The 57,671-nt window shown below is 34.6% G+C and carries 51 protein-coding genes and 1 tRNA gene (2 of these 52 running past the window's edge); 17 read left to right on the top strand and 35 right to left on the bottom strand.

From position 1 onward, the window contains the following. The 3 genes in view from SJY30_RS05785 to SJY30_RS05775 are tightly spaced (each overlapping or abutting the next) and all read right to left on the bottom strand, a layout consistent with a single transcriptional unit that may run on beyond the window. On the bottom strand, positions 1–576 hold the 5' end (the start) of the coding sequence (locus tag SJY30_RS05785; protein ID WP_396634643.1) for a cryptochrome/photolyase family protein. 735 nt of this gene lie to the left of the window's left edge; only the first 576 of its 1,311 coding nucleotides appear in the window; it begins with the start codon at positions 574–576; its stop codon lies off the left edge, out of view. After that, complete coding sequence (locus SJY30_RS05780; RefSeq protein ID WP_396634642.1) at positions 577–1,266, bottom strand: SDR family NAD(P)-dependent oxidoreductase; 690 nt, start codon at positions 1,264–1,266, stop codon at positions 577–579. Next, positions 1,267–1,764: a cell division inhibitor gene (locus tag SJY30_RS05775; protein WP_396634641.1), complete on the bottom strand. Its 498-nt coding sequence runs from the start codon at positions 1,762–1,764 to the stop codon at positions 1,267–1,269. A gap of 169 nt (positions 1,765–1,933) precedes the next feature. Here SJY30_RS05775 and SJY30_RS05770 point away from each other — a divergent pair, with 169 nt between their 5' ends. Continuing rightward, positions 1,934–3,187 (top strand): hypothetical protein, encoded by a 1,254-nt coding sequence (locus SJY30_RS05770; protein ID WP_396634640.1) that lies wholly within the window; start codon positions 1,934–1,936, stop codon positions 3,185–3,187. Positions 3,188–3,264: 77 nt separating this feature from the next. Next, positions 3,265–4,110, top strand: a complete 846-nt coding sequence (locus SJY30_RS05765; RefSeq protein ID WP_396634639.1) for a DUF2911 domain-containing protein — start codon at positions 3,265–3,267, stop codon at positions 4,108–4,110. Between the two features lie 71 nt (positions 4,111–4,181). On the opposite strand, the gene galK is transcribed toward SJY30_RS05765, so the two are convergent. The 8 genes from galK to SJY30_RS05725 form a co-directional block, all read right to left on the bottom strand. Beyond that, positions 4,182–5,339, bottom strand: coding sequence for a galactokinase (gene galK / locus SJY30_RS05760; protein ID WP_396634638.1), 1,158 nt, complete (start codon positions 5,337–5,339; stop codon positions 4,182–4,184). Between the two features lie 19 nt (positions 5,340–5,358). Then, positions 5,359–7,095, bottom strand: a complete 1,737-nt coding sequence (locus SJY30_RS05755) for a sodium:solute symporter (RefSeq protein WP_396634637.1) — start codon at positions 7,093–7,095, stop codon at positions 5,359–5,361. Positions 7,096–7,206: 111 nt separating this feature from the next. After that, positions 7,207–9,738, bottom strand: coding sequence for a PIG-L family deacetylase (locus SJY30_RS05750; protein WP_396634636.1), 2,532 nt, complete (start codon positions 9,736–9,738; stop codon positions 7,207–7,209). Between the two features lie 82 nt (positions 9,739–9,820). Further along, the gene (locus SJY30_RS05745) at positions 9,821–10,399 is read right to left on the bottom strand and encodes a mechanosensitive ion channel domain-containing protein (RefSeq protein WP_396634635.1); all 579 of its coding nucleotides are present in this window, start codon (positions 10,397–10,399) and stop codon (positions 9,821–9,823) included. A 3-nt stretch (positions 10,400–10,402) separates the two neighbouring features. Then, positions 10,403–11,350, bottom strand: coding sequence for a septum formation inhibitor Maf (locus SJY30_RS05740; RefSeq protein ID WP_396634634.1), 948 nt, complete (start codon positions 11,348–11,350; stop codon positions 10,403–10,405). 22 nt (positions 11,351–11,372) lie between these two features. Then, positions 11,373–11,960 carry a Maf family nucleotide pyrophosphatase gene (locus SJY30_RS05735; protein ID WP_396634633.1) on the bottom strand — a complete coding sequence of 196 codons (588 nt, stop codon included), beginning with the start codon at positions 11,958–11,960 and terminating at the stop codon, positions 11,373–11,375. A gap of 3 nt (positions 11,961–11,963) precedes the next feature. Continuing rightward, on the bottom strand, positions 11,964–12,491 hold the full coding sequence (locus tag SJY30_RS05730; RefSeq protein WP_396634632.1) for a KdsC family phosphatase: 528 nt from the start codon (positions 12,489–12,491) through the stop codon (positions 11,964–11,966). Continuing rightward, positions 12,475–13,239, bottom strand: coding sequence for a Rossmann-like and DUF2520 domain-containing protein (locus SJY30_RS05725; RefSeq protein ID WP_396634631.1), 765 nt, complete (start codon positions 13,237–13,239; stop codon positions 12,475–12,477). Before SJY30_RS05725 ends, SJY30_RS05730 begins: the two co-directional genes overlap by 17 nt. 138 nt (positions 13,240–13,377) lie before the next feature. On the opposite strand from SJY30_RS05725, the gene ccsA reads away from it, so the two are divergent. Beyond that, a complete protein-coding gene (gene ccsA / locus SJY30_RS05720) occupies positions 13,378–16,557 on the top strand; it encodes a cytochrome c biogenesis protein CcsA (RefSeq protein WP_396634630.1) in 3,180 nt (1,059 codons plus the stop codon). 71 nt (positions 16,558–16,628) lie between these two features. Here the strand turns inward: ccsA and SJY30_RS05715 are convergent, their stop codons facing one another. Next, entirely contained in the window at positions 16,629–17,900 is a 1,272-nt protein-coding gene (locus tag SJY30_RS05715; RefSeq protein ID WP_396634629.1) for a M14 family metallopeptidase, read from the bottom strand. A 280-nt stretch (positions 17,901–18,180) separates the two neighbouring features. On the opposite strand from SJY30_RS05715, the gene SJY30_RS05710 reads away from it, so the two are divergent. Then, positions 18,181–19,332: a trans-sulfuration enzyme family protein gene (locus tag SJY30_RS05710; protein WP_396634628.1), complete on the top strand. Its 1,152-nt coding sequence runs from the start codon at positions 18,181–18,183 to the stop codon at positions 19,330–19,332. 26 nt (positions 19,333–19,358) lie between these two features. Beyond that, a complete protein-coding gene (gene bshB1 / locus SJY30_RS05705; RefSeq protein ID WP_396634627.1) occupies positions 19,359–20,075 on the top strand; it encodes a bacillithiol biosynthesis deacetylase BshB1 in 717 nt (238 codons plus the stop codon). On the opposite strand, the gene SJY30_RS05700 is transcribed toward bshB1, so the two are convergent. Further along, positions 20,072–22,162 (bottom strand): ATP-binding protein, encoded by a 2,091-nt coding sequence (locus tag SJY30_RS05700; protein ID WP_396634626.1) that lies wholly within the window; start codon positions 22,160–22,162, stop codon positions 20,072–20,074. The two genes, bshB1 and SJY30_RS05700, sit on opposite strands and share 4 nt — an antisense overlap. Before the next feature lie 229 nt (positions 22,163–22,391). Continuing rightward, positions 22,392–24,440, bottom strand: coding sequence for a tetratricopeptide repeat protein (locus tag SJY30_RS05695; protein ID WP_396634625.1), 2,049 nt, complete (start codon positions 24,438–24,440; stop codon positions 22,392–22,394). Between the two features lie 157 nt (positions 24,441–24,597). Between SJY30_RS05695 and SJY30_RS05690 the strand changes: the two genes are divergently transcribed. Continuing rightward, positions 24,598–24,673, top strand: a tRNA-His gene (locus SJY30_RS05690). Positions 24,674–24,803: 130 nt separating this feature from the next. On the opposite strand, the gene SJY30_RS05685 is transcribed toward SJY30_RS05690, so the two are convergent. From SJY30_RS05685 to SJY30_RS05675, 3 genes are all read right to left on the bottom strand, one after another. After that, positions 24,804–26,354, bottom strand: coding sequence for a M28 family peptidase (locus tag SJY30_RS05685; RefSeq protein ID WP_396634624.1), 1,551 nt, complete (start codon positions 26,352–26,354; stop codon positions 24,804–24,806). A gap of 86 nt (positions 26,355–26,440) precedes the next feature. Continuing rightward, a complete protein-coding gene (locus SJY30_RS05680; protein ID WP_396634623.1) occupies positions 26,441–27,130 on the bottom strand; it encodes an SGNH/GDSL hydrolase family protein in 690 nt (229 codons plus the stop codon). A gap of 9 nt (positions 27,131–27,139) precedes the next feature. Then, positions 27,140–27,598, bottom strand: a complete 459-nt coding sequence (locus SJY30_RS05675; protein ID WP_396634622.1) for a hypothetical protein — start codon at positions 27,596–27,598, stop codon at positions 27,140–27,142. Positions 27,599–27,711: 113 nt separating this feature from the next. On the opposite strand from SJY30_RS05675, the gene SJY30_RS05670 reads away from it, so the two are divergent. Continuing rightward, on the top strand, positions 27,712–28,167 hold the full coding sequence (locus tag SJY30_RS05670) for a hypothetical protein (protein WP_396634621.1): 456 nt from the start codon (positions 27,712–27,714) through the stop codon (positions 28,165–28,167). A gap of 13 nt (positions 28,168–28,180) precedes the next feature. Here SJY30_RS05670 and SJY30_RS05665 read toward each other — a convergent pair whose 3' ends face one another. Further along, entirely contained in the window at positions 28,181–29,665 is a 1,485-nt protein-coding gene (locus SJY30_RS05665; protein ID WP_396634620.1) for a S10 family peptidase, read from the bottom strand. 220 nt (positions 29,666–29,885) lie between these two features. Here SJY30_RS05665 and SJY30_RS05660 point away from each other — a divergent pair, with 220 nt between their 5' ends. The 3 genes from SJY30_RS05660 to SJY30_RS05650 all read left to right on the top strand — a co-directional run bounded on the left by SJY30_RS05660 (position 29,886) and on the right by SJY30_RS05650 (position 34,758). Beyond that, on the top strand, positions 29,886–31,022 hold the full coding sequence (locus SJY30_RS05660; protein ID WP_396634619.1) for a Gfo/Idh/MocA family protein: 1,137 nt from the start codon (positions 29,886–29,888) through the stop codon (positions 31,020–31,022). A 189-nt stretch (positions 31,023–31,211) separates the two neighbouring features. After that, a complete protein-coding gene (locus SJY30_RS05655) occupies positions 31,212–32,843 on the top strand; it encodes an alkaline phosphatase PhoX (protein ID WP_396634618.1) in 1,632 nt (543 codons plus the stop codon). A 76-nt stretch (positions 32,844–32,919) separates the two neighbouring features. Beyond that, a complete protein-coding gene (locus SJY30_RS05650) occupies positions 32,920–34,758 on the top strand; it encodes a cytochrome-c peroxidase (RefSeq protein ID WP_396634617.1) in 1,839 nt (612 codons plus the stop codon). Here SJY30_RS05650 and SJY30_RS05645 read toward each other — a convergent pair. Genes SJY30_RS05645 through SJY30_RS05635 form a run of 3 tightly spaced genes read right to left on the bottom strand, consistent with a single transcriptional unit; the run spans position 34,755 to position 36,763 of the window. Then, a complete protein-coding gene (locus SJY30_RS05645; protein WP_396634616.1) occupies positions 34,755–35,519 on the bottom strand; it encodes a TIGR02757 family protein in 765 nt (254 codons plus the stop codon). The genes SJY30_RS05650 and SJY30_RS05645 overlap by 4 nt on opposite strands. Next, positions 35,516–36,073: a CPBP family intramembrane glutamic endopeptidase gene (locus tag SJY30_RS05640; protein WP_396634615.1), complete on the bottom strand. Its 558-nt coding sequence runs from the start codon at positions 36,071–36,073 to the stop codon at positions 35,516–35,518. Before SJY30_RS05640 ends, SJY30_RS05645 begins: the two co-directional genes overlap by 4 nt. Before the next feature lie 9 nt (positions 36,074–36,082). Further along, complete coding sequence (locus tag SJY30_RS05635) at positions 36,083–36,763, bottom strand: ABC transporter ATP-binding protein (RefSeq protein ID WP_036154139.1); 681 nt, start codon at positions 36,761–36,763, stop codon at positions 36,083–36,085. Positions 36,764–36,992: 229 nt separating this feature from the next. Here SJY30_RS05635 and folE point away from each other — a divergent pair, with 229 nt between their 5' ends. The 4 genes from folE (at position 36,993) to SJY30_RS05615 (ending at position 39,733) form a co-directional block, all read left to right on the top strand. After that, positions 36,993–37,592 (top strand): GTP cyclohydrolase I FolE, encoded by a 600-nt coding sequence (gene folE / locus SJY30_RS05630; RefSeq protein WP_036154140.1) that lies wholly within the window; start codon positions 36,993–36,995, stop codon positions 37,590–37,592. Between the two features lie 82 nt (positions 37,593–37,674). Beyond that, a complete protein-coding gene (locus SJY30_RS05625; protein ID WP_396634614.1) occupies positions 37,675–37,974 on the top strand; it encodes a hypothetical protein in 300 nt (99 codons plus the stop codon). Between the two features lie 52 nt (positions 37,975–38,026). Beyond that, complete coding sequence (locus SJY30_RS05620; protein WP_396634613.1) at positions 38,027–39,247, top strand: sulfite oxidase; 1,221 nt, start codon at positions 38,027–38,029, stop codon at positions 39,245–39,247. Continuing rightward, positions 39,248–39,733 (top strand): monoheme cytochrome C, encoded by a 486-nt coding sequence (locus SJY30_RS05615; protein ID WP_396634612.1) that lies wholly within the window; start codon positions 39,248–39,250, stop codon positions 39,731–39,733. Between the two features lie 65 nt (positions 39,734–39,798). Here the strand turns inward: SJY30_RS05615 and SJY30_RS05610 are convergent, their stop codons facing one another. From SJY30_RS05610 to SJY30_RS05570, 9 genes are all read right to left on the bottom strand, one after another. Further along, positions 39,799–40,353 (bottom strand): type 1 periplasmic binding fold superfamily protein, encoded by a 555-nt coding sequence (locus tag SJY30_RS05610; protein ID WP_396634611.1) that lies wholly within the window; start codon positions 40,351–40,353, stop codon positions 39,799–39,801. Between the two features lie 32 nt (positions 40,354–40,385). Then, a complete protein-coding gene (locus SJY30_RS05605; protein ID WP_396634610.1) occupies positions 40,386–42,779 on the bottom strand; it encodes a TonB-dependent receptor in 2,394 nt (797 codons plus the stop codon). A gap of 65 nt (positions 42,780–42,844) precedes the next feature. After that, the gene (locus tag SJY30_RS05600) at positions 42,845–43,150 is read right to left on the bottom strand and encodes a DUF2645 family protein (RefSeq protein ID WP_396634609.1); all 306 of its coding nucleotides are present in this window, start codon (positions 43,148–43,150) and stop codon (positions 42,845–42,847) included. Positions 43,151–43,208: 58 nt separating this feature from the next. Further along, positions 43,209–43,523, bottom strand: coding sequence for a DUF6787 family protein (locus SJY30_RS05595; RefSeq protein ID WP_396634608.1), 315 nt, complete (start codon positions 43,521–43,523; stop codon positions 43,209–43,211). Between the two features lie 30 nt (positions 43,524–43,553). Further along, a complete protein-coding gene (locus tag SJY30_RS05590) occupies positions 43,554–44,018 on the bottom strand; it encodes a DUF6146 family protein (RefSeq protein ID WP_396634607.1) in 465 nt (154 codons plus the stop codon). A 68-nt stretch (positions 44,019–44,086) separates the two neighbouring features. Further along, positions 44,087–44,719 (bottom strand): DUF937 domain-containing protein, encoded by a 633-nt coding sequence (locus SJY30_RS05585; protein WP_396634606.1) that lies wholly within the window; start codon positions 44,717–44,719, stop codon positions 44,087–44,089. A gap of 70 nt (positions 44,720–44,789) precedes the next feature. Next, a complete protein-coding gene (locus SJY30_RS05580) occupies positions 44,790–45,740 on the bottom strand; it encodes a D-2-hydroxyacid dehydrogenase (protein ID WP_396634605.1) in 951 nt (316 codons plus the stop codon). A 184-nt stretch (positions 45,741–45,924) separates the two neighbouring features. Continuing rightward, positions 45,925–46,989, bottom strand: a complete 1,065-nt coding sequence (gene serC, locus SJY30_RS05575) for a 3-phosphoserine/phosphohydroxythreonine transaminase (RefSeq protein WP_396634604.1) — start codon at positions 46,987–46,989, stop codon at positions 45,925–45,927. Between the two features lie 64 nt (positions 46,990–47,053). Next, entirely contained in the window at positions 47,054–48,124 is a 1,071-nt protein-coding gene (locus SJY30_RS05570; RefSeq protein ID WP_396634603.1) for an acyl-CoA reductase, read from the bottom strand. An 89-nt stretch (positions 48,125–48,213) separates the two neighbouring features. On the opposite strand from SJY30_RS05570, the gene SJY30_RS05565 reads away from it, so the two are divergent. Then, positions 48,214–48,564 (top strand): 4Fe-4S dicluster domain-containing protein, encoded by a 351-nt coding sequence (locus SJY30_RS05565; RefSeq protein WP_396634602.1) that lies wholly within the window; start codon positions 48,214–48,216, stop codon positions 48,562–48,564. Between the two features lie 165 nt (positions 48,565–48,729). Here SJY30_RS05565 and SJY30_RS05560 read toward each other — a convergent pair whose 3' ends face one another. The 3 genes from SJY30_RS05560 to SJY30_RS05550 all read right to left on the bottom strand — a co-directional run bounded on the left by SJY30_RS05560 (position 48,730) and on the right by SJY30_RS05550 (position 53,514). Next, positions 48,730–51,495, bottom strand: coding sequence for a TonB-dependent receptor domain-containing protein (locus tag SJY30_RS05560; protein WP_396635310.1), 2,766 nt, complete (start codon positions 51,493–51,495; stop codon positions 48,730–48,732). Positions 51,496–51,864: 369 nt separating this feature from the next. After that, a complete protein-coding gene (locus SJY30_RS05555; protein WP_396634601.1) occupies positions 51,865–52,878 on the bottom strand; it encodes a FecR family protein in 1,014 nt (337 codons plus the stop codon). A 57-nt stretch (positions 52,879–52,935) separates the two neighbouring features. After that, a complete protein-coding gene (locus SJY30_RS05550; RefSeq protein WP_396634600.1) occupies positions 52,936–53,514 on the bottom strand; it encodes an RNA polymerase sigma factor in 579 nt (192 codons plus the stop codon). Between the two features lie 200 nt (positions 53,515–53,714). Here SJY30_RS05550 and ychF point away from each other — a divergent pair, with 200 nt between their 5' ends. Continuing rightward, positions 53,715–54,809 carry a redox-regulated ATPase YchF gene (ychF, locus tag SJY30_RS05545; RefSeq protein WP_396634599.1) on the top strand — a complete coding sequence of 365 codons (1,095 nt, stop codon included), beginning with the start codon at positions 53,715–53,717 and terminating at the stop codon, positions 54,807–54,809. Here the strand turns inward: ychF and SJY30_RS05540 are convergent. Both SJY30_RS05540 and SJY30_RS05535 read right to left on the bottom strand, forming a co-directional pair. Then, positions 54,806–55,099 carry a chaperone modulator CbpM gene (locus SJY30_RS05540; protein WP_396634598.1) on the bottom strand — a complete coding sequence of 98 codons (294 nt, stop codon included), beginning with the start codon at positions 55,097–55,099 and terminating at the stop codon, positions 54,806–54,808. The two genes, ychF and SJY30_RS05540, sit on opposite strands and share 4 nt — an antisense overlap. Before the next feature lies 1 nt (position 55,100). Beyond that, positions 55,101–56,006, bottom strand: coding sequence for a DnaJ C-terminal domain-containing protein (locus SJY30_RS05535; RefSeq protein ID WP_396634597.1), 906 nt, complete (start codon positions 56,004–56,006; stop codon positions 55,101–55,103). Between the two features lie 238 nt (positions 56,007–56,244). Between SJY30_RS05535 and SJY30_RS05530 the strand changes: the two genes are divergently transcribed. Continuing rightward, on the top strand, positions 56,245–57,671 hold the 5' portion of the coding sequence (locus SJY30_RS05530; RefSeq protein ID WP_396634596.1) for a DNA topoisomerase IV subunit B. 439 nt of this gene lie beyond the right edge of the window; 1,427 of the gene's 1,866 nt are visible here — the first part of the coding sequence; the start codon lies at positions 56,245–56,247; its stop codon lies off the right edge, out of view.

The following is a 57,671-nucleotide window of genomic DNA, read 5'->3' as shown; positions in this document are numbered from 1 at the left end:
GGCTAGTGATAATTTCGGTAATCGTGAATTTTTAATCAGGTTAGATAAATGTTGACTAGTGTAGTGAATCTTTAAGTCTTTATCGGCGTTAAATTTATCTTGCCATTTATTTTTATAGGGCGTATAAACTACATATGGGTTGCCATCTCCTTTTACGATTTCATCCTTTTCAAAAATTACTTGATCCTTAAAGTTTTTGAAAGTAATATCATTTTCAGATAAAAAGTCTGATATTTTTTTATCGCGTTCTTTAGCGTAAGGTTCATAGTCTCTATTTGTAAAAACAGACGCAACGTCATACTCTTTTACTAAGCTTTTAAAAATGTCTACTGGCTTGCCATGAAACATTGCTAAAGAGCTTTCATTCTCTTCTTGTAGCTGATTGCGCATGTGCTGCAATGTTTCATGTATAAAGGTGAGCCTTGCATCGTCTTTCGGTAATTTGGAAAGAATTTCTTCATCAAAAATGAAAATAGGCAAGACAGGATTGTCTCCTTTTAATGCTTCAAGGAAACCTACATTATCATCCAACCTCAAATCTCTTCTAAACCAAAATATAGATACCTTTTTCGACATTTAATTGATGTTTAAAGTTGATAATCCTCCATCTACACCAATTACCTGTCCGGTCATCCACGTACTTTTACCACTTAAGAGAAAAACCGCTGCATTGGCGATGTCATCTGCATTTCCAACTCTTTTTAAAGGATGGCGCTCACTCATCATCTCTCGTTTTTTATCATTGTTTAAAAGTCTTTTAGCTAAGGGAGTATCTACCAAAGATGGAGCAACAACATTGACTCTTACCTTTGGAGCATATTCTGCCGCCAAAGACTTTGCAAAACCTTCAATTGCACCTTTTGCAGCAGAAACGCTTGTGTGAAATGGCATACCGGTACCTACCGCAATAGTACTAAAAAAGACCATACTTGAACCCTCGTCCATTTTTGATATTATCTCCTTCACCACTTTTACCATAGAAATGAAATTAAGTTCCATATCATCTTTAATGGTGTCCAATGACATCATTTTAAATGGTTTCAGATTGATACTACCCGGGCAGTATACAAAACCGTCAAGTTTTTCTGGTAGTACAGAAGTATCTAACATATCTGTAGTAACATCAAAAGGGATGTGCGTTATATTTTCGTGTTGCAAATCTTCTTCTGTACGAGATGCTACAAAAAGTTGATGTGTGTCTTGTAATTCTTTAACTATCGATAGCCCAATACCATGCGAGCCACCTATTAACAATATATTTTTCATTTAAAAAGATTTTAGTTGAAGTTGATTTGGAATGGAATCTACCACTCCAAAGAGTTCTTTTAATTTTTGCTCACGAAATTTAAATATTTCCATTAGCTGTTTTTTGACAATTAATGGATGTGCTATTTGACCTAATATGCCAAGGGGAATTTTGTAATCGATAATATCTTCCATCAAAACACCTTCATCGATTTCTTTAATAAAGTGTTTGTGATGCCAAAGTGCATAAGGTCCGAACCTTTGTTCATCGACAAAATAATTTCCTTGGTCTACATGTGTAATTTCGGTTACCCATTTAGTAGTATATCCTGGGAAAGGGGAAACTTTATATTGTATGATCTGACCAGGAAACATTTCTCTATCCGCACCGTCCAATATATTGAAACCCATATGTTCGGGAGTGATTACTTTTAAATTAGCAGGGTCAGATAAAAATTTCCATGCTGTATCTTTAGTAATCGGTAGAGCTTGTTTAGAATGTAATTGATATAGTTTCATAAATACATCATTATAATGGTTAGATTGAATATGTCTAACATTAATCAAAAATACTTAAACAATATCAAAAATGCTTTTTTATAGCCTTAAAAATTAACTTTATCGATTAAATTAAATTTAGGTCACTTAAAAACAGTTGATTAACATTATTCTATCTTATTTTGCAACAATGAAAATTTTTGTCCAACAATTAGGTCTTATTCTTTTTTTCTTAAGTACGGCATCGCTAGCTGCACAAGAGAATGTTGAAACGGTTGGTGAACTGCCTAATGAGGTTTTTGAAACATCTGGATTAATTTATTTCAACGGTCATTTAATTACCCATAATGATTCTGGTAATGAAGCCATACTTTATGAGTTAGATACATTGACGCTATCTATACAGAGAAGAGTAAATGTGACTAATATTATAAATGTAGATTGGGAGGCTATCTCACAAGATGATGAATATATCTACATTGGTGATTTTGGTAATAATGTAGGCTCTAGAACTAATTTGGCTGTTCATGTCATTTCGAAAGAAGAGTATTTGAATTCTAATACCGTTTCTGCCACTACGATTAACTTTTCTTATGAAGATCAACAGAATTTTGATAATAACGGTAATAGCGATTGGGATGCAGAAGCATTTTTTGTTATTGATGATCGTATAGTGGTATTGACCAAGCAATGGCAATCGTTAGGATCTGTGGCCTATGAGTTTCCAAAATTTCCAGGAACTTATACAGCAAGTAGGGTTGGTGCTATCGAAGATGTCGGTTTAATAACCGATGCCACTTATGATGTGGAATCAAACCGATTAGTTGTAATTGGTTATTCTTCTATATTGAGTCCGTTTGTGGGTGTGGTAGAAAATTTAAATTTTAATTCTGTTTTTGAAGGATATGAACAGCAAAGCCTTGGATTGAATTTTGTGCAAGCGGAAGGAATAACCCAAACAGGGACCGAAAGTTATTTCTTTTCATCTGAATATTATTCTAGGCAAACGCCAACCATTGTATCTGCATCGCATTTGTTTTCTTTTCAAATTCCCGTTGTTGTGACGGAAGAACCAGAAGAGCCGGAAACCCCTGAAAACCCAGAAGAAACTGAAAATCCTGAAGAGCCTGATACGCCAGAGGCACCACAAGTTCCAGAAAACCCTGAAAGTCCGGTATTACCTGAAATTACAGAGCATGCCGATCAAGATGGTAAATTAATCATTTATCGAGATAATAATTCTAGTCATTATTATTATTCCATTGCCACGGATAAAACTGTTTTTGGTCAGGTGATTTATGATGTATCTGGTAAAGAGGTTTGGCAAAATACCGAAGACGTTGAAAAAAAAGGAATTATTTCTCATCATTTAGAATCTTCTATTTATTACCTAACCTTGTTTTTAGAAGATGGTGTAATTTCAACCTCATTCGCTGTTTATTAGTATTTAGGAAATTGTTAACATTTCTACCTCTCCTTTATAAGTAGTTTTGCTATAAATAACTAATTAGTAAAACAATCATGAACAAAGTAGTACTCTTTTTATTGGCAATTGTAGCTTCCTTAACAGTTGAAGCACAAATAAATACACCTGCACCTAGTCCTGCTGCAAAAATAATGCAGACTGTAGGTTTAACAGAAGTAAGCATTGATTATTCTAGACCTTCAATGAGAGGTAGAAAAGTATTTGGCAATTTAGTTCCTTTTGATAAATTATGGAGAACAGGAGCAAACGGATACACTTTAATTACTTTTGATGCAGATGTAACTATTGCAGGTAAAGAAGTAAAAGCTGGTACTTACTCAATTTTCACGAAGCCGGGAGCTTCTAATTGGGAAGTTTTCATATACACCGATACTGTTGGTGGTGGTACACCTAGTAACTGGGAAGAAAGTAAGGTAGTTGCTCAATTATCGGTACCGGTCTATAAAATGGAAATGCCTGTTGAAACTTTTACGATCACTTTTGATGATGTAAAAAGCAATGGAGCTAATATTGGTATCATTTGGGAGAATACCTATGTTGCCATTCCTTTCTCTGTAGGTACAGATGCTGCTGTAATGAGTAGTATCGATAAGGCCTTAAACGGACCATCTGCTGCTGATTATTATGCTGCGGCAGTATATTATTCTAGTGAAGGTAAAGATATCAATAAAGCTAAGGAGTGGATGGACAAAGCAATGTCAATGACAGAAAAGCCAGCATTTTGGCAGCTAAGACAACAGTCTTTAATATTAGCGAAAGCGGGTGACAAAAAAGGAGCAATCGAAGCTGCAAAAAAATCGTTGACCGGTGCTACTGCAGCTGGTAATGCCGATTACATAAAAATGAACAATGATTCTATTAAAGAATGGAGTTCTAAGTAAATATCCATTTTATAAAATTAAAAGTCCGTGTTTTAAAACACGGACTTTTTTTATGCTTTAATTTTAAATTGTTATTCAAATACTTTTACCCCATCATCAATTGCCAAATGGTAATACTCGGCATCAATCTCAGTTTGTTCTTTGTATTGTGTTAAAATCGATTTTATACTCTCTTCAAGCTTATCGGTTTTTATAAGGTTTATGGTACAACCACCAAATCCGCCGCCCATCATTCTAGATCCTAAAACACCGTTTAGGCTTTCACCAATTTGTACTAAGGCATCTAATTCTTTAGTGGTTATTTCGTATTGTGTAGACATTGCCCAATGACCTTCTTTTAAAACTTCACCTACGGCATTAGCATCGCCTTCAGTTAGTACCTTCATCATTTTACGAACGCGGTCATTTTCTTCAATGACATATTTGGCACGTTGTACATCTATTTCTTTAACGTTGCTTTTTACGGTAACCAAGTCTTCAACGGTAACGTCTCTTAAAGAAGTTACTTCTGGTTTGTACTTTTGAACCTGTTTTACAATGTTCTCACAAGAAACACGTCTCTTATTATACTCGGAATCTACGGCTAGATTGTGTTTTATGTTACTGTTTACCAGTACCCAGCTGTAGCCTTCTAAATTAATGGGAATGTAACTATGGCTTAAGTCTTTGCAATCTAAAAAGAAAGCATTTCCTTTTTTGCCGAAAAGCACTGCGTATTGATCCATTAATCCACAATTAAGTCCTATTTTATGTTCTGCTTCTTGTGCTATTAAGGCAATATCTTCTCTAGAAATCTCTTTACCGGATATTTTTGTTATCGCATATATAAAACCACAACATAAAGCGGCAGAAGACGAGAGTCCGGATCCAATTGGTATGTCTCCGCCAAAAACACAATCCATTCCTTTTAATGGGTATTCTTTGGCAACCAGTATTTCTATAATTGCTTGAAAGTAATTTCCCCAAAAGGACTCGAATTTTTCATGATCACCGTTTAGTTGAAAAGTGATTTTTTCTGGTTGTGTCAAAAATGTTTCGATCTGTATAGTATGCTGGTCGTTGCCTGATATTGCGAAATATATTCCTTTTTCTATAGATGCCGGAAGCACTAGACCTTCATTGTAATCAGTGTGTTCGCCTATTAAATTAATTCGTCCGGGGGCTTTTATCAGTGTAGGTGAATCTGTATAATGCTCCTTAAAATATGACTCTATTTTTTTATGTATCATTAAATGCTTAAAATTAATCTTAGTTGGTTGCCAATGGTTTTTTTAACATACGGTCAAAGGCTTCAAATATAAATGATATAATAATGACCAAAGCTGCTCCAAAAAAGTTTAGCCATAAATAACCTAATTTTTCTTGACCTGAAGGATAAATATGAATTAGATAATAATAAATTATACAAATGATTATTTGTGTTACCACAGCAGCAAAGAAAACTGCATTACCTTTTACGAATTTAAAGAAGAACGCAATTAGAAAAATACCTAAAACATTGCCGTAAAAAATACTACCAATAATATTAACGAGTTGTATTAAATTATCAAATAGGTTTGCAACACATGCTATTAATATGGCGACGATACCCCAAATTAATGTAAAGAACTTAGACGCTTTGACATAATGTTCTTCAGACAGGTTTTCTGTTTTTCTGTTTCTTTTATATAAATCTAGCGCGGTTATGGTACCTAATGCATTAAGTTCAGATGCCGTAGATGACATTGCAGCCGATAAAATTACCGCTAATAATAATCCAACTAATCCCGTGGGTAAATTATGAAGTATAAAGTGAATAAAGACATAATCTTTATCATTGGTTTCAACTATATCATTTGCCTGTTTTATTAAAGACTTGGCAGCGATACGATTGGTGCTATCTTTCTGATTTATACGAATAATCTGCTTTTTAGCTTCTTCTACAGCGGTGTATTCTTTAATCTCTAAAGCTGCAGAGAATTTATTTTGCGCAATTCTTTTTTCGGCTTCCAATGCAATTTGCCCTTCTTGCAGTAATTTGTAATCTTCGGCATAATTAGATTCCATTACGGCTTTCGTAGCAGACGGATTAAAATTTAATGGTGAAGGATTGTATTGATAAAACACGAATACCATTACACCTACCAGAAGAATAAAAAACTGCATTGGTATTTTTAGAATGGCATTAAAAATTAGACCTAACTGACTTTCTCTTACAGATTTACCGGATAAATATCGTTGTACCTGACTTTGGTCTGTACCAAAGTAAGCCAAGAAAAGAAAAAGTCCGCCCGTAATACCACTCCAGAAAGTATATCTGCTAGACGTATCCAGATCAAAATTCAATATTTCTAATTTATTGCTGGCACCAGCGATTTTCATAGCCTTGCTAAAGGTAATATCAGATGGTAAGTAACCTAATATAAAGAAAAAGGTAATGAACATACCTGTCATGATAATGAACATCTGCTGTTTTTGAGTGACACTAACAGCTTTGGTTCCACCAGATACGGTGTAAATGATTACTAAGGTTCCCAGTATGATATTTAGTGTGCGTAAATCCCATCCTAATACCGCGGATAAAATGATAGAAGGTGCAAAAATAGTAATCCCTGCCGCTAGCCCTCTTTGAATCAAAAATAGAACTGCAGCTAATGAACGGGTTTTAAGGTCAAATCTACCTTCTAAAAATTCGTAGGCGGTATATACCTTCATTTTATGGTAAAGCGGAACAAATACCATACAAATGATTATCATGGCCAACGGTAGCCCAAAATAGAATTGAACAAAGCCCATACCGTCATGAAATGCTTGACCGGGTGTGGATAAAAACGTTATTGCACTGGCTTGAGTGGCCATAACCGATAGACCAATAGTCCACCATTTAGAATCATTGCCACCACGAACATAGTCATTGACATTTTTGCTTCCTTTTGTTTTCCAAACACCGTATACTACGATGAAAAGAAGTGTGCCGGCAAGAATAATCCAATCTAATCCTTCCATATTAATTGAATGAAGTCATTACGTAATAGAAAATAAGAACATATATGAGATTAAGCACCAATACGATGCTGTACTCTTTTTTCCAAGTTTTATTTTCATCTCGTTCGTTACTCATCCTTTGATTTTGGCTTTCGTTTCTACTTTGTCTTTTCCAACGGATAACATATTTGAGAAAAGTTTATATGCACCTGGTACGCCCACTGGTAATTCTCTAAAAAAGCTCAGTCCGGTATAAATATAGTTTCCCTTTCCATATGGGGCAATTAATAGGCTGCCTTTTGTTGCTTCTTCACCTTCATCGTGCATTTCTAAAATAGGCGTAAATTCTTTACTCCATTTGTTCGGAAAGTATAATCCTCTTTCTTGAACCCAGCCATTAAAATCACTTTCGTTAATTTCGTTTGGAAAATGTACCAGCGAATTATCTTTCGCAATAATCTTTACATCAGAATTTTCATTGGTAACACGATCTCTGGAGATTTCTAGGTCATAAGGTGCAATATTTTCAAATTGAGCTCCCCATCTACTTGCGGTATTATATTGTACAATTACCGTACCGCCATTCTTGGCATAATCTAAAATAAAACGTTGTTTAAATTTAAGCTCATCTACTACATTGTAGGCTCTAATTCCTAAAACTACAGCATCATATTTTTTTAGGGATTCTTTAGTAATCGTTGTAGGGTCTATTAGTTGAACATTGTATCCTATCTGCTCTAAACTTGTCGGTACTGCATCACCGGCACCCATAATATAGCCTATATTTTCTCCTGCTTTTTGAATGTCTAATCGAACTACTTTGCTTTCTGAAGGTAGTAAAACCGTTTGTGTAGGTACATGATCATAAGCTATGGTTACCAACTCTTTGGTAATTTCTTTACCGTTTAATTTTATAATAGGGGAGATGCTATTTTCGTTCTCTGTAGCTGGTGGAATCAATGTAAAATAAACGGTTTGTTCATCTCCTTTTTTGTTTATCGAGAATGGTTGCGATTTTTTATCGACTTGCCATTCTGTGCCGTATTTTAATTCAACTGTACCAGAAATACTGTCTTTATGTGCCTTGATAGTAACAGGAATTCTTTTTGGAGATGCATCGGCAAATATCATAACCTTATCGGTAAAGCTTGCGGTAGCTTCAGGTACCACTTCAAAAGGTTGATAAATTTCGCCTTTATCGGGTTTAGCATATTTGTAAACTAAAGGTTTGGTGAATGGAATTGATATTCCGTTTATGTTCAAATTAAAAGTAGCATTGAAAGCTCTTGGTGTTTCCGGTTTTCCTATTAAAGCTTTGTTCTCAACAGTATACGTGCCTAAAGTTCCTTTTTCCATCAACCAATACGGACTGGTAAAATCAGTTGAAGCCGGAATATTTAAATTAATTTTCTTTTCAAACAATTTATTATTGTTCAAAGTACTCAGCTCAATATTTGTATTCTGATTATTGATAAATACCGATTTTAATTCAATATTGATATCACTTCTGTTCAATGCTTGGATTTGAACATCGACATTCTGACCAGGATTTGTAGATGAGATTTTGGTAAATGCTTCTAAATGTAATCCTGAAATAGCTGAAATAATTGTAGTTAATTCTACTGTTTTTAAATGTTTCCAATGTTCATCAGAAACATTTTGCAATAATTCATAGGCTTCTAATAATTTAGGAATATGAACAGAAGGATTTTTAAAATTAAAATTTTCTTGTACATCATAAAGGATATCGCCAATTGCCTTACCACCATCAATTCTAGACCAGGTTGTATCTATGCCATCAAAAAGATCGGATTTGTCTTGTGTTAAATCACCCTTCAATAATTCTATATATTCATCTTCACTACCTCTTGAACTTAGTCTGCCAAAACCTTGACATAGATGTTGGCTGCTGGCTAATGAGGCAATTTCGTTGTTAGATTTTCCTAGTATAGGGTAGTAGGTGCCTACATCCATATGTAAAAGATTGGTTTTATCCGCCGCTTTAAATTTTTCTTGGCTACCATAAAACCACCACGATGTATTAAAAAACAATCGTTTTGGTTGCCAAGTATTTGTTGCTGATAATTGTTCTGGGTAGGCGTTAGCGTCATTTGCTAGATCAAAAGCTTCAAAGCTTAACATTGCCGAAGAAGTATGATGACCATGGGTAGTGCCGGGAGTTCTATGGTCAAACCTGTTGATAATCACATCTGGCTTAAACTTGCGAATCGTTCTAACCACATCACCAAGAATGGCTTCTTTGTCCCAAATTTCTAGGGTCTCATCTGGTTGTTTGGAATAGCCGAAGTCATTGGCGCGACTAAAAAATTGTTCTCCCCCGTCAACCCTTCTTGCTGCAAGTAATTCTTGCGTGCGCAATACACCTAAAAGTTCGCGTAATTCCGGACCAATTAGATTTTGCCCACCATCACCTCTTGTAAGAGATAAGTAACCCGTTCTTGCTTTAACATTATTTGCCAAATAGGCGATTAAACGCGTATTTTCATCATCTGGGTGTGCGGCTATATATAGTGCAGTGCCTAGAAAATTAAGCTTTTCAATGGAGTGGTAAATGTCTGTGGACGAGCTAATCTCTGGCGTTTGGGCATTGAGGGTGCTGAGTGTAAAAAGACTACAGGCTAACAACCCTAATAGATATCGCATTTTAAGTTGGTTTTGGTAGTAATTCCAAATATAATAAGATTCGGTACTACGCTTACTTGCTTTTACGACTTCTTTAACAAAATCATATGATTTGTTCCTCTTGTTCTTCAACACTGATAAATTCTCCTTGTTGATACGTAGATATTAAAATGACACCTTTCTGGAGAACCAAATTATTAGGATAGGTTAAAATTTCTCCATTGCTTCTTCTTAAGTGTAGATGAAATGCCTTAATATCTTCAATTACAAATTGATCTAAATCTGAATTGTTAGGGTCAAGTAGTTCTTTATCTAAAATTCTGATGGTGTTTCCTATTTTAAAAGGAAATGAGAAGAAAAGAATAACACCGGCTGTAATGTTGCTTAAAATAGACCATTGAGCAAATAGGGCAACACCTATTACCGCAAACACAGAAGATAGCATAACCCCTAGATCTTGGTAATTTACACTCCATACCAAAGTAAGTGCCACTATAGCGATTATGGTCAAAGCAATGTTGATGAACTTAATGATCAGGTTGGTCCTAACCGGATTAAAATCACTTATCTTACTTACCTTTCTAACAGCTGTGGTAAAAAGAAATTTTAAAACAACGATCACAATTAAAATAATGAGACTGTAGATTAGCTCATTATAATGTTCAGCAACAAACTCTTTCATACGCTATAACCCTAAACTATCACGCAAATATAAATCCTTATTCGATTTCTGTTGCCAATAGGGTGTTGTAATCCTGTTAATTCTTGTCCCTTTAGAAGTTAAAACTTTTTTATTTTGTCCATACCCATCAAAAAAAGTATCTGTCCAGCTTTCTATTAAGTACGGAAACTTGCTTTCAAAATTGATTTTTAAGGTACGTTCTAATCCAGGATAGCTGATTTCATATGTGTTCATACCATCAACCTCGCTCAGCGAAGTTATTGCCTTGTAAGCCTTGAGTTCTTTATGGGTTGTTCTGGTAAACTCCAAAGAAGGAATCATTTTAATTTCACCGATAGGCAAATTTTCTGGTTTTACCCTGATTTTGTTCCAAACTTCATTTTCAAGAATAGCTTTTTCTATTTGATAATCTTTGTCACCTTCAGATTCAAAATAAGAATGACTCATTATTTCAAAATCGTCTTTATTGTTCAATTGTGCGTATACATGACCACACCATTCTTGTGCGGAAAAAGATACTTTAAGCGCATGTTGATTATCATGCACAGGGTAGAAGCTACTGGTCATTATAGAGTAGGGGTAAATACCCGTAATATAGTTTTTGGTGGTATTTAGTTTTAAAACAGGAATATTGCTTTTGCTACTGTTATCTGCCTTTACTTGAGCATCTGGTAAAAATGGTTCGGTCACATAAATTAATACAGCACTGCCTTTTCTCATCTCGCCATATCTAGCTTGTTCTAAATGGTAGGAAGTGATTTCTGCCGTACCGTTATACCAATAATCTTTAAATTCTTGCGAAAGCTCTTTTTTAGGAGCTTCCTTTTTTATTTCTGTAGATAACACAGCTAATGTATCGCCATTAATTTTGTTTTTTTCTTTACAGCTAGTAAATAGAATTGCCAATACGAAAAAGCTGTAAACTGCCTTGTTTAGTTTTAATAGTTTCATATTTGTTATCATTTAGATTATACTATGTTACCAAAAGTGATAAGGTTTCATAAACTATTTGTGTTGGCAAGCCAACAACATTTGTGTATGAGCCTTTTATTTTTTCGATGCCAATTAAGCCGATCCATTCTTGAATGCCGTATCCACCGGCTTTATCGTATGGCTTATAAGTATTTATATAGTGCTGAATTTCATCTTTTGATAAATTCTTGAACTTGACCTCTGTTATTGAATGTTGAACTATCTGTCGTTCAATTTTGGTAAAACATACAGAAGAAATGACCTGATGCCAATCTCCAGATAGTTTTTTTAGCATTTCTTCAGCTTCCTTGCTATCTTCTGCTTTGGCCAAAGATTCATTATTATGCCAAACAACCGTATCTGAGGTAATTAGAATATCTTTAGGTTGTAATTCGGGCAAAAATACCTCTGCTTTTAATTTTGCTAGATAGTCGGATATTTCAGCTCCTTTTAATTCAGCAGGATAAACTTCATCTACTGATTTGATTCTCACCTCAAAATCAAGCTCCATTTCCTTAAAAAACTGATGTCTTCTTGGTGAGCCAGATGCTAAGATTAAGTGATGTTCTTTAAGTTTATTCTTCAACATATATTAATCGTTTGCAGCACTAAAATGGCTGGTCCAATCTCCTCTTACTTTTAAAACCTGTTCAATGACATCACGTACACAGCCATGACCGCCATTTTTATGCGAAATGTATTGACTTACACTTTTAACCTCTGCAACCGCGTTCTGCGGACAAGTCGCTAAAGCAACCGTTTGCATTGGTGGAATGTCTGGTATGTCATCACCCATATATAATATATTTTCGGGTTCTAAATGGTTCAGACCCATATATTCCTCTAAGGCATCCATTTTGTAATGTGCACCCATGTAAATATCGGTAACCCCTAGTCCTTTTAGTCTTATACGAACACCTTCATTTGTTCCTCCTGTAATAATACATACATTGTAACCTTTCTTTAGCGCAACTTTTAAGGCATAACCATCCTTTACGTTCATTTTACGTAACAACTCTCCTTCGCTGGTAACTAAAAGACTTCCATCAGTAAAAACTCCATCTACATCAAAAATAAATGTGGTAATATCTTTTAAATACTCTTTATAACTCTTTTCCATGTTTTTCTTTTATTGCGTTGCTTAAAAGGGTGTAAAGTTCCCTTTGGTGTTTGTCTTTTATGATTTGTAAATGATTATGTAATGTTTTTTGGTCTCCGCGTTTTGCCGGTCCTGTTTGTGCCTGCATGGTTGTTAATGTATCTAATTTTGCAGCCGTTTCTTTAATAAGGGGTTTTAGTAATGAGAAATCTAAGTCATGCTCTGCACAAATATCAGAACCCAGGGTATACATGTAATTGGTAAAATTATTTACGAATACCGCAGCCACATGTAGCGTTTTTCGCTGCTCAGAATCTATTTTAACTACGTTTTCACTAAGTTGTTTTCCTAGTGCTGTTAATATTTCGAGATCTTTATTATTAGTCGCTTCTATGCAAATAGGAATATCATCAAATGAAATGATTTTCCCTTTTGTAAAGGTTTGTAATGGATAAAAGATCCCTGGTCGCTTTGCAGATTTAATTGCGTTAAGCGGTGTTGCGCCAGAGGTATGGACCAAAATGCCTTCTACATTTTTAAAATTTTCGCCAACGGTACTTATAGCATCGTCAGAAATGGCTAGTAAGTAAATATCTGCGCTTATATCACCAGCAAATTCAGTACTAATAAGTGCATTGTCATGTACAAATGCCAAGTGTGCTCTATTTCTGCCTATTACCTGTTTTACGGTAACATTTGCAGACTTTTGGAATGCATGAAACAGATTTTGTGCTACATTACCAGAACCTACTATAACTACTGATATCATACTGCAAAAGTACAAAGTTTATAGAAGTCTTTTTGTATTTAAATTAACAGTTTATATGAAGTTTAAAAGAGATAAAAGGTATTCGAAAATGGGGAAAAGGCCTTATTTTTGCATCTTGAAAATCAACTCCTATCTTCCATGACGGAAATGTTCAAAAAAATATTCTTCTCTACACGTTTAATGTCCATCCTATTTATCGTTTTTGCCACAGCAATGGCTTTCGGTACTTTTATTGAAAGTTGGTACAGTACAGAAACTGCACGAATTTGGATTTATAATGCATGGTGGTTTGAAGTAATCATGGTATTCTTTGTAATCAACTTTATTGGTAATATCTCTAGGTACCGTCTACTGAGATTAGAGAAATGGCCGGTTTTGGTGCTGCATTTATCTTGGGTGATGATTATAATTGGAGCTTTTGTAACGCGTTATATCAGTTTTGAAGGTATGATGCCAATACGTGAAGGGAATACGGAAAAAGTATTCTATTCTGATAAAACGTATCTAACAGTTTATGTTGATGGTGAAATTGAAGGTGAAGCACGAAGAAAGATTTTAGAGGATGATTTAATTGTTACTCCGGAAGCTATAAAGTCTAATTTGCCTTGGAGTGCGGACTTCAATGGTCAAGATTTTGAGATTTCTTACGTCGATTTTATAAAAGGAGCCAAGCAAGGTTTGTTGCCAGATGAAAATGGAACAAAATTTCTAAAGATTGTTGAAGCAGGTGACGGTGAACGCCATGATCACTATCTGGAAGATGGTAAGGTAGCCAGTATACATAATGTACTTTTTGCACTGAATAATAATACAGATGGCGCCATCAATATTATGACCACAGATTCGGTGTACCAAATTAAAGCTCCTTTTGAAGGAAATTTTATGCGTATGGCAGACCAATTTCAAGGGCTGTTAGTGAAAGACAGTCTGCAGCCATTGCAGTTGCGTTCATTATATAATACTGCTGGTATGCAATTCGTAATTCCTGATTCTGTTACACAGGGTTCTTATGGTATTGTTGAAATTCCTACTGCAGAGAAAACCAAAATGGATCAAGATGCGATTGTCTTTGATGTTACCGCTAACGGTGAAACAAAACAAGTTAAGCTACTTGGTAGCAAAGGTCCTTCAGATTTTAGTGATAAGGTAAATGTAGGCGGACTCAATTTTTCAATTAGATATGGTTCAAAAGTCTATGAGTTGCCTTTTGGAATAAAGTTGAACGACTTTATCGCAGAAAAGTATCCTGGCACCGACAAAGGGTATGCTTCATTTATGAGTAGAGTAACTATTGAAGATGAAAGACCTTTTGACTATGATATTTTTATGAACCATGTTTTGGATCACCAAGGATATCGTTTTTTTCAATCAGGTTTTGACCCCGATGAAAAAGGAACAACCTTATCTGTAAATCATGATTTTTGGGGAACATGGATAACTTACATTGGTTACTTTCTTTTATACATAGGGTTAATGGGGATTATGTTTTTCGGTAAAACCCGTTTTAAAGATTTAGCGGATTCTTTGGATACATTAAAAGTCAAAAAGAAAAAAATGTTTGGGGTAATAGCTGTTTTAATGGCATTCTCGTTTTCTTCTTTTGCACAAGAACAACATACACCAGAGGAAGGACATCAACAAGCACCAAGTAAAGTACAAATAGATTCTTTACTTGAAGCTAGTATGGTAAGTAAAGAGCATGCCGATAAATTTGGTAAGCTGGTTATACAAGATGAAGGTGGTCGTATGAAGCCTATTAACACATTTTCATCAGAACTACTTCGTAAGCTAAGCTTAAAAGATACTTATTTGGGTTATACATCTGATCAGATTTTACTTTCTATGATGATGAATCCTGCGGTTTGGTATAATACTGAGTTCATTGCCCTGGATAAAAAATCTCAGAATGATAGTATTAGAAAAATTATTGGTATTCCGTCTGGTCAAGAATATGTAAAGGCTACTGATTTCTTTGATAAAAAAGGGCAATATAAATTAGAGCCTTTTTTAAGAGAAGCAACGGCTACCAATAACCCAAATAAATTTCAGCAGGATTATAAAGATGCAAATATGAGATTAGGTCTGCTGAATCAGGCTTTAGGTCAAGATATCGTTAAGATATTTCCATTATTAGATGATGAGAATAATAAATGGATTTCCGCTGTTGAGTATAGAGGGGGTCAGTATGAAATAAGAGATTCGCTGTATTCTAATTTTGTAAAAAATGCAATGCCGTATTATTTAATGACCTTAGGTAAAGCACAACAAAGCGGAGATTATGCTTCTGCAGATAAACTATTGGCTGCATTTCATCAAAATCAGCTTAACCATGGTAGCGAAGTACTGCCTTCTCAGCAGAAAGTAGATCTTGAGGTAATCTATAATAAACTTAACATTTTCAATAGGTTATATCGGTTTTATGCGCTAGTTGGTTTGTTGATGTTTTTCACCTTAGTCTTTCAAATATTTAAAGATCGTTCTATTTGGCGCGTGGCCATATATTTCTTTAAAGGGACTATTATGCTATTATTCTTGTGGCATACTGCCGGTTTGGTGATGCGTTGGTATATCTCTGGTCATGCCCCTTGGAGTGATGCCTATGAAAGTATTTTATATGTTGCTTGGGCTACTATGGGTATTGGTTGGGCTCTTGGTCGAAAAAGTGATATGACATTTGCTGCCTCTGCTTTTGTGACATCTATGCTTTTATGGATAGCACACCAAAGTTGGGTTGATCCATCAATAGGAAATCTAGTTCCCGTTTTAGATAGTTATTGGTTAATGATACACGTTGCCGTTATCGTAGGTAGTTACGGTCCTTTGACAGTTGGTATGATATTAGGTTTGGTATCATTGATTTTAATGGTACTGACTACTGAAAAGAATAAAAAGCGAATGGCAATCAATATAAAAGAATTGACCATAATCAATGAATTGGCATTGACTACAGGGCTTGTCATGCTTACCATAGGTAACTTCTTAGGCGGTCAATGGGCAAATGAAAGTTGGGGTCGTTATTGGGGCTGGGATCCAAAAGAGACCTGGGCATTGATTTCCATTATGATTTATGCTTTTGTAATTCACACACGACTAGTGCCAGGCTTAAGAGGTAAATGGACATTTAACTTTATGAGCGTTGTTGCCTTTGGTAGTATTATGATGACCTATTTTGGAGTTAACTTTTACCTAGTGGGTCTGCATAGTTACGCAAGTGGAGCACAGGTAATTACACCAACATTTATATACTATTTGGTTGCTGGAGTGCTGATTTTAGGCGGAATTAGTTATTGGAGATATAAAGTTAATTATAGCAAGTAAAAAAGATATGTAATAAGAAAGCCTCATGGAAATTCCATGAGGCTATTTTATTTCTAGTAGTTTGTGAAAATTTAGTTTTGACTATCAAGTAAATCCATAAGTTCTTCAGCTGCTACCTTGCCTTTTTCTTTTAAGAAATCTCTAGGGGTATTATCACCCAACTCAAAGACAATGGCAGGCATACCGTGATTTACATAAAAGTAATTACGGGATACCATGGTTGGTTTAATAGCTGTAGAAGGTTTTACATTTGTAAGTTTTTGAGGAAGTCTATTAGTGATATTATTAATCCAGTCAAAAACAATTTTTCCTTTTTCACCGGTAATCGTAGTGTCAATAGGGTAGTAGATATCGTCCCATGTAGAGTGAAAATCCGCACCAAAGACAAATTCATAACCTTCAGATTCTTTTTTTACTAAAAAGTCTCTAACACTTCTTGTTTCTGGTTGATTGAAATCTTGCCAATCTCTGTTTAAATCTATTCCGCCTGTATTATGGCGCCAATGACCGTTATCTACACCATCAGGATTCATTAATGGCACAACAAATAAATCATAGTTTTCTCTAAATTTTTGAGCTTTTGGCGAGTCTCCGCTTAAAGTTTCAACAAATGATTTCATTGCTAGAAATCCGGTAACTTCTGGAGGGTGTTGCCTAGAAATAACCATAATAGCTTTTTTGTGTTCTCCGTCGCTGATTTCCATCAAGTTCATGGCTCTTTGCTCTCTACTTTTTCCAATTTCATAGGTAGCTATAAAAGGTTTGGTAGCTAAAGAATCTATCCACTTTTTTACTCGTGTAGAACCGTAAAGTTCTTGGGCGGTAATGAATATAGGCTTTTCGCTAATATCTATTTTTATTTCTGCAATCTCTGGTACTGCCTTAATACCGAAATCACCCGTTCCTTTATTTATACCTGTGAAATTGGTACTATCTAACGGAGTAAAATTCTCACCATCAGTACTTATTTTAGGGTAATACCTACTTCTAGAGTCTTGGTAAGTCATTTTAATGGTGATGGTTTTTGGCGTTTTTGACCAAACTTTAAATGCATACCACGGACTTACGTTTACCGGAGTATTTTCAGCGGTTATTAAGGCTGTATAATGATTGTTTCCGTCAGCTGTTATTCCGTTCAGTCGTCCGCTTTCAAAATCATTGCTAAAAAATGTAATTTCATTGTCAAACGTCCAAATGCCTTTCCATTGTTTTTGAACAGGTTTGGATAATGTAGATACTACGGCGCTTTTACCCTGACCTTGATAACCTTGGGCAACGGGTTTCTGATTTTTACATGCAATTATGAATATTATAAGAAGTGCTGTATAGAATACTTTTTTCATGTTTAGAATATCTGTTAGTTCGAGTCCTAGTAAGTTTGTATTATAAATCTATCAACTAAAAATGAAAAATTTCTATGTTTGTTGGTAAATTTATGAAGTATTCGATATTTCCTAATTCATCTATTTATTTATTGAGGTATTCGTGAAATCGATTTTTTTTGAAAGGTTCAGGCTAATTAAAAGACACAAATAGAGATTTTAAAATAAGAGTATCTGTAAAGTAGAATAAGATTCATTTTCATTCTAATTCCTTACCTTTATTTTCTATAATTAATTGCACATGAATTCGAATAAAAAAGGCTTAAATACCATATGTACCCACGTGGGTGAATTAGAGGATAAACAACACAAAGGAGCAGTATCTCCTTTATATATGAGTACATCTTATGCCTATGAAGATGTCGATATAAAGCGTTACCCAAGATATTTTAATACACCTAACCAAGAAGGTCTTTGTAAAAAAGTAGCGGCTTTAGAGCATGCGGAATCGGCTCTTATTTTCGGTAGCGGAATGGCAGCTGTAAGTACGGCAATGTTAGCTTTTTTGAACTCAGGAGATCATGTGGTTCTACAACAAACGCTTTATGGAGGCACTTATAACTTGGTTAACGAAGAGTTTTCTAAATACGGAATAGAATATTCATTTACCGAAGGTTGGAGTGCCGAAGCTTTTGAAGCCCAGATTAAAGAGAATACAAAAGTTATTTATATAGAAACGCCATCTAATCCTTTACTAACAATTACAGATTTAGAAGCTGTTGCTACGATAGCAAAAAAGCACGAAATAATAACTTTAATAGATAATACATTCGCTAGTCCTGTCAATCAAAACCCTATAGATTTTGGTATCGATGTAGTTATCCATAGTGCTACAAAATATATGGGCGGTCATTCTGATATTTGTGCAGGTGCTGTTGCTTCGACTACTGAAAATATGGAGCGCATATTTCATTTAGCTAAAAATTTTGGTGGTAGCTTAAGTGATTATACAGTGTGGTTATTGGAAAGAAGTATGAAGACCATGGTTATTCGTGTAAGAGCTCAGAATGAAAATGCTATGGCAATGGCTCATTTTCTAGACGATTTGCCTGATATTGAAAAAGTATACTACCCCGGTTTAGAAGCTCACCCCGAACATATGTTAGCAAAAAAACAAATGAAAGGTTTTGGTGGTATGTTGTCTTTTGAATTGAAAGAAAATTTAAATTCTTCTAAGTTCTCAAAAGCTTTGAATTTAATAAAACCATCTATGAGTCTTGCAGGTGTTGAGAGCACTTTTATCTCACCTACCCAAACATCGCACGCCTTAATGAGTGCAGAAGTTAGGGCTGAGCAAGGTATTGCTGACGGATTAATCCGTTTCTCTGTCGGTATTGAAGAAGTAGAAGATCTAAAGGAAGATATTTTACAGGCTATTGCACAAATAAAATAGTAGGTATAAATTACAAATAGCATATAATGAAGTTGGATATTTTAGTATTTGGAGCGCATCCTGACGATGCAGAATTAGGGGCAGGTGGTACGATAGCCAAAGAAATAGCTTTAGGTAAAAAAGTAGGTATCGTTGATTTAACGCGTGGTGAGTTAGGTACAAGAGGTTCTGCCGAAATACGTGATCAAGAAGCTGCCGCGGCCGCGAAAATTTTGGGTGTTGCCGTTCGAGAGAATTTAAGGTTCAGAGATGGTTTTTTTATAAATGATGAGTCTCATCAATTAGAAATTATTAAAATGATCAGAAAATACCGCCCAGAAAAGGTTTTGTGCAATGCTGTTGATGACAGACATATAGATCATGGTAAGGGAAGTAAATTGGTCAGTGATGCATGTTTTTTAAGTGGTTTAAGACGTATTGAAACCCAAATAGGAGGGGAGCACCAACAAGAATGGAGACCAAAATTGGTATATCATTATATTCAATGGAAAAATAGTATTCCTGATTTTGTGGTTGATATCAGTAATTATATAGACGCTAAGACTGATGCTATTTTAGCATATCGTTCTCAATTTCATGATCCTAATAGTAATGAACCGGAAACGCCTATAAGTAGTAAAACCTTTATAGAGAGTGTACACTATAGGGCTAAGGATTTAGGTAGACTTGTTGGAGTAGATTATGCAGAGGGTTTTACGGTAGAGCGAATGGTTGCCGTAAATTCTTTGGATGATTTGATTTAAGCGGATTCCTTGTATCTTTTTTGTATTCTCGGTATGGTAAAGTAAAAACTAGAGCCTTTGCCTATAGCGCTATGAACCCATATCTTACCATTGTTTTTCTCCACCATTTCTTTGCAAAGTGACAGACCCAAACCGGTACCTTTTTCATTATTTGTGCCGTAGGTGGTGTGGTTAGAGTCTTTTTCAAATAGTTTGCCAATAATATCTTCTGACATGCCCATACCATTATCTTTTACATATACCTCACACGTTTTGATTTTTTGTATGGCGCCGATAATGATTGTTCCATTATTTGGTGTAAACTTTAGAGCATTGCTCAAAAGATTTCTAATAATAATATCTATTTGGTTGGGATCTGACCAAATTTGACAATTAGGTTCGATTCTGTTAATCAATGAAATTGATTTTGATTCGGCAATTTCAGATAATAAGGCTATATTTTCTTCTACTATACAATCTAAATTTGTAACCGCATGTTTCGTTATTGAGCCATTTAACTGTGTTTGTCCCCATGATAACAGATTGTTAAGGGTAAATGATATCGTATCGATGTCAACTTTTAATTTAGGTACGAAATTCAAGAATTCATCTTGCGTCATCTCTCCTTCTTTAAATAATTTTAGAAGACCTTGAAATGCCCCGATCGGACCTCTTAAGTCATGACCGATTATTGAGAATAGTTTATTCTTGGTTTGGTTTAATTCATTTAAATAAGCCTGTTTTTCTTCTAGTGCCGTTTTTTTGCTTCTGAGCTCTAAATTTAATTTTTTCTGTTCTTGCTCATTTCTATATACGATGAACGTTATAATTATAAATATCAATAGTAAAATTACAAATACATAAATATATATTTTTTGCTGTGCCAGGGCTTTTTCATTTTCAATAATCAATTTCTGCTTTTGTTGGTCGTATGCAACTCTAGTTTTAAGCATGTTCAATGCTTTTTCGTTACTAATAGCTGAAAGAGATTCGTATGTGGTTTGATAGATTTCATGGTACCATAAAGATTTTTCAAAATCATTTTTATTTTTGAAAATCTTCGACAAATTGTGCGCACTATTTTTTATACCAAATCTTAGACCTATTTTTTTGGAAAGGTTGAACGCTTCAAAAGCATAAATTTCTGCTAAGCTATCTTTCTCGATATTTAGATAAGCCTCTGTCATTCCGTTCAGAAGGTCAATTTTACCGCGGTCATCTTCAATTTCTTGGTGCAATAATTCACTTTGTTTATACCAATACAGTGCCCAATTGTTTTTGTTTTTTTTAAGGTAGATTTTTCCTTTAATTTCATAACAGTAAGCTAGCCATTCTAATATTTTCTCTTTTTCAAAAGTTGCTATACTTATATTAACGTTATACATGGCATAATCCAGCTTATTCATATCGGCATAGGTAGATGCTATGTTACTAAGGGTTTCCGCTAAAAAAATTGGGTTGCCTATTTCTTCATGAATATTTTTAGATCGCTGTAAAAATACCATTGCTTGTTCATAATCTTTTTGTTCTAGATATAGATGTGCTATGTTATCGTTTACTATAGAGATTATGTTTTTATAATCATGTTTTTCTGCAATCTCAATGGTAGCCAAATACCATTTCAATGCTTTAGAATATTCACCTTTGTAACCATATTCTTTGGCTAGATCGCTTAATGATTTTGCTTTTAAAAATGGCTTTTCATGCTTGTCTGCAAGTTTGTAGGCTTTGGTATAATTAGTTATGGCCAAATCTATCATTCCTTTATCTGAGTAATAACCAGCTAAGGCATGGTAAGAATCTATTTCTCCATTAATAAACGAAGCTTTTTTGCTCAGTTCTAGACTCTCTTGACTAAGAATCATTAAACTATCTAAGTTGTGAAAACGATATTGATCAGCTAAATAGAGCAAGTTATTAATGTACAGCGTGTCTTTAGAGTCGAAATTGTTAGATTTTTTTATGTTTTTAATTTCGCTCAAAAGTGTTGTACGACTAGAATCTTGAGTTTGTGCGATATTAGATTTCGGATTAAACAATAAGCATATAAACGCACAACCTAATATTAGGTTTTTGCGTAAAGATTGTTTGAAAATTTTAAATTTCATGTAGACTGCTTATTGTGCGAGTCTAAAAGTATAGCAGAAAGATAGTTTGATGTAATAAATGTTGTGAAATGCTATTTCTTGTGTGTTTTATCGTTTCTAACGTGTAGTTTGTCGATGTTTTTACTTTTTACAAGTAAAATATTAACGATAAGGATGTAATAATAATGGATGATTTAAATGGTGATAATAAGTGATTTAGAAATATATAAATACGAATTAACTTACTTTTTTATTTGTTGTCAATTGGCAGTTCAATTATGAATTGACTTCCCTTGTCCGGTTTGCTTTCTACTTTGATTTTACCTCCATTTTTAATGACCATGGCTCTTACCAATCTTAAACCTAAACCGGTTCCTTTTTCTGAGTTAGTACCATAATTACTAAAATTTTCTGTGTTACTAAAAATTTTGGCGATATCGGTTTCTGACATACCCACACCGGTATCTGAAACTTTAATTACCAGATTTTCATCCTTTTTTTCTGTCGAAATAGAAACTACACCTTGATTTGGGGTAAATTTTATAGCATTGTTGATTAGGTTTCTAAATATAATATTGAATTGTTGTAAGTCTGCAGAAACCTGTACATTATCAGAAACTTGATTGTTTATAACAATAGATTTTTTATTGATTTCATTTCTGTACAACTGTAAAATAGTTTCTAATTCATCTTTTACGGCAATGCTGGTAACGGTAATTGAAGATCCTTGCATTTGCGTTTTACCCCAATGTAAAAGATTGTCCATGGTAAATTGTACTTGTTCTAAATCTTCTTTTAATTGCGGTGCAAACTTTTCAAAATACTTTTTACCTTCATCATCTTCTAAGTATAGCGTTAAAATTTCGTTTAATGAGATTATAGGTCCTCTTAAATCATGACCAACTATGGAGAACAAGCGATCTTGATTTGCATTTATCTGAGTAAGTTTGTGTTGATTCTTATTTAATATTTCAGCTTGGTTCGCTAGTTTTTTATTTAAAACCTTTTCGCGGTTATTGGCTCTTAATATTATAAATACTATGATCAGTAAAACAAAGAGCCCAAGTAGGGACCATTTTACATATTTTCTTTGCTCGCTTAGTTCTAATTCGTTTTTGGCATTTAAATTTTCTGCTTCTTTTTGAAATTTTAATTTTGCACTAAGCATCATTAAATTTTGCCTATTTTTTTTCTTATTATTATCGTTGGAAATTTTTTCGGTTAGTTCTAGATATTTTAAAGATTCTCTAATATTATTATGTTTTCTAAATATTTCATACAAGGTTCTGTATGCTTTTTCAAGACCTTTGTCGTGATTTGAATCTAAACATAGTGCTACGCTCTCTTTGGCGTAAAACTCGGCGTTTTTTAAATTATTGAGTTTCAAATAGCATCTTGATAATCCATAAGTAACATCGGCTTTCGTTTTGATATCATTAAAACTCTTATGCATATCAAATGACTTTTGATAGTTTATCAATGCATTTTCGTAATCTTTAATTTTAAGGTAATATGATCCTAAAGTAGAATAAGTAAATGCATGCCAAGTGGTTTGTTTGTTCTTTTCAAAAAGAGATAAAGTTTTATCTAATTCAATTTTGGCTTCATCTAAATTGCCTAGCTCTAAATTCAAAAATGCCATATTGCTTAACATCATAGCCTCTTTGGTAGGGTCATTTAATTCTTTACTAAGTTTAAAGGCAATAGCATAATATTCTAATGCTTCTTCATGATCTACCAACCTACTAAAAATAGTACCTAAATTCATGTTCATTCTGAACAAGTAAAATTTGTCGTTATTTTTTTCTGCAATTTTAAGTGTATGTACAAAATGAGTGTAAGTTGATGGGTAGTCGTTTTTAAAATAATATCCTTGTCCAAGAATATTATGAACTTTCATTTGTGTTTTTGGATATTTATTTAATTCAGGGTCTTTTGAAGCTTCTAAAGATAATTGAATTGATTTGTCAGTATCCCCAGTATATAAATATACTGTTGCAAGATTGACCAGTGCCTCAAGTTCTCCTTGTTTATAATTGTTCTTCTGGCTAAGTTCAAGAGCTTTCTCTGTATTGATCAACATTGAATCTTGCTGAAGTAGTCTTTGGTAATAAGAAAGTTGATTTAAATGATCTATATATTCAAAGTCATTCTCAGAAAAATCAGGGCGATCGACTAATTCTGAAATTTTACGATGAAATAATTCTACACTATCTGATTGTGCTGTTGCAGATAAAAAAATGAAAAAAACTAATGCTAGGAGTAAAAAATTATGTTTATAATTTGATATAGAATGCATTAGGCAAATAGTATTGACCCAGTAGGTTATTTATTTTAAAACTTAAAGTTAAATATAAAATTACAAAGGGTTTCTTTAATTTAAATTTTTTTTCAAATTTCAATTTATTACTTGCTAGAACTGTATAAAAAAATTATCTTTGCACTCGCTTACAAATGGTGGTTGTAGCTCAGCTGGTTAGAGCATCGGTTTGTGGTACCGAGGGTCGCCGGTTCGAACCCGGTCTTCCACCCTAAAGCAGATAAAAAGTCTTGGATTTATTTCCAAGACTTTTTTAGTTTATAGCATTGGTTTTCAGTTTATAACGCACAAAAAAAGTCTGATAGAAACTATCAGACTTTTAATTTTAATAAGAATCTAAAGCTAGTCTACTTTCAGCTTTTTATCTCTATTTGCAATTTCCCAAGCAGTGTAAAAAACCAATCTACTTCTATTTTCTAGTAAATCATAGTTTATTTTATCTGGTGTGTCACTAGGCTTGTGGTAATCTGCATGTGTGCCATTGAAATAAAATATAATTGGAATATTGTTTTTAGCAAAGTTATAATGGTCACTTCTGTAATAAAAACGGTTAGGATCATTCTCGTCGTTATAGGTGTAATCAAGTTCTATATTCATGAACTTTTTATTCACTTCTTCAGATAAGTTATGCAACTCTAAACTTAACTTATCAGAGCCTATTAAATAGATATAGTTACGGTCTCCTTCACGTTCGGGGTCTATTCTACCGATCATATCAATATTTAAATTGGCGACGGTATTGGCAAGTGGAACAATAGGGTCTACATCAGTGTAATATTGTGAGCCTAACAATCCTTTTTCTTCACCTGTAACATGTAAAAAAAGAATTGATCTTTTAGGTCCCGCACCTGCATCTGCGGCTTTCTTGAACGCTTCTGCAATTTCCAATAGAGCAACGGTACCTGATCCATCGTCATCTGCACCATTATTGATTTCTCCGTAACCGGTAATACCAATATGATCTAAATGAGAAGATAACACCAAATATTCATCTGGCTTTTCTGATCCCTTGATCATTGCTGCAACGTTTTCAGATCCTATTTTATCATTTGAACTTTCAAAACTTAGTACTACTTTTTCAGATAAAACTTTGGTTTCACTATCTGTCTCTATACCAGGTAACAGTTTTTTAGCAAGCTCTTGATCTATAAAAAGACTGTAAAACTCAGGTGCATCATCGTTTACAACTTCCATTCTGCCACTATTGTTTTGTTTCATAGATTCAAACCTGCGTTTAAATCTGCTAAAGTTACCAGTGTCATAATACAATACACCAATGGCGCCTTTATCTACGGCAATCTTTATTCTTTTTGTCAGTGATTCTGACATGTTACTCCATATGGAAGTTTCATTCGTGCCAGAAATTACAAAGTTTCCATCGGTCTTTTTTGGTTCGCCTGCTTTTAATAAAACTATTTTGCCGTTTACATCTATTTCGTTGTAACTGGAATAGGTTTCATCTTCAATGCCGTAACCAACATATACTATTTCATCTGCAGTGGTATTTGCAGCGGTAAAGGTCAAGACATGTTCGCCAATTGGAAAATCTGTTCCGTTGACGCTTAGTTTCCCTATTGGAAGTTTACTGATTTCTAACGGTACTTCTTGAAAATAGTTTCCATCAGTTTTAGCAGCAGGAATCCCTAATTTTTCATATTCAGCTTTTATGTACTCAATTGCTTTTTTCTGACCTGGTTGTCCGGTTTCTCTACCTTCAAACTCATCTGACGCGTAAATGTACAGATGGTCTTTTAATTCTGTTTCTGTAATAGATTCTGCAAACGTAATTTCTGATGCTGCCGTTGACGCTTCCGTAGCGACATCTTTTACGGTTTTTTGAGAAGAGTTACATGAAATGGCCGTAGCGACCAATAGGAATAGTGTTTTTTTCATTTTATAGTAATCAAATTTTTTCAAAAATAATCAAATCTTAACTAGTATGGATAGCTATACTATACATTCAAATGCTTTGTTATATCTTATTTTTTCAAAGCTTTGGCAATAGCAGCTTCCACTAAGGGCTCCATAACCTTATAGCCTTCAACTGTTGGGTGTACTTCATCTTCAGCGTATTTTTTTGGAAGACCATTTCTTTCATCTACCATTGCAGAGAAATAATCTAAATAAATATGACCATTAGTTTCGGCATATTCTTTTATCATTTTGTTTAAAGCAATTATTTTTCCTGATGGTTCTAGACCTGGTTTCCACGGGTAATCATAAGCTGGTAGGGTAGAGGACAAAATAACTTTTATGCCGTTAGCATGGGCAAGTTCTGCCATCCCCTTTAAATTATCCATAATCATCTCTAAGGTTGACGAACCTGTATTACCGGCTATATCATTAGTGCCAGCTAGTATAGTCACCACTTTCGGATTCAGATCAATAACATCTTGTCTAAAACGGATGAGCATTTGAGGAGTTGTTTGCCCGCTAATACCTCTGTTAATATATGGTTTGCCTTCAAAAAATTCTGGCCTGTTATTTAACCACCCTATGGTAATGGAGTTACCCATAAATACAATACGATTTTCATTCTCCTGTAATTCTGGGACAGTTGAATTGGCTTTTTTAAAATGGTTTAAATCTGCCCAATCTTGTGCATGAATTGTAGTTAACCCTAATAATGATAGCATACATGTTATAATTAATAGATTTACTTTTTTCATTTTAGTTGTTTATGCTTTTTCAATTTTTGCTTGTTCATCACTTGTAAGCGGAACACTTTTTATGATATTACCTTTATTTGGTCGCTGTACCGCTAAGTAAGCTATTAAACAGATTGATATGACCAAGGGTAGTGCATTACCAGAATTATTATATGCAAAAAGACCAATGAATGCAGGTATTTCTATAAGAGTATATTTAAGTTGTAATGCAGATTTATATTTTCTTAATTTATCCTCTAAACTGCTTTCTATTTGAATACTGGAAATTATTTTTTTAAAAATCCACTGACTTCCAAAATAACCGACCATGGCAAAAAGTGGTACTACATAAAGCAACATGCCCTCAATTGTAGTGTTAGAGTTGAATGAATTGACTTTATAAATCACCCAAATAGTGATAACGACTAATACGCCCAACAGTAATAAATGTACTATTGACAGGCTTTTAATAAAATTCTTTAAATCCATAAGCTATTTAATTTTCTAAGATAATATAAATAATAAGCATAAAGAATAGAAGTCTTTATTTGTACCACTATTATAACATTGTTCATCTTGTAGAATTTTTATCTTTGCACGGTATGAAAAAAATACTAGCTATTCTTCTTTTTTTGTTTTCCATTAATGGTACTTATAGTCAGATTAAGCAAGATAAGGTACTGCACTTTTTAGGCGGAAATTTATACGGATTAGTTGGTGCTGGTATTGCAAATGAAATTTCTGACGGGGATAGAACTTGGACGTTTGTTGGTGCTGTTGGCGGTAGTTTGCTTATAGGTTTGGCAAAGGAAGGTATCGATGAGAAACAATATGGCGGATGGAGCAACGAGGATCTTCTAGCTACCGTGCTAGGTGGTGTTACCGTTGGGGTCACTATTGATATTTTTAAGAAGAAAAAGCAGCGTAAAAGAGAGCAATTGTATAGAGATGCAATTAAGTCTGCCGATACAGGATTTCAAAAGAAATTCCCAATAGAAACAACAGAAATAAATTCATTGCTTGTATTGGGAATGTCTTCTACTGTTCTAGAAAAATAATTTTCTAATGCTTTTAATATTTAGCACTTCTATCTGTAGCGATTGTGCGCTTAATAAATTCGCGAATATCATCATTTGCGTTTTTTAAATCTTCTCTTCTCAAATACATCATATGCCCTGATCGGTATCCTTTATAGCTAAATCTGTCTTTCATACGACCGCTTGGGTCTACTTGCCACATGGTATATTTGGCATTGAAATACGTTGTGGCACCATCATAATAGCCAGATTGGATCATAACGTTTAAATAAGGATTTTGTGCCATTGCTTGCCTTAGATTATCCCTAGTATTATCGTTTTCATTGTTCCAGGGGTGAACAGGGCCAAATAGGTTGTATTTAACATCGGTTTTAAAGTTCAATTCCTCTTGTAGGTAATAGTTTATCGCCGGTGTAAAACTATGTAACCAAGAAGTCAATTCAGAATTGTAATCTGGTTTCATACCTGCAAGTTGTCTATCTATCCCTAAATATCTAGAATCCAATCGTCCTACGGTATAACCACCTTTTTCTTTTAATAAATTTTTCCAGAAGAAAGAGGTTGGTACTACAAGATTTTGATCTAAAATGTCTTTTTTGTCCAGTCCTGAATAATAAGCCATTTTGTCTGCAATAGCATCTTTTTCTGTAGTATCTAAGAATCCGCCTTTAGCTAATGCAGGTATTAATTTATCTATGGTATATGCTTCTGATTCCGGTAAAATTTCCAGTAAATCTTTATTTTGCAATGCTGGAGGTAAAGCCTTATGATGCCAAGCTGCAGCGGTAAAATAGGGTAGATTGATTGCTTCAGCTACAGGACCCGAATTACGGATAACCTTATAGTCGGCCGGCGAAACCATTATAACGCCATTTAAATACATCCATTGCTGATTTTGTAATGCTAAAGAAAGTCCCATAACACGTGTGCCACCATAACTTTCGCCAATAATATATTTAGGCGAACGCCATTTGTTATTTCTAGTAACAAAGGTGTTTAGCCATTCGGCTAAATACTTGATGTCCGCATTAATACCAAAGAACTTATCCCTGTCCACCTCTTTACCGCTTGCGGGTATGGTTCTACTATATCCTGTATTTACGGGGTTCACATATACGATATCGGCAACATCTAAAACCGAATACGGGTTTGCGCTCACGCCATAAGGTTGTACAGGGTAACCTTCATCATCAATTTTTAAAACCTTAGGTCCTGTGTATGCTAGATGCATCCAAACAGAACCAGATCCCGGTCCGCCATTAAACGATATTAATAATGGTCTTGCAGCTGAATCTTTAATATTATTTCTGGTATAATAGGTATAATGTAAAGAGGCAATGGGTTTTGCATTTTCATCCCATACAGGTTGCGTACCGGTTTGTGCTGTGTACGAAAAAGTTGATCCATTAATGGTGGCTGTATGCTGCGTGGTAATTACTGTATCTATGGGTAATTCCCTAGACTGACCAATGGCAAACGTGGTTGCCAAACAAATTGATAGTTGTAGTAGTTTTTTCATGGTTTGATAAGGTTCTGTTGTCTAACGAAAATAAGAATAAATGCTTAATTTTTAGTTCTATTAAATTAGATTGAACCTGAAATACAGATTAACCTTTCTTACTGATTATATTAAAGAATAAGCTATTTTAAAACCTGATTTATTCTTAATGTAAAAATCATTGAATGATTCGTGAAGTTCAATGTTTTTTATTTAAATTTCTTAGGTATAAAATAAACATATGAAACATTTAACAAGACGTTCTTTTAGTAGCCTGACCACGAAAGGAGTTATAGGCACTGCACTATTTGGTAGTATTCCATTAGCAAAAGGCTTTACAACTGGGCAAAATAATAAGAAGTTGGGTATAGCTTTAGTAGGTTTAGGCAGTTATAGTACCTACCAGTTGGCACCATCATTATTAGAAACAGAACATTGTTATTTAGCTGGTATTGTAACGGGAACTAAAGAAAAAGAAGCCATTTGGTCCAATAAATACAATATCCCAAAAAAGAATATCTATAACTACGAAAATTTTGATTCCATAGCTAAGAATGATGATATCGATATCATTTATGTGGTATTGCCAAATAGTATGCATGCCGATTTTTGTATTCGGGCAGCTAAAGCAGGTAAGCATGTTATATGTGAAAAGCCAATGGCTGTAAGCGTAAAGGAATGTGATGCAATAATCAATGCCTGTAAAGAGTATGATGTAAAGCTGGGTGTAGGCTATAGAATGCAAAGTGATCCATATACCCATGAGGTAAAAAAATATGTAAAAGAGAAAACTTTTGGTAATGTACTTTTTGTTTCTTCTGACGCCGGTTATATATCTAATGGTAACCCAGATCAATGGCGTTTAGATAAATCGCTCTCTGGTGGTGGTGCTTTAATGAATATGGGAGTGTATGCCATACAAACCAGTATATATGGTACGGGACAAAATCCTATTTCTGTTTCTGCTCAAGAATTTAGTACAAGACCAGAGTATTTTAAAGATACCGATGAGACCATTACTGCACAATTCAAATTTGCCAATGGTGCCGTTGCCCATATGATGACCTCACACAACGCGAACGGTAATAGGTTGAAGGTGCATGGTACCGATGGTTGGTTTGAACTTGATCCTGCTCATAGTTATGGACCAATAAGTGGGCAAACATCAAACGGGAATATTATAGAATTTCCATTTAAAAAACAGCAGGCTTTACAAATGGACGATTTTTCCAAGCATGTGCTATTGGGAACCAAAAACATGGCTCCTGGTGAAATGGGCAAAAGAGATATGATTATTGTTGAAGCCATTTATAAATCAATTCTAGAAGGCGGTAAAGAACAATTATTATCTTTAGGTAATATGGGTATCGTATCTTAAATATCTTTAATTTAATTAGTTAGCATTTAATTTGAACTTTAGTTCAAGATTTGATCACCTCAATTTCAAGTTAAGTTTACATGTTAACTTTAACATAAAGTTTAGTTCATTCATTCCTAATTTTTAGAATACCTTATTAAAAGGTTGTCTCTATAGTTTTGCCCTTGTAACCTAAAAACTATATTGATAATGAAAAAATCAAAAAATTTACTAATTAAAGCCCTTTTCCTTTCTTGTTTAGGATTAGCTGTAATGAGCTGTGACGGAGAAGATGGGGTAGATGGTACCAATGGTATAGACGGTGTTGATGGAGCCGATGGAGCCGATGGCGCTGACGGAGCCGATGGTGCTGACGGAGCCGACGGTCAAGATCTAACTTTGGCAGAATCAATTCCGTTAACAAGCTCTGTAACGCCTAATGAGCTATTTGAATTAAAAGGTGCGTTTAGCGGTTCTGCTGAATTGAATATGATTATGTCATCAGCAGATATTTTAGAATCTGATTCTACTTTTGTGTACGGGTCTTTTATGGATGGTGCTGCACTTTACCCTGCTGAAGATGGTAATTATGCATTGATCAACAACTTAGAAGCAGATTATTCTATTGCAAGAATAATGTTGAACTCTGAGTTACAACCTTTACAAGGTGATTATATAGTAAACTCTACTGCTACAGCATTTACAGCTATGTGTTCTGGTTCTTCTATAACTGTTGAAGAGCATGGTTTTGGTCCTCTTTACCTTTCTGGTGGAGAATGGGGCGGTAATGCTAAGGGTGTTTACAAAGTTAATCCTTTCAGAGCTAAAGAAGATAGGGTAGAAGCTGAGAGATTACCTGCATTGGGTGAGTGGTCAACTGAAAATGCAGTTGCTATAGGCAAAGATGCATATGCTTCTCAAACGGTTATTTTTATGGGTGATGATGATAGTGATAACACGTATCCTCAAGCACACTTTGGTATGTATGTAGGTCAAAGAGGTGATCTTTACGGTGGTAAACTATATGTTTTAAAAGGCACTAACCCTGTAGAGTCTGCTCCTGGTGAAGGAGGTCAGTTATTTGAAATGGGAATGGCTCAAGATGTTGAATATGATGTGGAATGGGTAGAAGTTACTGAAAGAACAATTGACGAGTTAAACCAAGAAGCAATCGATTTAGGTGCTATTGGTTTTCAGAGAATTGAAGATATCGATTGGAGAAGAGGTACTGCCGAAGCACAAAGAGAGGTTTATTTTAATGCAACAGGTAGAATTCGCGGAGATAACCCAGATCTTAACTTAAGAGGTACAGGTTTTGGACGTGTTTACAAGTTAGTACTTGATGCTGAAGATCCAACGGCGCCTGCTAAATTAACTGTTGTTGTAGACGGTGATTTAGAAGGTGGTAAAGGTGACGGTATGCATTCTCCTGATAATATTTTGGTTACAGAAAACTATGCTTACGTTCAAGAAGATCCAAATGGGTATGCTGATTTGAATGCAGATATTACCGGTTTTGCTAAACTATGGCAATTAGACTTAAATACTGGTGATTTTGTAGAGGTGATGGAATGTGACCAAACTTATGCATCTAGTGTTGGTATCGGTAATACTGATAGTATGTGGGAAATTACAGGTTTAATAGATGTTACCGATATTATCGGTGCTTCTGAGCCAACATTTATCGGTGGTGCTCAAGTGCACGGATGGAATTTTAGTACAACTCCTGATACTGCAGTAAGAGCTGACGGACTTAAGTTTGTTGATCCAACTGCAATTAGTGAAGGTAGTGCTAGGTTAGAAGGTTCTGTTTTGTTCAAATTGACAGGCTTACCTAGATAAGTGAAATAATTTAACCAATTATAAAGGTTCCCTTAACTGGGAACCTTTTTTCTATTTATAAAATTTAATATATAACATGAGAATACTGCATAATAAATGGATAGTTGTTTCTCTTTTTGGTTTTTTTCTATCGTGTAAGGATCAAGAAACCAAACCATTATTGGCTATTAACTCTAATGATACATCAATGTTCAACGATGCAATTCGCGAACATTATTTTATAGCATTGGATAGTACTTCTTATTATATGCAGCAAATAGATACTTCTAATACCTTGTCAAATAATAAAAGTCTTTTTCTTAAAAGTAGAGAATGGTATAAAAGAGTAGAACCAATGCTGATAGCCTATGATTATGAGAATTATATTTCAATGAATGCACCTAATCTGCTAAAAGTTGAAATAGATGACCATCAAGATATTAAAATCTTAAAACCGAAGAGCTTTCAAGTTTTAGAAGAGTTATTATTTACTGAAGAAGGATTCACAAACAAAGAATTACATACTGTTTTAGAATATTTGAAAATTAGAATTCCATTTGTACGTAAAAATCATATTCTCATAAAGCAAAGAGATAGGCATCATTTAAAAATGATTCGCGATGCTATTGTAAATATCGCTACAAAAGGTATTACTGGTTTTGATTCCCCTATGTTGGCTAATTCCCTAAATGAAGCCATTTATAACTACGAAACCTTGCAGGTTGTTTTAGCTATCTACAAAGATGCTTTTACAGATAAAAAATTGTACTCGCAATGGGAAGATGAAATTACCGCTACCATTGATGTACTTAAAAATGGGAATTTCGATGATTTTGATCGGTATTCTTTTATAAAACAACACACTAATAAGCAATTGGACTTAGTAGCTAAAACCGCGCAAGATTGGAATATTGAATTGAGTAAATCTCGGGCGCTAGACCCCAAAGTAACTAGTTTGTTTGACAAGAATTTTTTTAACATGAAAATGTTCTCTACCCAAAGAGCACCAGATATTACCGAAGAAAGAATTGAACTAGGTAGACAGTTGTTCAATGATAAAGATTTATCTGGATCAGGTACTATAAGTTGTGCCACTTGCCATGTAAAAGAGAAAGCATTTACTGATGGTCATAAAATTGCCAAAGGGATAAACGGACAAGATTTGCAACGCAATTCACCTACCTTAACCTATGCCGTTTACCAGCGTTCTTTATTTTATGATGGTAGGGCAGACGGACTTGAAGATCAAATTGTTGGTGTTACCAATAATGAAAATGAGTTTCATATTGATTTGGAACAATTAGAAGAGAAGATTCAAGCAAAATCCGCGTATAAAGTTCAATTTGATTCGCTTTATGATGGTAAAATTACCGATATGAATGTTCGTAACGCTATAGCAACTTACATAAGAAGTTTAGCACCTTTCGATTCTAAATTTGATCGAAATATGAACAATCTTGAAGAAACTATGACCGATGAAGAAGTTAAAGGCTTTAACCTTTTTATGGGCAAGGCTGCGTGTGCCACTTGTCACTTTCCACCGGCTTTTAATGGTACCGTTCCACCAAAATATATGGAGAGCGAATTTGAAAATCTAGGAGTGCCAAAAAATGCAAGTTTTGAGAATCCTGTTTTAGATGATGACTGGGGGCAGTACTACCCTTACGAAGTAGAGGAGAAGAAGCATTTCTTTAAAACATCTACCGTACGAAATGTTGATTTAACCGGACCATATATGCACAATGGGGTGTATAAAACACTAGAGGAAGTTGTTGAATTTTACAATGTTGGCGGTGGTCAAGGTATGGGCTTAGATGTACCTTACCAAACTTTGCCTTCAGATTCTTTGAACCTTACCAATACAGAATCAAAGGCAATTATTGCTTTTATGAAAACACTGACCGATAAAAGATTTGAAAAAGAAGCAATAAACTAGAACTTTTCAAACACACCTAAACCAAATAGGGCAAAATCATATTTAACTGGATCCACTGGGTCCAGTTTTCTAAGATTTTTATCCAACTCGGCTAGTGCCTTTGCATCGTTTTGTTTTCGTTTCAATAAACCTAATTTTCTAGCTACGTTACCAGAGTGTACATCTAATGGGCAAGATAATTTTGATGGATGAATACCTTTCCAGATTCCGAAGTCTACGTTGGTGGTGGCATCTCTAACCATCCAACGTAAAAACATGTTTATTCTTTTTGCTGCGGAACCCTTTAATGGGTCAGAAACATGTTTGGTTGTACGTTGCTCATACGGTAATTCAAAAAATATTTTCTTGAATTCTGAAATTGTGGGCTGTAGACTATCCTTTGTTTGATGTGTTGTAAAAACACCTTCTAATCCGTTATGATTTTTGTAAATATTTTTTAGACTCTGTATAAAGTAGGTAAGGTCAATATCATTGAAAGTTCTATGCACAAAACCAGCTAAACTTTCTAGATTATCATCGGTATGGTTGATTACAAAATCGTACGGACTTTGCCCCATTCTTTCTATAAGTTTATGCGAATTATTGATGATGCTTTTTCTGTTGCCCCAAGCTATGGTTGCCGTTAAAAATGCACTTATTTCAATGTCCTCTTTTAATGTAAAAAGATGTGGAATTTGTATAGGGTCAGTTTCTAAGAATTCAGGATTATTATACTGAAGAACCTTTTCGTTTAAAAATACTTTTAACTCACTTTTTGTCATTCAATAGGTATTTCTAAAATTTGCATTATCAATACAGGGACTATGAGTACCATGTTGTAGCAAGCATGCAGTGCCATTGACCAAACCAGTCCAAATTTAACGCGTATAAATCCTAAAAGAAAACCTACACCTATTTGTGGTGCGACCAATAATGGTGAAAACAATGCTACTTGTGTGCTCATTTCAAAATTACTAATGTGCATGAAGCCAAAAGCGATAGTAAATACATAGAAAGCATATTTGAAAAAATTTGAATCTTTAAAAAAGATTAATGGTCCTCTAAAAAGTAATTCTTCAAAAAAAGGAGCTACTACTACCGCTAAGAAGAAAATAAGTAAAGGGGAGTAGTTCTCGAACAAATCGTCCATTGCATGTTTACCCATCTCAAGTTGAAGTAAATTTTCAACTACACTAGCAATCAGTAACAGCACAATGCTTGTGCATAATGCTATAATCAATAGCTTAAAAAATATTCTTAATTTGTTGGAAATCGGAGTATTGATATCCTGTTCATAAACCGGATTCTTTGCAAATGATAAAAGTTCTTCTAGCATCTGTTTTGCTTATGCTAAAATGATTTCTTTGTCAACAATTTTACCATCTACCATGGTTAATTTTCTATCGGCCATTTCTGCCAGTTCGCTGTTATGGGTAACGATAACAAAAGTTTGTCCAAATTTTTCCCTTAATTCAAAGAATAGTTTATGAAGATTATCGGCGCTTTCAGAATCTAAATTACCACTAGGCTCATCGGCAAAAATAATGGACGGATTATTGATCAATGCTCTAGCAACCGCAACGCGTTGTTGTTCTCCACCAGATAGTTCTGATGGTTTATGATTATATCGATGCGATAACCCTAAGAAATCTAAAAGTTCCTTTGCCCTTACTTCAGCATCGGCTTTTGGTGTTTTTTTAATGAATGCAGGTAAACATACATTTTCAATGGCCGTAAATTCTGGTAATAGCTGATGAAATTGAAAGATGAAACCTATATGTTCATTTCTGAACTTCGCTAAATCTTTATCATTTAAATTTGTAGTTTCAATATTATTTATTAGTAGGGTACTGTCTTTTCGGTTAGACTGTACATCTAAGGTTCCCAAGATTTGTAATAAAGTAGTTTTACCGGCACCAGAAGCACCAACAATGGAAACGATTTCTCCCTTCTTTATATGAAGGTCAACACCTTTCAGTACTTCTAATTCTCCGTAATATTTATGAATGTTAGAAGCCTTTATCATGAGAAAGTTGGTGTTAGAAGTATAATTATATTAAAATTCAAAATTAATGAAAAAGGAGCATGCTAAAAATAGTTATTCGTTTTAAGTTAATCTTAATATAGTTAAAGGGTGATTAGATATGGCAATACTGCAATGTGAACTATTTATGATATTTTTACGTTTGATGATGAAAGAAATCATTAAATTTGTTCAACTTAAATTTAATTAGGTTAAACACAAATAGAAATTTATGTCCCCATATAAAAATTTAGAAGAATACAATCTTGAAATTACCGATGAAGTTAAAAGCAGATATTCATCCATAATTGATGAAATAGGTGAAGATGTATCTAGGGAAGGTTTGGTTAAAACACCTGAACGTGCAGCTAAAGCCATGTTGTTTTTAACACAAGGGTATCAGCAAGATGCTGTAGAGATTTTACAAGGGGCAATGTTCAAAGAAGATTATGATGATATGGTCATCATAAAAGATATTGAATTATACTCGTTATGTGAGCACCATATGTTACCATTCTTTGGTAAGGCTCATATTGCATATATCCCTAACGGACAAATAGTTGGGCTAAGTAAAATACCACGTGTAGTTGATGTTTTCGCTAGAAGGTTACAAGTTCAAGAAAGGCTAACACATGATATTTTAGAGTGTATTAACAATACTTTAAAACCTAAGGGTGTTGCTGTGGTAATTGAAGCATCGCACATGTGTATGATGATGCGTGGTGTTCAGAAACAAAACTCGGTAACTACAACATCTGGCTTTAGAGGTCAGTTCGAGAAAATTGAGACAAGAAACGAATTCTTGAAATTGATAAGCGCAAAACTTTCTTAATATGCCTTAACTCGTCTTTTATTTATTTTTAAAATTTGGCATCTTTGTTGCATTCTTAAGTTAGAATAACTAATTTTTCAATATGTCAATTTTAAAAGATAAAAAATACAAGCAACTTTTTATGGGTTTGCTTTTTGACGGTATAGGTATGCTGTCTTTCGTTATACCATTTGTTGGTGAATTTTCAGATATAGTTTGGGCACCCTTAGCAGGTTGGCTTATGACTAGAATGTATAAAGGCAAGGTAGGTCAAGCAGCTGGTGCATTTACTTTCTTGGAAGAGATTATACCAGGGTTAGATGTTATACCATCATTTACACTTATGTGGTTGTATACATACGTTTTTAAGGCGTCTAAAAAAGGGCAAACAATAGAGGTGTAAACTTACTTTTAGTTTATTAAAAATCTTAACTTTAGCTCAAATCACATGAGTTTTGAAGAGAAGAAATTTTGTTGCAAAATCTAGTTTAGGTGGTCTAGCTGCCTTATTAGGTGTAGATATAGTTTATAAAAATGTAATGCCAGCTGGTTATACTCCTGTAGCCTTGCAAGATTCTGATCCATTCAAATTATTCAATAAAGACAAGGGAATGGTCGTTTTAAACGATAAACCTTGGAATATGGAGGCTCAAGCTCATCTCCTAGATGATAAAGTAACACCGAACAAATCTATATTTATTAGAAATAACGGACTCATTCCTGAGGAAATCGATGTTACTAAGTGGACGCTTACCATAGACGGTGAATCTGTTCAGCAAGAAAAAACCTTCTCACTTGCCGAACTTAAATCGAAATTTAAACATCATACCTATCAATTAACCCTTGAATGTGGTGGTAATGGTAGAAGTGAATTTGATCCGCCTGCAAAGGGGAACCAATGGACAATTGGTGCGGTATACTGTGCCAGCTGGACAGGTATTAGATTGCGCGATGTTTTAGAAGATGTAGGTATAAAAGACGATGCCGTATATTTTGGATATCATGCAGCCGATATACATCTTAGTAGAGATCCAACAAAAGAACCGATATCTAGAGGTGCGCCCATGTCTAAGGCTTTGCAAGATGAAACGTTATTAGCTTTTAAAATGAACGGCGAGGATATACCCTTAGTACATGGGTATCCATTGCGAATTATTGCTGGTGGTTGGCCTGCTTCAGTTTCTGGAAAATGGTTACAACGTATCAGTATTAGAAATATAGTACACGATGGTACTAAAATGACAGGTACTGCCTATAGAATGCCATGTAAACCGGTAGCACCTGGGGAGAAAGTGGCTGATGAAGATATGTGCATTATTGAATCTATGCCAGTTAAGTCTTTAATAACATACCCTAAGTCTGGAGCTAGACTATCACAAGGAAAGAAATTAAATATTAGAGGGCATGCATGGGCAGGTGAATTGGAAGTTGCTAAAATGGAATATTCTATAGACTTTGGTGCCACGTGGAAACCGTGTGCCATTGAAAAACCTGCGAACCGTTTAGCTTGGCAGCATTTTTCTGCAGCAATCTCATTTCCTCAAGAAGGGTATTATGAGGTTTGGGCAAAAGCTACGGATACTAATGGTATAAGTCAGCCAATGTTATTACCTGGTTGGAATCCCAAAGGTTATTTAAATAATGCTTGCCATAGAATAGCTGTAAAAATCGCATAGATGAAAAAACAGAATCATGACAAATTGAAACGTGATTTTCAAGGTTTGTATCAAAAGATCATATTAGCGACTGTTATTGTGGCTATTGGAGGTTTAGCTTTGATATACTTTATTTACGATCCTAGTCTATCCGCTTTCAAAGGAAACGAACCAGAAACAGAAATTGTTGAAAAGCCTGTTGAAGATGACTTTGATAAAATAGAAAATGGTATACATGTACGTACCGGATTTATAGAGGCACCGGGTATGGTAGAAACTATTCAGAATTGTACCAATTGCCATTCTGCCAAGTTGGTAATGCAAAATAGAATGAATAAAGAGCGATGGAAATCGACTATTAAATGGATGCAAGAAACTCAAAACCTTTGGGATTTAGGTGAGAATGAAGCTGTAATTATCAATTATTTAGTAACTAATTATCCACCAAAAAAAGTGGGTAGGAGGGCAGTACTTACAGATGTTGAGTGGTATCAATTAGAAGAATAGAAAACATAAAAAAAGCCTTTGAATTTTAATTCAAAGGCTTTTTTATAAAAGATTTGAGTTCGTCCTTACTCTACTGTTACAGAAAAAGTTTGAGCTATATCAGTCTCACCACCAGCATCTGCCAAAGTACCATCATTTGGTTTTGTTGGCTCATGACGCAATGTAATTGTAATAGTACCAGAACCTGCATCACCTGTTGTCAATTCAAATTCAAGACCAATAGGGTATCCATCTTCATCAGTATCGGTATATGTTACGTCTGTTAAAGAACCACTTAATCCAAAGAAAAACTGGTGCTCGTCAGCTTCTTCTTCTACTTCTTCGCTAATGTCTTCAGCAGGAGTTTCAGTTTCGTTCAATAATTCAATACTACCTGTGTAAGTTGTATTTGCAGTTAAATTATCTGCTGTAATTACTGGGGCAGTTGGTCCGTCACCATCTAAATCTTGAGATTGTAGTGTTGCAGTACCATCAGCACTAGTTAAAGTAATCGTCATTGTTGTAATAATTTCTTCTTCATTTACTACTTCTGGGGTATCGTCATCACTAGAACATGATGTCATAACTGTTGCCATTAAGCTTAATGCTAAAACTGTTTTTAAGGTTTTGTTTCTTTTCATAGTTGCTCTTGTTTTAAAATGTTAGATTAATATTAATAGTTAAAAATTAGGCGCAGACTTATATTTCTGCCCATGTCGTCTACAAAATATCGTTGGCGATTTAAATAATCACGATAATTAGTATTTAATGGGTTACTTGCACTAAGACCTACAGTTAAATCGTTTTTGTTTTTAAGGGTAAATGATGCTTCTGTATTTAGGGATAAAAGGTGATAAGCATCTGGTGGTGTATTGATATCCAAAATCACATTTTCTTGCTGTTCTGGTGAAAAGACCTCAATGTTATCTGGAAATCTCGTTTGTTCAAATACATACTGACTTTCTAGACTAACTAGAAAATTATTCCATTTAGGGTTTGTGTATGTAATGCTATTAGTGAAATTGGCAGCGGGTATGTTTATCAGCGGTGTGTCTGTTTCTGTATCCGTTCCTCTTACCCAAGCAAACTTATGGTCTGTTCTAATTTTAGAAGACCAATTGTTGTATAATGATGCGTCAACTCCCAATAAAATGGCATCGGTCTGTCTATAAGACCATACGGGGAAAGCACCTCTTATGGTGAATTCTACACCTGTTGGTTCAACAAGTATAAAATCTTTAATACTATTCAAAAAAGGAGATAAAGTATAACCCCATGTATTGGTATTTCTTTCTAAGGATGCGGAGAGTTTAGATGACGTTTCGCTCTTTATTCTTAAATCACCCAATTCTATACGTGCTGCAGAGTGGTGTAACCCATCACTAAATAATTCTGATGGATTGGGTGCTCTTTGCGAATAAGCATAATTAAAACGTAAATGATCTTTGTCGTTTATCTCATAATGAAACCCTGCAGTCCCAGAGAAATTATGGTAGTCAAAAACGGGGTTTACAAGCAATTGTGTACCTAAGTCCTCAATAATAAGATCTGCAAAATCCAAATCATAACCACGTTCTTCCCAACGTGAAGTTCTATAAAATTTCTTTGAATCTATTCTACTAAAATCATAACGAGCACCTGCATCTAGCGTCCAATCAGTGTTTAGTTCATAGCTGCCAATTGCAAATAATCCAAAATCGTATTTATCGTAATCAGGTATTAGCCTTCTTACACCAGTATCAGGGTTTGCAAAATTAGTTTGATATCTGCCTAATGCACCTACCTTGAGGTCAAAACCTTCTTTAGCATCAAATTTTATATTGGTTAAAACAGAATGTGTTGTCAGTTTTAAATCCAACGATGCTTTATCGGCATCATCACCTACACGAATATCATATTCAAGCCTTCTATTTTGTTGAAAATCATATTGTGTGGTCCATTTTCCAAAACCTTCAAATCTTCGGTAATAACTAAGTTTTCCTAAATGATGGGTTACCTCTTGGTTGGGTTGGGTAATATCATAAGTGAAGTCATTAATTATACTAGGTACATCACTGTTAATTGCGTTTATAAGATCATCTACGTTACCGATATGAGAAGCTCTTAATATACCGATCTCCGAATTAAAATAGGAATAATAGCCTTCCCAACCTTGTTCGAAATCGCGTTTTCCGATATTTAACGATAAACCGCTTTCGTTAATACCAGTATTTGAAAGTATGTAATCTGGAGCTTCTAAATCTCCTAATTTCTTATATGAACCTTGGGCTTTAATATATAGTCCAGATTTGTACGATTTGGTCAATGAAGATGTAACATTACCACCTCGACCATTAGACGATAGGTTTAATTGCGTTTTACCAAACAGAGAATCTGTTCTAACCACAGGTAACGGCTCTAGAACAATTACTCCGCCTATGGCATCACCACCATATTCAATTGCTGCTGCGCCTTTAATGACGCTTATGTTCTGGTTAGCATTGACATCAACATTTGGGGCATGTTCTTCTCCCCATTCCATGTCTTGCATGCGAACGTTATTATTTAGAATTAAGATTCTACTACCGTTTAAGCCTTGTATTACAGGTTTGACGATATTACCACCGGTATTTAATGTTGATACTCCTGCAATTTTCTTTAAAGCGTCACCTAGACTATTTCCACTATTTCGTTCTATATCTTTTACCGATAAAATATTCTCTTGTGCAGAGTTGGTACTTTTGGGAACGTCACCAATTACTTTTACCTCACTTAATTCTTCTAAATGGTGTTCTAACCTAATCTCGGAAAAAGTATCGCCATTGATTGTTACCGTAACAAATTTGGTAGTACATTCTGGGTGTGATATTTCTAATTCTAAAACTCCATCACACAAATTTTTAAAAGTAAATTTTCCATTTTCTTTAGAAACTGTTGAGCGGTTTTTACCAGTAATATTAATAGTTGCACCACTTAACGTACTGTTGTCATGGAAATCAACTATTTCACCTATTAATATTGAATTGCAATCTTGAGCATAAATTATTGAACTACAAAAGATTACGAAAACATATAAATAATATTTCATTATATAAGATTTTCGAAAGTATGTACCGATTCTGCGTGGAACCGATTTAATTGTTGGATAGCGTACTAATCTTGGAAGGGAGGAGGTCTGCCGAATGTGGCATACCTAAAATAAAATGAAGGTGCCTCTAAGACTAAAGGCGAAATTCTTTTACCACTAAAAGAAATCAATGGTAATAGGATAAAAAGCAAAACGGCAACAAAAGTAAATTCAGAATTCTGATTCTGAATTGCCATATCACAAATACTACAATTCTCAATATTGTCAATAGAATTGTCGTCATGTGAGTACACATGAAATGAAGTCACCTTAATTAGCATAAGGCAAAACAAAATAAATACAGAGAAATATGTAAATATTGAATTCTTCACGACGCTAAAGTACTAAAAGTAGTAGAACTGAATGTTAAAGAAAACCTAACAAAATTTATTAGAACAGAAATCCTAGACCTAATCTTGTTAGCATCTTTTTCTCAAAAGCCCAAAAGAATTTGAATTGTCCAAATAACCAGCCATATATTACTAATAGTATCTGATAAAACGGAAAAATTAAAAGAATTCGTAATACCCAGTAGATTGTTGTTCCCCACCATGCATCAGGAAAATTAGCTTGTTGTAGGCCAATTAAATTTAAAAAAGGTTTAGCCACAAAGACAGAAGATGATCCTGTAATGGCAAATACTATAAAAATAATCGTTAATTGAAAATTGCTGGTTACGCCCCAGCGCTCTTTTAATTTTTGCATGACATTTTTTGAGTGCCACAAATATACTTTTTATATGCGTGGTACAAAAGGACCTAAACGTTGATTGTATTTTCTTTGGAAATAGATGAAGTAATTATATAGTTTGTAATTAACTTCATACCCATAATCTATTTGGTTAGTGTAATTAATTTGTAGTTCATATAAATTGGGGTCAAATCTAGCCGGTTGCATAACTCTATTGTTCCATTCTAAGACCATAATGTAATTTCTATTCTCAAGAAAATTTTGAGAATAATACCCCTTAGGTTTCGCAACGGAATTTAACCAGACATTAAAACCTGGTTCTATAATTATTATTTCATAATCCGTTTTGTCGCTTGCAATGGTAATGGTGTCGCCTTGAACTTGCTTAAAAGCCTTTTCTTCATCGCTAGATATAGTTAATGATTCTTTTGTACTGCCACAGCTAATTATACATAGTGTAAGCGTAGCAAGTACTAATAAGTTTTTAAATAGTAAATATGTCTTTTTCATACTATTTAATATACAAAAAAAAACCGCTTGCAGCTGCAAGCGGGTTGTATGAATATAATCTTTAAGTTTTATTTACCGAACAGACCACCTAAAAGACCGCCAATTCCGCCACTACTTTTGTTACCGCCCATTACCATACCGGCAACATCGTCTAAAATACTACCATCACCATCTGCATCTAACAAAGAAGTAATTAAGCTTTGGTTTTCTTTTGGTTGTCCACCTAGCATACTCCCTAAAAGAGCATTCATGCCAGTACCGTCACTAACATTACTTTGTGCAGTTTGCTTACCTATCATTCCCATAACTATAGGAGCGGCTATTTTTAATATTTGAGCAACTGATCCAGAATCTATACCAGATTTAGCACTTAGAGCACTTTCTACTTGTGGTTGCTTGTCTCCGAAAACGTGACCTAAAATACCAGCACCATCCGCCATTACACTATCGTCAACACCACCGCCAAAAAGACCGCCTAGGTTATCTAAAATGCCACCTGAATGTTTACTTGACAATGCACTCATTAAACCTTGAGCTCCTTCTGGTGTAGAAACATTTTTTTTCATTGCACCTAAAATTAATGGCATAGCCATGCTAAGTACATTTGCGGTTTTGTCTGCCGGTTGATTTGTCTGACCTGCTACTCCGCTAATTAATTGTTGCCCCATTGGGCTATTTAATAAATCTAATAATCCTGCCATTATAATGGTTTGTTTTTATGTTTACGTTGTAAAATACGAAAAAGAGCCAACAATATTGCTTTTTAAACCGCTATTTTAACAGTGATATTATCTGCTCTGCCAATTCTAGCCCTATTCTCTCTTGTGCTTCTAATGTCGCTGCGCCAATATGAGGCGAAAGTGAAATGCTAGGGTGCATTAATATTTTGATTTCAGGTTTTGGTTCTGATTCATAAACATCTAAACCTGCAAAAGCTACAGTTCCGTTTTCCAAAGCTTCAATTAAAGCAACTTCATCTAGTACACCGCCTCGGGCAGCATTTACGATACCTACTCCCTTTTTCATTTGAGAGAACTCTGATTTACCTAATACATAATTGTCTTGACCTGGAATATGTAACGAGATATAATCTGCCTTTTTTAGTAATTCTTCTTTTGTTGAATTCTTTAAATTGAATGTCACTTTCTGACCATCAAAAAAGGAAAGTTCAATTTCTGTTTGTTCTACTTCTGGGTCGCAATAAACAACATTCATACCTGCACCAATGGCAAGTTTTGCTGTTGCCTGACCAATGTTTCCAAAACCAAAAATACCCAATGTCTTACCTCTTAATTCGGTACCTTTTGAATATGATTTTTTAAGACCTTTAAAGTTGCTATCCCCTTCTAGAGGCATATTTCTGTTAGCGTCATATAAAAAACGCGCGCCACCAAAAAGATGTGCAAATACCAATTCTGCTACAGATTCTGATGAAGCAGCTGGTGTATTAATGATATGAATACCTTTGTCTTTGGCATAATCAACATCAATGTTATCCATGCCTACGCCACCTCTACCAATTAACTTTAGAGTAGGGCAGACGTCAATTAATTCTTTTCTCACCTTAGTTGCACTGCGTACCAGTAAGGCATCGATTTTATGCTCGTTTAAATAGTTGGCTAACTGTTTTTGCGCAACAGTAGTTGTTAAAACTTCAAATCCTGATTTCTGTAATGCGGCTATACCGTTTTGAGAAATACCGTCATTTGCTAATATCTTCATATGTTTTACTCGATAATCGAGATTTTTAAGTTCATAGGCTAGCTTTTGCTTGCCATTTTAACAAATCTCGAAATTTTACGTATGTTTTCTTAAGCAATATCTTATGGGTTTAGCCTAAAGTGTATTACTTAATTTTTAATTTAGAACTGTATGAAAGGGTGTTATAAAAAATCGTTTAAAACGATTATCCTTTTCGCTCCATTTCACTCATTACATCGACTAATACGCCAACACTTTCTAAAGATAAAGCATTGTACATACTGGCCCTGTAACCACCAACTGAGCGGTGCCCATTTAAACCATTGATTCCTGCTTCTTTTAGCATGTTGTCAAATGTTGATTTTAAAACTTCATCTGTAATGTTGAATGTTGCGTTCATCAAAGAACGGTCTTCAACGTTAGCATAGCCTTCAAATACGGGATTTAAATCTATTTCAGAATACAACAATCTGGCTTTTTTCTCATTTACTTCTTCAATAGCAGCAATGCCACCACGATTTTTTAACCATTCTAAAGTTAGCATAGAAGTATAAACCGCGAATACCGATGGTGTATTGAACATACTGTCTTTGGCAATATGCACTTGGTAGTCTAACATAGAAGGAATTTTTCTAGAAACTTTTCCTAAAATATCTTCTTTAACAATAACTAACGTTGTTCCGGCAGGACCCATATTTTTTTGTGCTCCAGCATAGATTAAATCGAATTGGGAAAAATCCATAGTTCTAGAAAAAATATCGGAACTCATATCGCATACTAATGGACAGTCCGTCTTTGGAAACTTTTTGAATTGTGTCCCGTATATGGTGTTATTTGATGTAATATGTAAGTAGTCTAAACCGGTAGGTACTGAATATCCTTTAGGTATGTATTTGAAATTTTCATCTTTAGACGATCCAACTTCAACAACTTCTCCGAACAATTTAGCTTCTTTAATTGCTTTATCGCTCCAGGTACCTGTATTTAGGTATCCAGCTTTTGATTCTAACAAATTATATGCGGTCATTAAAAACTCTAAGCTTGCACCACCTTGAAGAAAAAGAGCCTTGTAGCCTTTGTCTTTTAGGTCAAGTAGCTCTAAGGCCAATGATCTTGCATTTTCCATTACGGCAACAAAATCTTTGCTTCTGTGAGAAATTTCAATAAGTGAAAGTCCTGAGCCGTTGAAGTCCATAACTGCTTCAGAAGCTTTTAACAATACTTCTTTTGGTAATATACAAGGACCAGCGCTAAAATTATGTTTTTTCATTTTGTGTGTAATTTAAGGATGCAAATGTCAGGATTTTTTAAGAATTTATAGGCAGTATGGCCATTTAATTCAAGGTTGTTCTCAACAAGAAATCAACTGTATCTATACCATCGGCATAGTCGTTTAATGAAGGCTGCTGTGTTTTACCGAACGGAATTTCATTATCAACAAAGCCAGATGATACTATGCATTGAATATTGTCTTCTTGACCTTTTAGGCTTATTTTCAAAGCATCAGTATCTTCATAATACTCGTAGAATAGAGATGCAATAGGGGAGCCAAAACTTTCTTCTTCCTTTAAAATGAGAAAACCATTATCCAAAATCTTAAACTCGCTCATTAAGTAAACCGCTTTGTTATAATCGTAATTGTTAGCGTATTTGTTATGATTTATAATATCGCTATATGGAAACATTGCCTTAAAAAACGTATCGATCTTATAATTTTTAGGAATATAAATTTTGGAGACACTTCTGCATCCTAATCCAAAATATCTAAAAATATCTTCACCAAGGGCTTCAAGCTCTTCAGAAGTTTCTTTTCCATTAAGTACCGCAACAGAGTTTCTATTTTTACGAATAATGTTTGGTTTTTTACTGAAATAATATTCAAAGTATCTTGCGGTATTATTACTGCCGGTGGCGATTACTGCATCGTAGTTTTCAAGCTTTTCTTTGGTGAACGTAACTCTGTCTTTAAATAGTGGCTCAATTTCTATAAGATAGTCAATAAGCAGAGGAATTAATTTCTGGTCGTTACTAGATAATTTCACCAATGCTTTATTTCCTGTAATCAATACACATAGAAGGTCGTGAAACCCTACCAGCGGTATATTGCCAGCCATAATAAGGGCTACAACTTTCTCTTGGTTAGTTTCTAGGTCATAGTTTTTAAGCCAATTCTCTATATTTTTTTCGGTGAGAGCATTACCCCATTCTTGAAAAGCATGAATACAGTTTTCTTCTGTAAACCACCCATAATAATGTTGGGCTCTTTCCGCTTCGGCTTTAAAACGCTCGATCCATTTGTCGTTTAAATGGTCAGAAATTGCATTTGTTGTGACTAAATCGCAAAATGTACTTAGAAAATTTCCAAGTTTAACAAAAGCTTCTATACTAAGGTTGCTATGGGTCATTATATTTGTATACTAATTCGGTAGGAATTACCTTTGTGCAAAAATAAGCATGCCCGTTCTTTTTTGGGCATTTTAATGAAGAAGAAATTATGGCAATTATAATAACAGATGAATGTATAAATTGTGGTGCTTGTGAACCAGAATGTCCTAATACGGCAATATATGAAGGAGCAGATGAATGGAGATATGCTGATGGAACTTCTTTAGAAGGCAATGTTGTTTTGCCTGATGGAAAAGAAGTTGATGCAAATGACGTTCAAGAACCTATTAGTGATGAAGTTTATTACATAGCTCCTGATAAATGTACGGAATGTATGGGCTTTCATGAAGAACCACAGTGTGCAGCTGTTTGCCCTGTAGATTGTTGTGTGCCAGATGATGATCACGTTGAAACTGAAGAAGTACTTTTGGCGAAGCAAAAATTCATGCACCCAGAGTAAATAACTTATATTTTTTCTAAAGGTTTTAAATTATGCAGTTAATCTCTAGACTGCTTTATTTTTTCTCATCTTACGAGGAAATTAAAATAACATAATAAGCTTGTTTAAAATAAAAAAAAGCTACCTAAATGAATAGGTAGCTTTTTTATTAAAACTAAATCAAAACTAAAATTTATAATTCAGCGATAAGTTGAACATAGTACCTAATTGACTAAAGTGATACCCATCATACGTCATCTGAGAATAACGTTGGTTGAAAGTAATCAAGTTAGATTGGTTTTGAGTCTGAGCCGGATCTGCCAAGATAGCATCACCTGCTGCATTTTGAGAAACAAAACTCCATTCTGGCAATACATTGAATAAGTTGTTAATGTTCAATGCGATTGTCAATTTATCTGAAGCGCTAAAGTTAACACCTAGATCAGTAACTACTTTCGGGTCAAATTCAGTACCAAGGTTGAAATTACCATTAGTATCTGTACTCAAACCTTGTTGAAAGAAGCTAGTTTTTCCAAACAAGGTGTTATTTAAAGAAAATCCGAATTTATTAATATCGTAGCTTGCTCCTAAAATCCACTTTGTTCTTGGTCTTGATGTAAAGAATAAAGCTTCTTGAGTTTGGTTAACTACAGATTGACCTGAATTTGCAACTAGAGCAATATCTTTTACGGGTCCGTCTAATTCATTCTGAATCGTATAGTTACCTGATAGGTTTAAATCTAAACTTCCTTCGCCGATTTCAATACCTTTATAGGCCAAAACAACATCTACACCAGAGGTTTTAGTGTCTATAGCGTTAGAAAAGAAGCTAACATCACTTAAATTGTTATTTGCCAAAAGAATATCTAATGGATTTGTTGGGTCGCCACTTCCACCTATTTCATTACCCAAAACAATTCTGTCTTTTACCTTAATGTTGTAGTAGTCAAAAGTATAGCTGAATTTGTTGGCTATTTTTCCTCCAAAACCAACAGTAAAGTTAGTAGAGGTCTCAGCATCTAATTGCGGTATACCCAATAATTTGGCTTGTGTAGATACATTGTTTATTAAACCACCAACTTGAATACCTTGACCTGGCACAAAGCTATACTGTGCTTTTTGAGTATAAATTTGATGTAGGGTAGGAGCTCTAAATCCAGAAGATATAGAACCTCTTAATGTAAATGCATCACTGAACTTATAGCGAGAACTAAACTTATAAATGAAAGTATTACCAAAATCTGAATAGTTCTCCGTTCTAATAGTACCACTTAATAAAAATGCATCAGATACATCATAATCTAAACTTAAGTAGCCACCGATATTGTAACGATTAAATTTTCCTGAGTTTTGTGGAGAGGCACCTGCAAATGAATCTGCACCACCGCCATCGTAAGAGGCTAATTCACCTTCTATAATTTCAAATGTTTCAGTTCTAAACTCGGCACCAACACCAATACTTACTTTGTCAGATAATAATCTAGAAATATCAATGTTACCGACGTTATGTGAAAACCTTGTTCCACCCGGGTCAAATGACTGCTGGCTATTTTCTCTATATAATTCTGAGCCTTCGGTAATTTCACCATCATCAACTGAACCATTACCATTTGCATCTATGAATACAGAAGGAGAATAAACAACATTTCTATTATGGGTATTGTTTACCTTGTAAGTTTGTAAGTTGCCACCAGTGGTGAAACTTGCATCAATATTCCAATCGTTAATTACTGATTTAAATCCAATAGTTGCATTGTAATCACTTAATAAACCTTCAAATGTTGGTAGGTAGCCATCGTATCCGCCAGCTGTATTTGGGTTGTCGCCAGGAAAGAAATCTGCTAAGTAAGGGAAATCATTCACTGTCCTCCAATAAGGTGTTCTGTAGTTAGCAAAACTATTTACTGCTTTGTAAACATAAGCCGCATTACCATAAAGAGATGTATTTGCGCTTAGGTCATAACCTAAATTTACAGAAAACTTTGCGGCTGCGGTTTCTGGTGAACCGTTAATGTTGCCTGCATCTGGTCGTCTTGATAAGAATTCCTGTACATCTGCAATATTAGCACCAAAATCGCCAGCTTCACCTGCAGCATTTACAGTACCCGGTCTATTTGCTTGATTTACCTTAGATAAATCAACGGTGTAGTTTACAAACCCCTTGTCATCACCAATAGTAGAACCGTTATTGATAGCGACTCCGAACATTTCGCCATCGCCTTCAGAAGTAATACCTGTTCTTACCGTAGCAGAACCTTCATTCGGAGAATCTTTTAAAATAATGTTCATTACACCTGCAATGGCATCTGAACCATATTGTGCAGAAGCACCATCACGTAAAATCTCTACTCTCTTGATTGCGTCTGTAGGTATAGCTGAAATATCAGCACCTGTTTCACCACGACCCGGAGATGTTTGTGTATATAACAATGCACTTAAGTTTTTACGCTTACCGTTGATCAAAATCAAAGTTCTAGACGGTCCCATGTTTCTGATTTCATAAGGATCTAATAAAGAAGTCGCATCGTTTACAGGTGTTTGTACCGTATTAAATGATGGTATTCTATATTGTAAGGCTTTGTCAAAAGTTGCCTGACCGGTAGAAGTTAATTCTTTAACACCTACTACATCTACAGGTAAAGGTGTGTCTGTATTACTTCTTGGTGCTGTACGAGAACCAACGACGATAAATTCGTCTAACTGCATACCTTCGGATAATTGCACGTTTATTGTGTTTTTTCCTGCAGTAGAAACTTCTTGGGTGGCAAAACCAATATAGCTAAACACTAATTTAGTGTCATCAGTTATATTAATAGTGTAATTTCCATCAAAATCAGAAGTAGTACCGTTAGTTGTACCTTTTTCAACAATGTTAACTCCTGCCAATGGCATTCCAGAATCATCTGTTACTTTACCGGTAATGCTATTTTGAATTTTTTTATTCAAAGTCATTGCCGTAATTCCGTTAGTGCTTGAGTTAATTTTTAAAACCTTGGCTCTTTCTGGTTTTTTATGGTAAACAACATAATATTTATTGCCTAGATATTCGAAATCAAAACTAGTCTTACGTTCTAATTTGTTGATAATCTTATCTAGTACAGGGAATTTGTATTCCTCAGGGTTTAAGCTGGTACTTGATACCAGAGTTGGATTGTAAGTAAAAAACACTTCGTGTTTTTCACTGATCTCATTAAGAAACTCGCTTAGGGTAACGTTTTCTTTGAGTTCATTAGCAGCTGTTACACTGGTGATGCTTGAAAATAGCATTACCGCAAGCAGCAATCTCATTAGTTTGTTCGTTCTCATAAATAAATAGTTTAGTTAATAAATAGGGTTTTCTTGTACGCGTAAAATATTCTCTTTGTTAGTGATTCTTGTTCCTGTAGCTTTTTCGATAGCGGCAATACATATTTGTAAATTCTGATTGGGTATACCGCCAGAAATAGGTAAATCTTTTAAATGTTCTGATTCATATTGAACTTTTACTCCGTAAGTAGTTTCCAAATTGTACATGACCTCTTTTAGCGGTATTTCATTAAAGGCATAAGTGCCACCTCGCCATAGTGCGTAAGGGGTTTCTGTATCTACTTTTTGGTGCGTTAGTTCTTTGCTTTCGTTTGAAAAGGAAACCATTTCACCAGGTATCATTTTGGTGACTTCTCCGTTTTTTAATTCTAAATGAATTGAACCTTCATCAAGTACTACATTGGTTTTCTGTTTTCTTGTATTTATATGAAATTGTGTACCAAGAACTTCAACTTTAAGGTCTTCTGTTATTACCCAGAATTTAGCATTGGTACTAGGTATGGATTTAACTTTGAAATAGGCTTCCCCTTTTAAGTTGATAAGACGAGGATTATCTTTTTCATACCATATTTCAGAATTACCATTTAGTACAACAGAGGTGCCATCTGGCAATTTTAAGTCTATTATTTCTCCAAAGTTGGTTTTGTGATTGGTTGTTGAGCTATTGTTTAAATACGAATAGCTAGTGTAGCTTATCAATACAAGTAATACTGCAGCCGCTGCAGTAATTATAGTACGGTTTATGGTGTGTGTGTTCTTAAATTTAGTTTTTGTAGAAGATGTTATGTCTACTTTCGGTAAAACACTTGCCAGTGCTTGATCTATTTTTTCATTACTTGGATAATGTTGATTGAAATTGATACCTGTAATTATAGATTTCGCATTTTCTACTATTTCTATATGTTCAGGGTTGTTCTGAATCCAATTATTCCAATATGTAATGTCATTTTTGTTTAAGCCTTTGGCCCAGTTTTCAAATGAAGCATCCGATAAGAAATAATGTAAGTCGAATTTATTTTTGTTGTCCATTTAGTAAGGTGTTCCATTTATAAGAGCCTGAACGCTTAAAAATATACCCTACTTTTTTCAACTTTTTTTCAAAATAGTTTTAATCTGTTGATTTTCAGATGCTATTCGAAGTTTTTTTATCGCTTTTTGTAGTGTGTTTAAAACGCTTTGGTAGTTCATATCCATTACTTCTGCAATATCAGTTGTTGGCATTTCGCTGTAGTACTTCAAATAAATAGCTTCTTTCTGTCTTGGTGATAATTGGTTGATAAGTGTAGCTAGGGTAGAGGTACAAAGAAATTGGATTTCTTGCTTGATGGATATTTCTTCAATCGAAAAAGTAAAGTTCGTCTTAAATAATTGAGCTTCTGAAATCGGTATATTATTTTGATTCTTTTGTAATTGTTTTATTAATCTTCTTTTAAACGAAACGAATAGGTATGCTTTTAAGCTATTTATTTTTCCTAAACGCTCTCTATTTTCGAAAAGTTGAATAAAGAAATTTTGAAGGCAATCCTCTGTCAATTCTTGGTTATTGCTCAATTTTAAACCATAAACATGTAATTGTGGATAATACTTTTTAAAAAGTAGACTGAACCCGTGGGATTCGCCCTTTTTAAAAAAATACCATATAGTTTCATCTGAATGAAGTTCCATAAATTCTTACAAGTTCTTCTGCCAAAGTAGTAATAATTTATTAAAATGTGTTAAAGATGTTAATTTTTAATACCGAATAGCTCAATAATTTAGCTAATAACAAATTAATTTGTAAGAAACCTGTTGAAAGTTATATATGAAAATTGAATGAAAATTGTCTTGGTAAAAACTATATTTGCATCCTTGAAATATGATTAGTTATGAAAGCAGGTATTGTAGGATTGCCAAACGTTGGTAAATCAACACTTTTTAATTGTTTATCAAATGCAAAAGCGCAAAGTGCAAATTTTCCTTTTTGTACGATTGAACCTAATATAGGTGTGGTAAATGTGCCGGATGCTCGTTTGCAAAAGTTAGAAGAATTGGTTGATCCAGAGAGAGTTTTGCCTGCCACTGTAGAGATTGTAGATATTGCAGGGCTGGTTAAAGGAGCTAGTAAGGGCGAGGGACTAGGAAATCAGTTTTTAGGAAACATTCGTGAAACAGATGCTATATTACATGTATTGCGTTGTTTTGATAATGACAATATTGTTCATGTTGATGGTAGTGTTGATCCCATTAGAGATAAAGAGACCATTGATATGGAGCTTCAATTAAAAGATTTGGAGACCGTTGATAAGAAATTAGAGAAAGTTAAGAGAGCTTCTAGAACTGGTAATAAAGATGCCCAGAAAGAAGAGGCTGTTTTGCTTGCCATAAAAAACGGATTGGAAGCGGGTACTTCGGTAAGGGCTATTGAAATAGAAGAGGAATCTAGATCAGAGTTTGTAAAGCCTTTACAGTTCATCACAGATAAGCCAGTGATGTATGTTTGTAATGTAGATGAAGATGCTGCGGTATCTGGTAATGCATATGTTGAAAAAGTGAAAGAAACGGTTGCCGCAGAAAATGCTGAAGTTATTTTCTTAGCGGTTGGTACCGAAGCGGATATTACGGAGTTGGAGACTTATGACGAACGTCAAATGTTTTTAGAAGATTTAGGTTTGGAAGAGCCTGGTTCTGCTAAATTGATACGTGGAGCTTACAAGTTACTTGATTTGGAAACTTATTTTACTGCAGGTGTTAAAGAAGTTCGTGCTTGGACTATACCCGTTGGAGCAACGGCCCCACAAGCTGCGGGAGTTATTCATACCGATTTTGAAAAAGGATTTATCCGTGCAGAAGTTATCGCCTATGATGACTACGTTGCTCTAGGTAGTGAAGCAAAAGTTAAGGAAGCTGGTAAAATGAGAGTAGAAGGTAAGGAGTACGTTGTTAAAGATGGTGATGTAATGCATTTCCGTTTCAATGTTTAATGTTCATATATAGTCAACCGGTCACGTAGCTGTTTTAATTCTTGCTCTAATCGGTTGACTTTTTTTATCATATGGTTTAAGGTGTCTATACCTTCCATATTAATACCAAGCTCTTCTCGTAATCTATATATGCGTTCAATCTCAACAATATATTGTGGTTCAACATATATTTTATTTTCAATTTGCTGTACTTCGATCATTTCAAATTCTAAAAGATCATCTATGAATTCCATCGGAGTTTGTGTTCGTTGACAGTATACTTCTATCTGTATGTAGTTTTCTGAATTCATATTATCGTAATTCTGAAAGTTGTTTAAATAATTCTTTTTCTTTTTCTGAAAGCTTTGTAGGCATAATTACTTTGTAGGTAATGTATAAGTCTCCATGAGAACCTTTTTTCTTATAAACCGGCATACCTTTTCCTTTCAATTTCACTTTGGTGTCATTTTGGGTTTCAGGTTTTACTTTTAATTTTACTTTTCCTGATAAGGTTTCTACTTCTATAGAGCTTCCTAACATGGCATCATATAATGAGATTGATTCATTTTTATATAAATCGTTCTTCACTCTTTTGAAGTTGGTGTTATTGTTTATTTCAAATGTTAAGTATAAATCTCCCTTGGGGCCGCCATTCATACCTTCTCCGCCATAACCGGCAATTTTAATGGTTTGGCCGTCTTCAACTCCTGCGGGTATGGTTATTCTAATTTTTTTAGCTCCTAGGTCAAGGGTTTGTTTTTGGTCTTCAAGAATATCTAATAGGTTTAATTTTAAAGTTGCATTTAAGTCTTGACCTTTAAATTGTGTGGATCTTTGTCTTCCGCCACCGCTAAAACCACCTCCGGCACCACCGAACATAGATTCAAAGAAATCTGAAAAATCTTCTTGTGACCCGGTAGAACTGGAGTATGTTCTTCTGTTTCCGCCAGAAGAGCTGCGTTGGTTTCTTTTTGCTTCTTCAAAAGCATCGGCATGTTCCCAATCTTTACCGTACTGGTCGTATTTCTTTCTCTTTTCAGGATCACTTAAAACTTCATTCGCTTCATTTATACGTTGAAATTTTTCTTGTGCGCTCTTATCGTTCGGATTTAAATCTGGATGAAGCTTACGCGCTAATTTGCGATATGCCTTCTTTATATCTGCTTGTGATGCCTTCTTGTCAATTTCAAGAATTTTGTAGTAGTCAATAAATTCCATAGCTATTAAAATCTATCTTTAAAGATATTAAAAGAACAGTTTTTTGGCAATGACATATATCAGCATTTTCTAACTCTATTCTTTTAAAATTTAACGCTATCATTAGATGAATTTTGATGAGAAGGGCAATGACTATCAACAATGAGCGCCTATTAATTGTTAATTACTTTAACAGATAGCTATTTTATTTTTTGCTGAGTGGTGCTATCTTTAACGCAACTTTCTTAAACTTTTTTAAATGTCTAAAGACACAACTCAATATACTGAAGATAATATACGCTCGCTCGATTGGAAAGAACATATCCGATTACGACCTGGTATGTATATCGGTAAATTAGGTGATGGTTCGTCTGCAGATGATGGTATCTATATTTTGCTCAAAGAGGTTATCGATAACTGTATTGATGAGTTTGTAATGGGTGCCGGTAAAACCATTGAAATCTCTATTAAAGATAAAATGGTAAAGGTGAGGGATTATGGTCGTGGTATACCTTTGGGTAAAGTAGTGGACGTAGTTTCAAAAATGAATACCGGTGGTAAGTACGATAGCCGTGCCTTTAAAAAATCTGTTGGTCTAAATGGTGTTGGTACCAAAGCGGTAAATGCCTTGTCCAGTTTTTTTGAAGTTCAATCTTCTAGAGACAATCAATTAAAAACGGCTCAGTTTAGTTCTGGTAATTTAGAAAAGGAAATTGGTCCTGAGGAAACAGGAAAAAGAAAAGGAACCAAGGTTACCTTTATTCCTGATGACACTATCTTCAAAAATTATAAATACAGAAATGAGTATGTAGAACGCATGCTTAAGAATTATGTATACTTAAACCCAGGTTTGACCATCGTTTTTAACGGTGAAAAATTTCATTCAGAAAACGGACTTAAAGACCTTCTTGAGGATAATAACAATGTTGAGGATATGCTTTATCCTGTTATACATTTAAAAGGAGATGATATTGAAGTTGCCATAACGCATAGTAGAACACAGTATAGTGAGGAGTATCATTCTTTCGTTAATGGTCAACACACAACGCACGGTGGTACGCACCAAGCTGCTTTTAGGGAGGCTATCGTAAAAACAATTCGTGATTTTTATGGTAAATCTTATGATGCATCAGATATAAGAAAATCAATAATTTCTGCCATCTCCATAAAAGTGATGGAGCCTGTTTTTGAAAGTCAGACAAAAACAAAATTAGGGTCTACGGATATGGGTGGTAATTTCCCCACGGTTAGAACTTATATAAATGATTTTGTCGGTAAATATTTAGACAACTACCTTCATAAGAATGCCGATACTGCAGAGAAGCTTCAGCGTAAAATTATGATGGCAGAGAAAGAGCGTAAAGAGCTTTCTGGTATTAGAAAGCTGGCACGCGACAGAGCCAAGAAAGCTAGTCTTCATAATAAAAAGCTTCGCGATTGTAGAATACATTTGGGTGATATAAAAAAAGACAGACGATTAGAGACTTCGTTGTTTATTACCGAGGGAGATTCTGCATCTGGATCAATTACAAAATCTAGAGATGTAAATACGCAAGCTGTTTTCAGTCTTAAGGGGAAGCCTTTGAATTCTTACGGCATGTCTAAAAAGATTGTTTATGAGAATGAAGAATTCAATCTTTTACAAGCTGCATTGAATATAGAGGAGTCTATTGAAGATTTGCGTTA

It is taken from the genome of Maribacter sp. R86514 (assembly GCF_044597005.1).
GTDB lineage: Bacteria > Bacteroidota > Bacteroidia > Flavobacteriales > Flavobacteriaceae > Maribacter.
The sequence above is the reverse complement of the archived record's forward strand: the minus strand, read 5'-3'. Positions and strand labels throughout refer to the sequence as shown.

Bases quoted from the DNA above. Each gene is read 5' to 3' on its own strand.
- SJY30_RS05780 (WP_396634642.1), bottom strand. From the start codon at position 1,266: ATGAAAAATATATTGTTAATAGGTGGCTCGCATGGTATTGGGCTATCG.
- SJY30_RS05775 (WP_396634641.1), bottom strand. From the start codon at position 1,764: ATGAAACTATATCAATTACATTCTAAACAAGCTCTACCGATTACTAAA.
- SJY30_RS05770 (WP_396634640.1), top strand. From the start codon at position 1,934: ATGAAAATTTTTGTCCAACAATTAGGTCTTATTCTTTTTTTCTTAAGT.
- SJY30_RS05765 (WP_396634639.1), top strand. From the start codon at position 3,265: ATGAACAAAGTAGTACTCTTTTTATTGGCAATTGTAGCTTCCTTAACA.
- galK (WP_396634638.1), bottom strand. From the start codon at position 5,339: ATGATACATAAAAAAATAGAGTCATATTTTAAGGAGCATTATACAGAT.
- SJY30_RS05755 (WP_396634637.1), bottom strand. From the start codon at position 7,095: ATGGAAGGATTAGATTGGATTATTCTTGCCGGCACACTTCTTTTCATC.
- SJY30_RS05750 (WP_396634636.1), bottom strand. From the start codon at position 9,738: ATGCGATATCTATTAGGGTTGTTAGCCTGTAGTCTTTTTACACTCAGC.
- SJY30_RS05745 (WP_396634635.1), bottom strand. From the start codon at position 10,399: ATGAAAGAGTTTGTTGCTGAACATTATAATGAGCTAATCTACAGTCTC.
- SJY30_RS05740 (WP_396634634.1), bottom strand. From the start codon at position 11,350: ATGAAACTATTAAAACTAAACAAGGCAGTTTACAGCTTTTTCGTATTG.
- SJY30_RS05735 (WP_396634633.1), bottom strand. From the start codon at position 11,960: ATGTTGAAGAATAAACTTAAAGAACATCACTTAATCTTAGCATCTGGC.
- SJY30_RS05730 (WP_396634632.1), bottom strand. From the start codon at position 12,491: ATGGAAAAGAGTTATAAAGAGTATTTAAAAGATATTACCACATTTATT.
- SJY30_RS05725 (WP_396634631.1), bottom strand. From the start codon at position 13,239: ATGATATCAGTAGTTATAGTAGGTTCTGGTAATGTAGCACAAAATCTG.
- ccsA (WP_396634630.1), top strand. From the start codon at position 13,378: ATGACGGAAATGTTCAAAAAAATATTCTTCTCTACACGTTTAATGTCC.
- SJY30_RS05715 (WP_396634629.1), bottom strand. From the start codon at position 17,900: ATGAAAAAAGTATTCTATACAGCACTTCTTATAATATTCATAATTGCA.
- SJY30_RS05710 (WP_396634628.1), top strand. From the start codon at position 18,181: ATGAATTCGAATAAAAAAGGCTTAAATACCATATGTACCCACGTGGGT.
- bshB1 (WP_396634627.1), top strand. From the start codon at position 19,359: ATGAAGTTGGATATTTTAGTATTTGGAGCGCATCCTGACGATGCAGAA.
- SJY30_RS05700 (WP_396634626.1), bottom strand. From the start codon at position 22,162: ATGAAATTTAAAATTTTCAAACAATCTTTACGCAAAAACCTAATATTA.
- SJY30_RS05695 (WP_396634625.1), bottom strand. From the start codon at position 24,440: ATGCATTCTATATCAAATTATAAACATAATTTTTTACTCCTAGCATTA.
- SJY30_RS05685 (WP_396634624.1), bottom strand. From the start codon at position 26,354: ATGAAAAAAACACTATTCCTATTGGTCGCTACGGCCATTTCATGTAAC.
- SJY30_RS05680 (WP_396634623.1), bottom strand. From the start codon at position 27,130: ATGAAAAAAGTAAATCTATTAATTATAACATGTATGCTATCATTATTA.
- SJY30_RS05675 (WP_396634622.1), bottom strand. From the start codon at position 27,598: ATGGATTTAAAGAATTTTATTAAAAGCCTGTCAATAGTACATTTATTA.
- SJY30_RS05670 (WP_396634621.1), top strand. From the start codon at position 27,712: ATGAAAAAAATACTAGCTATTCTTCTTTTTTTGTTTTCCATTAATGGT.
- SJY30_RS05665 (WP_396634620.1), bottom strand. From the start codon at position 29,665: ATGAAAAAACTACTACAACTATCAATTTGTTTGGCAACCACGTTTGCC.
- SJY30_RS05660 (WP_396634619.1), top strand. From the start codon at position 29,886: ATGAAACATTTAACAAGACGTTCTTTTAGTAGCCTGACCACGAAAGGA.
- SJY30_RS05655 (WP_396634618.1), top strand. From the start codon at position 31,212: ATGAAAAAATCAAAAAATTTACTAATTAAAGCCCTTTTCCTTTCTTGT.
- SJY30_RS05650 (WP_396634617.1), top strand. From the start codon at position 32,920: ATGAGAATACTGCATAATAAATGGATAGTTGTTTCTCTTTTTGGTTTT.
- SJY30_RS05645 (WP_396634616.1), bottom strand. From the start codon at position 35,519: ATGACAAAAAGTGAGTTAAAAGTATTTTTAAACGAAAAGGTTCTTCAG.
- SJY30_RS05640 (WP_396634615.1), bottom strand. From the start codon at position 36,073: ATGCTAGAAGAACTTTTATCATTTGCAAAGAATCCGGTTTATGAACAG.
- SJY30_RS05635 (WP_036154139.1), bottom strand. From the start codon at position 36,763: ATGATAAAGGCTTCTAACATTCATAAATATTACGGAGAATTAGAAGTA.
- folE (WP_036154140.1), top strand. From the start codon at position 36,993: ATGTCCCCATATAAAAATTTAGAAGAATACAATCTTGAAATTACCGAT.
- SJY30_RS05625 (WP_396634614.1), top strand. From the start codon at position 37,675: ATGTCAATTTTAAAAGATAAAAAATACAAGCAACTTTTTATGGGTTTG.
- SJY30_RS05615 (WP_396634612.1), top strand. From the start codon at position 39,248: ATGAAAAAACAGAATCATGACAAATTGAAACGTGATTTTCAAGGTTTG.
- SJY30_RS05610 (WP_396634611.1), bottom strand. From the start codon at position 40,353: ATGAAAAGAAACAAAACCTTAAAAACAGTTTTAGCATTAAGCTTAATG.
- SJY30_RS05605 (WP_396634610.1), bottom strand. From the start codon at position 42,779: ATGAAATATTATTTATATGTTTTCGTAATCTTTTGTAGTTCAATAATT.
- SJY30_RS05595 (WP_396634608.1), bottom strand. From the start codon at position 43,523: ATGCAAAAATTAAAAGAGCGCTGGGGCGTAACCAGCAATTTTCAATTA.
- SJY30_RS05590 (WP_396634607.1), bottom strand. From the start codon at position 44,018: ATGAAAAAGACATATTTACTATTTAAAAACTTATTAGTACTTGCTACG.
- SJY30_RS05585 (WP_396634606.1), bottom strand. From the start codon at position 44,719: ATGGCAGGATTATTAGATTTATTAAATAGCCCAATGGGGCAACAATTA.
- SJY30_RS05580 (WP_396634605.1), bottom strand. From the start codon at position 45,740: ATGAAGATATTAGCAAATGACGGTATTTCTCAAAACGGTATAGCCGCA.
- serC (WP_396634604.1), bottom strand. From the start codon at position 46,989: ATGAAAAAACATAATTTTAGCGCTGGTCCTTGTATATTACCAAAAGAA.
- SJY30_RS05570 (WP_396634603.1), bottom strand. From the start codon at position 48,124: ATGACCCATAGCAACCTTAGTATAGAAGCTTTTGTTAAACTTGGAAAT.
- SJY30_RS05565 (WP_396634602.1), top strand. From the start codon at position 48,214: ATGGCAATTATAATAACAGATGAATGTATAAATTGTGGTGCTTGTGAA.
- SJY30_RS05560 (WP_396635310.1), bottom strand. From the start codon at position 51,495: ATGACTTTGAATAAAAAAATTCAAAATAGCATTACCGGTAAAGTAACA.
- SJY30_RS05555 (WP_396634601.1), bottom strand. From the start codon at position 52,878: ATGGACAACAAAAATAAATTCGACTTACATTATTTCTTATCGGATGCT.
- SJY30_RS05550 (WP_396634600.1), bottom strand. From the start codon at position 53,514: ATGGAACTTCATTCAGATGAAACTATATGGTATTTTTTTAAAAAGGGC.
- ychF (WP_396634599.1), top strand. From the start codon at position 53,715: ATGAAAGCAGGTATTGTAGGATTGCCAAACGTTGGTAAATCAACACTT.
- SJY30_RS05540 (WP_396634598.1), bottom strand. From the start codon at position 55,099: ATGAATTCAGAAAACTACATACAGATAGAAGTATACTGTCAACGAACA.
- SJY30_RS05535 (WP_396634597.1), bottom strand. From the start codon at position 56,006: ATGGAATTTATTGACTACTACAAAATTCTTGAAATTGACAAGAAGGCA.